Annotated in this window: 50 protein-coding genes, 3 pseudogenes and 1 riboswitch (1 of these 54 running past the window's edge); of the genes and pseudogenes, 50 read left to right on the forward strand and 3 right to left on the reverse strand. The window is 41.7% G+C overall.

Features of this window, described 5'->3' with window-relative positions; genetic code table 11:
- Positions 1-473: 473 nt before the first annotated feature.
- The 23 genes and pseudogenes from DW981_RS00845 to DW981_RS00950 all read left to right on the forward strand — a co-directional run bounded on the left by DW981_RS00845 (position 474) and on the right by DW981_RS00950 (position 24,539).
- A pseudogene (locus DW981_RS00845) lies at positions 474-1,789 on the forward strand (hypothetical protein).
- A complete protein-coding gene (locus DW981_RS00850) occupies positions 1,738-3,651 on the forward strand; it encodes a leucine-rich repeat protein (RefSeq protein WP_118506435.1) in 1,914 nt (637 codons plus the stop codon). The pseudogene DW981_RS00845 and the gene DW981_RS00850 overlap by 52 nt, the downstream one beginning before the upstream one ends.
- A gap of 133 nt (positions 3,652-3,784) precedes the next feature.
- On the forward strand, positions 3,785-4,237 hold the full coding sequence (locus DW981_RS15315; protein ID WP_207663976.1) for a DUF2752 domain-containing protein: 453 nt from the start codon (positions 3,785-3,787) through the stop codon (positions 4,235-4,237).
- A 113-nt stretch (positions 4,238-4,350) separates the two neighbouring features.
- The gene (locus tag DW981_RS00860; RefSeq protein WP_022024895.1) at positions 4,351-4,851 is read left to right on the forward strand and encodes a hypothetical protein; all 501 of its coding nucleotides are present in this window, start codon (positions 4,351-4,353) and stop codon (positions 4,849-4,851) included.
- A 466-nt stretch (positions 4,852-5,317) separates the two neighbouring features.
- Positions 5,318-6,547: a carbohydrate ABC transporter substrate-binding protein gene (locus DW981_RS00870; protein WP_347474474.1), complete on the forward strand. Its 1,230-nt coding sequence runs from the start codon at positions 5,318-5,320 to the stop codon at positions 6,545-6,547.
- Positions 6,544-6,696, forward strand: coding sequence for a hypothetical protein (locus DW981_RS16005; RefSeq protein WP_347474475.1), 153 nt, complete (start codon positions 6,544-6,546; stop codon positions 6,694-6,696). The genes DW981_RS00870 and DW981_RS16005 overlap by 4 nt, the downstream gene beginning before the upstream one ends.
- A 96-nt stretch (positions 6,697-6,792) precedes the next feature.
- Positions 6,793-7,707: a sugar ABC transporter permease gene (locus DW981_RS00875; RefSeq protein ID WP_118506437.1), complete on the forward strand. Its 915-nt coding sequence runs from the start codon at positions 6,793-6,795 to the stop codon at positions 7,705-7,707.
- Between the two features lie 3 nt (positions 7,708-7,710).
- Positions 7,711-8,565, forward strand: a complete 855-nt coding sequence (locus DW981_RS00880) for a carbohydrate ABC transporter permease (protein ID WP_118506438.1) — start codon at positions 7,711-7,713, stop codon at positions 8,563-8,565.
- A 299-nt stretch (positions 8,566-8,864) separates the two neighbouring features.
- On the forward strand, positions 8,865-11,039 hold the full coding sequence (locus DW981_RS00885) for a PTS transporter subunit IIABC (protein WP_118506439.1): 2,175 nt from the start codon (positions 8,865-8,867) through the stop codon (positions 11,037-11,039).
- A gap of 238 nt (positions 11,040-11,277) precedes the next feature.
- Positions 11,278-11,697: a 6-carboxytetrahydropterin synthase gene (locus DW981_RS00890; protein WP_022024890.1), complete on the forward strand. Its 420-nt coding sequence runs from the start codon at positions 11,278-11,280 to the stop codon at positions 11,695-11,697.
- Positions 11,690-11,854, forward strand: a complete 165-nt coding sequence (locus DW981_RS14930; protein ID WP_182434061.1) for a hypothetical protein — start codon at positions 11,690-11,692, stop codon at positions 11,852-11,854. Before DW981_RS00890 ends, DW981_RS14930 begins: the two co-directional genes overlap by 8 nt.
- Positions 11,855-11,890: 36 nt before the next feature.
- A complete protein-coding gene (gene queE / locus DW981_RS00895; RefSeq protein ID WP_118506440.1) occupies positions 11,891-12,559 on the forward strand; it encodes a putative 7-carboxy-7-deazaguanine synthase QueE in 669 nt (222 codons plus the stop codon).
- A 17-nt stretch (positions 12,560-12,576) separates the two neighbouring features.
- Positions 12,577-13,155 carry a GTP cyclohydrolase I FolE gene (gene folE, locus DW981_RS00900; protein ID WP_022024888.1) on the forward strand — a complete coding sequence of 193 codons (579 nt, stop codon included), beginning with the start codon at positions 12,577-12,579 and terminating at the stop codon, positions 13,153-13,155.
- 75 nt (positions 13,156-13,230) lie between these two features.
- On the forward strand, positions 13,231-13,914 hold the full coding sequence (gene queC, locus DW981_RS00905; RefSeq protein WP_118506441.1) for a 7-cyano-7-deazaguanine synthase QueC: 684 nt from the start codon (positions 13,231-13,233) through the stop codon (positions 13,912-13,914).
- 79 nt (positions 13,915-13,993) lie between these two features.
- Positions 13,994-14,479 carry a preQ(1) synthase gene (queF, locus tag DW981_RS00910; RefSeq protein ID WP_118506442.1) on the forward strand — a complete coding sequence of 162 codons (486 nt, stop codon included), beginning with the start codon at positions 13,994-13,996 and terminating at the stop codon, positions 14,477-14,479.
- Positions 14,480-14,565: 86 nt separating this feature from the next.
- Positions 14,566-16,200 carry a L,D-transpeptidase family protein gene (locus DW981_RS00915; protein ID WP_118506443.1) on the forward strand — a complete coding sequence of 545 codons (1,635 nt, stop codon included), beginning with the start codon at positions 14,566-14,568 and terminating at the stop codon, positions 16,198-16,200.
- A gap of 203 nt (positions 16,201-16,403) precedes the next feature.
- Positions 16,404-17,618 (forward strand): FAD-dependent thymidylate synthase, encoded by a 1,215-nt coding sequence (locus DW981_RS00920; RefSeq protein WP_182434062.1) that lies wholly within the window; start codon positions 16,404-16,406, stop codon positions 17,616-17,618.
- Positions 17,619-17,640: 22 nt separating this feature from the next.
- Positions 17,641-18,357, forward strand: a complete 717-nt coding sequence (locus tag DW981_RS00925) for a 2-C-methyl-D-erythritol 4-phosphate cytidylyltransferase (protein WP_118506445.1) — start codon at positions 17,641-17,643, stop codon at positions 18,355-18,357.
- Positions 18,357-19,382 carry a ribitol-5-phosphate dehydrogenase gene (locus tag DW981_RS00930; RefSeq protein WP_118506446.1) on the forward strand — a complete coding sequence of 342 codons (1,026 nt, stop codon included), beginning with the start codon at positions 18,357-18,359 and terminating at the stop codon, positions 19,380-19,382. Before DW981_RS00925 ends, DW981_RS00930 begins: the two co-directional genes overlap by 1 nt.
- Before the next feature lie 169 nt (positions 19,383-19,551).
- Complete coding sequence (gene thrC, locus DW981_RS00935) at positions 19,552-21,039, forward strand: threonine synthase (RefSeq protein WP_118506447.1); 1,488 nt, start codon at positions 19,552-19,554, stop codon at positions 21,037-21,039.
- 319 nt (positions 21,040-21,358) lie between these two features.
- The gene (locus tag DW981_RS00940) at positions 21,359-22,864 is read left to right on the forward strand and encodes a class I SAM-dependent DNA methyltransferase (protein WP_118506448.1); all 1,506 of its coding nucleotides are present in this window, start codon (positions 21,359-21,361) and stop codon (positions 22,862-22,864) included.
- Entirely contained in the window at positions 22,851-23,897 is a 1,047-nt protein-coding gene (locus DW981_RS00945) for a PIN domain-containing protein (RefSeq protein ID WP_118506449.1), read from the forward strand. The genes DW981_RS00940 and DW981_RS00945 overlap by 14 nt, the downstream gene beginning before the upstream one ends.
- A 3-nt stretch (positions 23,898-23,900) precedes the next feature.
- Positions 23,901-24,539 (forward strand): restriction endonuclease subunit S, encoded by a 639-nt coding sequence (locus DW981_RS00950; RefSeq protein ID WP_243034626.1) that lies wholly within the window; start codon positions 23,901-23,903, stop codon positions 24,537-24,539.
- Positions 24,540-24,636: 97 nt separating this feature from the next.
- Here DW981_RS00950 and DW981_RS00955 read toward each other — a convergent pair whose 3' ends face one another.
- Positions 24,637-25,182 (reverse strand): restriction endonuclease subunit S, encoded by a 546-nt coding sequence (locus DW981_RS00955; RefSeq protein ID WP_118506450.1) that lies wholly within the window; start codon positions 25,180-25,182, stop codon positions 24,637-24,639.
- 91 nt (positions 25,183-25,273) lie between these two features.
- Here DW981_RS00955 and DW981_RS00960 point away from each other — a divergent pair, with 91 nt between their 5' ends.
- From DW981_RS00960 to DW981_RS01020, 14 genes and pseudogenes are all read left to right on the forward strand, one after another.
- A complete protein-coding gene (locus DW981_RS00960) occupies positions 25,274-25,555 on the forward strand; it encodes a hypothetical protein (protein ID WP_118506451.1) in 282 nt (93 codons plus the stop codon).
- Positions 25,542-25,772: a hypothetical protein gene (locus DW981_RS00965; protein ID WP_118506452.1), complete on the forward strand. Its 231-nt coding sequence runs from the start codon at positions 25,542-25,544 to the stop codon at positions 25,770-25,772. Before DW981_RS00960 ends, DW981_RS00965 begins: the two co-directional genes overlap by 14 nt.
- Positions 25,765-26,046, forward strand: a complete 282-nt coding sequence (locus tag DW981_RS00970) for a DUF4160 domain-containing protein (RefSeq protein WP_022024063.1) — start codon at positions 25,765-25,767, stop codon at positions 26,044-26,046. The genes DW981_RS00965 and DW981_RS00970 overlap by 8 nt, the downstream gene beginning before the upstream one ends.
- A 101-nt stretch (positions 26,047-26,147) precedes the next feature.
- Entirely contained in the window at positions 26,148-27,128 is a 981-nt protein-coding gene (xerA, locus tag DW981_RS00975) for a site-specific tyrosine recombinase/integron integrase (RefSeq protein WP_118506453.1), read from the forward strand.
- A gap of 12 nt (positions 27,129-27,140) precedes the next feature.
- Entirely contained in the window at positions 27,141-27,791 is a 651-nt protein-coding gene (locus DW981_RS00980; RefSeq protein WP_182434063.1) for a restriction endonuclease subunit S, read from the forward strand.
- Positions 27,755-28,366 carry a restriction endonuclease subunit S gene (locus DW981_RS00985; RefSeq protein WP_118506455.1) on the forward strand — a complete coding sequence of 204 codons (612 nt, stop codon included), beginning with the start codon at positions 27,755-27,757 and terminating at the stop codon, positions 28,364-28,366. The genes DW981_RS00980 and DW981_RS00985 overlap by 37 nt, the downstream gene beginning before the upstream one ends.
- A gap of 55 nt (positions 28,367-28,421) precedes the next feature.
- Positions 28,422-31,580 carry a type I restriction endonuclease subunit R gene (locus DW981_RS00990; protein WP_118506456.1) on the forward strand — a complete coding sequence of 1,053 codons (3,159 nt, stop codon included), beginning with the start codon at positions 28,422-28,424 and terminating at the stop codon, positions 31,578-31,580.
- Between the two features lie 15 nt (positions 31,581-31,595).
- Positions 31,596-33,698: a DUF262 and DUF1524 domain-containing protein gene (locus DW981_RS00995; RefSeq protein ID WP_118506457.1), complete on the forward strand. Its 2,103-nt coding sequence runs from the start codon at positions 31,596-31,598 to the stop codon at positions 33,696-33,698.
- Between the two features lie 240 nt (positions 33,699-33,938).
- Complete coding sequence (gene rpsB / locus DW981_RS01000) at positions 33,939-34,661, forward strand: 30S ribosomal protein S2 (protein WP_022026253.1); 723 nt, start codon at positions 33,939-33,941, stop codon at positions 34,659-34,661.
- Positions 34,662-34,691: 30 nt separating this feature from the next.
- Entirely contained in the window at positions 34,692-35,621 is a 930-nt protein-coding gene (gene tsf / locus DW981_RS01005; protein ID WP_118506458.1) for a translation elongation factor Ts, read from the forward strand.
- A 251-nt stretch (positions 35,622-35,872) separates the two neighbouring features.
- Positions 35,873-35,948, forward strand: a riboswitch (cyclic di-GMP riboswitch).
- Positions 35,949-36,167: 219 nt separating this feature from the next.
- Positions 36,168-37,226: a GGDEF domain-containing protein gene (locus tag DW981_RS01010; RefSeq protein ID WP_118506459.1), complete on the forward strand. Its 1,059-nt coding sequence runs from the start codon at positions 36,168-36,170 to the stop codon at positions 37,224-37,226.
- Positions 37,227-37,469: 243 nt separating this feature from the next.
- A pseudogene (locus tag DW981_RS16010) lies at positions 37,470-37,676 on the forward strand (aspartate aminotransferase); the annotation flags it as partial.
- A gap of 168 nt (positions 37,677-37,844) precedes the next feature.
- On the forward strand, positions 37,845-39,059 hold the full coding sequence (locus tag DW981_RS01015; protein WP_182434067.1) for an aminotransferase class I/II-fold pyridoxal phosphate-dependent enzyme: 1,215 nt from the start codon (positions 37,845-37,847) through the stop codon (positions 39,057-39,059).
- A gap of 194 nt (positions 39,060-39,253) precedes the next feature.
- Positions 39,254-41,164, forward strand: a complete 1,911-nt coding sequence (locus DW981_RS01020; RefSeq protein WP_182434064.1) for a GGDEF domain-containing protein — start codon at positions 39,254-39,256, stop codon at positions 41,162-41,164.
- A 162-nt stretch (positions 41,165-41,326) separates the two neighbouring features.
- Here DW981_RS01020 and dtd read toward each other — a convergent pair whose 3' ends face one another.
- Positions 41,327-41,782, reverse strand: coding sequence for a D-aminoacyl-tRNA deacylase (gene dtd / locus DW981_RS01025; protein WP_022026258.1), 456 nt, complete (start codon positions 41,780-41,782; stop codon positions 41,327-41,329).
- A gap of 364 nt (positions 41,783-42,146) precedes the next feature.
- Here dtd and DW981_RS01030 point away from each other — a divergent pair, with 364 nt between their 5' ends.
- From DW981_RS01030 to DW981_RS01085, 13 genes and pseudogenes are all read left to right on the forward strand, one after another.
- Entirely contained in the window at positions 42,147-42,977 is an 831-nt protein-coding gene (locus DW981_RS01030) for a DUF5685 family protein (RefSeq protein ID WP_118506461.1), read from the forward strand.
- Positions 42,977-43,432, forward strand: coding sequence for a J domain-containing protein (locus DW981_RS01035; RefSeq protein ID WP_118506462.1), 456 nt, complete (start codon positions 42,977-42,979; stop codon positions 43,430-43,432). Before DW981_RS01030 ends, DW981_RS01035 begins: the two co-directional genes overlap by 1 nt.
- Positions 43,423-43,992: a hypothetical protein gene (locus DW981_RS01040; protein WP_118506463.1), complete on the forward strand. Its 570-nt coding sequence runs from the start codon at positions 43,423-43,425 to the stop codon at positions 43,990-43,992. The genes DW981_RS01035 and DW981_RS01040 overlap by 10 nt, the downstream gene beginning before the upstream one ends.
- Before the next feature lie 71 nt (positions 43,993-44,063).
- Positions 44,064-44,954: a polymer-forming cytoskeletal protein gene (locus tag DW981_RS01045; protein ID WP_118506464.1), complete on the forward strand. Its 891-nt coding sequence runs from the start codon at positions 44,064-44,066 to the stop codon at positions 44,952-44,954.
- 14 nt (positions 44,955-44,968) lie between these two features.
- Positions 44,969-45,673 (forward strand): UMP kinase, encoded by a 705-nt coding sequence (gene pyrH, locus DW981_RS01050; RefSeq protein WP_118506465.1) that lies wholly within the window; start codon positions 44,969-44,971, stop codon positions 45,671-45,673.
- A 25-nt stretch (positions 45,674-45,698) separates the two neighbouring features.
- Positions 45,699-46,253: a ribosome recycling factor gene (gene frr / locus DW981_RS01055; protein WP_022026264.1), complete on the forward strand. Its 555-nt coding sequence runs from the start codon at positions 45,699-45,701 to the stop codon at positions 46,251-46,253.
- 138 nt (positions 46,254-46,391) lie between these two features.
- Positions 46,392-47,108 (forward strand): isoprenyl transferase, encoded by a 717-nt coding sequence (locus DW981_RS01060; RefSeq protein ID WP_118506466.1) that lies wholly within the window; start codon positions 46,392-46,394, stop codon positions 47,106-47,108.
- A gap of 13 nt (positions 47,109-47,121) precedes the next feature.
- On the forward strand, positions 47,122-47,772 hold the full coding sequence (locus tag DW981_RS01065) for a phosphatidate cytidylyltransferase (protein ID WP_347474476.1): 651 nt from the start codon (positions 47,122-47,124) through the stop codon (positions 47,770-47,772).
- Positions 47,727-47,918 carry a phosphatidate cytidylyltransferase gene (locus DW981_RS16015; RefSeq protein ID WP_347474477.1) on the forward strand — a complete coding sequence of 64 codons (192 nt, stop codon included), beginning with the start codon at positions 47,727-47,729 and terminating at the stop codon, positions 47,916-47,918. The genes DW981_RS01065 and DW981_RS16015 overlap by 46 nt, the downstream gene beginning before the upstream one ends.
- A 103-nt stretch (positions 47,919-48,021) precedes the next feature.
- Positions 48,022-49,185: a 1-deoxy-D-xylulose-5-phosphate reductoisomerase gene (dxr, locus tag DW981_RS01070; protein ID WP_118506467.1), complete on the forward strand. Its 1,164-nt coding sequence runs from the start codon at positions 48,022-48,024 to the stop codon at positions 49,183-49,185.
- Between the two features lie 46 nt (positions 49,186-49,231).
- Positions 49,232-50,587 carry an RIP metalloprotease RseP gene (rseP, locus tag DW981_RS01075; protein ID WP_118506468.1) on the forward strand — a complete coding sequence of 452 codons (1,356 nt, stop codon included), beginning with the start codon at positions 49,232-49,234 and terminating at the stop codon, positions 50,585-50,587.
- A gap of 26 nt (positions 50,588-50,613) precedes the next feature.
- Positions 50,614-51,658, forward strand: a pseudogene (gene ispG, locus DW981_RS01080) (flavodoxin-dependent (E)-4-hydroxy-3-methylbut-2-enyl-diphosphate synthase).
- 4 nt (positions 51,659-51,662) lie between these two features.
- Entirely contained in the window at positions 51,663-56,216 is a 4,554-nt protein-coding gene (locus tag DW981_RS01085) for a PolC-type DNA polymerase III (protein WP_118506469.1), read from the forward strand.
- A 129-nt stretch (positions 56,217-56,345) separates the two neighbouring features.
- Here the strand turns inward: DW981_RS01085 and DW981_RS01090 are convergent, their stop codons facing one another.
- Positions 56,346-57,671 carry the 3' portion of an RNA degradosome polyphosphate kinase gene (locus DW981_RS01090; protein WP_118506470.1) on the reverse strand. 879 nt of this gene lie beyond the right edge of the window, so only the last 1,326 of its 2,205 coding nucleotides appear in the window; its start codon lies beyond the right edge, outside the window — the gene reads right to left on this strand; it ends in the stop codon at positions 56,346-56,348.

Genomic DNA, 57,671 nt, shown 5'->3' on the forward strand with positions numbered 1-57,671 from the left:
AGTTTTACCTGAAAATATGTGAAAACTAAAGAACCGCCGTATACCGAACGGTACGTACGGTGGTGTGGGAGGTCGGTAGATAAGATAATTATCTACCTCCTACCCGATTGATAGGAAAATGCATCAAAATGTTCATATCACTGGGATTTAACAATTATTTTAGATTGCCGGATCTTTGCGGTTTTACTTATAATACAACCAGCAACATAATTTTTGCGTAGGTAAAAAAGGAGGAGAATATGGTGAGAAAATTACTGAAACGTGCGGGAGTATGTTTACTCAGCCTTTCTATGGTCTTGACGGGGAATGTCGGGATCAGCGGGGCAAGTACATCTTCCCGGAAAGGGGCAGCAGTGGAAACAAAAACGGGAAGCATTGTGATTGATGGCAATGATATCAAGGCAGACAATGTGAATGGACTTACGTATAAGGGATTTGGTATGCTTAGTGCCAATTCTACAAGTGATCTGTTGATGGATTACAAATCACAGAATCCGGAGGCATATGCAAAATTAATGCAGTATTTATTCGGAGGCGAGTACCCGATTTTACACATGTGAAATTGGAAATGGGTAATGATCGCAACAACTCGACCGGATCAGAGAGTGCTACCAAGAGAACAAAGGGCGAGAAAGCCAATGTGCTTCGTAATCCTGGCTGGCAGCTGGCAGCAGATGCTAAGAAGATCAATCCGAATTTGAAGGTCAGTATTCTGACTTGGCGTACACCCTCTTGGGTGAAAACAGATGAAGATAAGTATATCTGGTATAAACAGAGTATTTTGGATGCTTATGAGAAATATGGCTATATGGTAGACTATATTAATCCAAATACGAACGAAGAATGGGGTGGTGCAGGCGATGTTGCTTACACTAAGAAATTTGCCAAGTGGATCGCGGCGGAAAGCACTAAGACGATCGCGGATGAGAAAGCACTTGCTTTATTCAAAAAGATTAAGCTTGTTGTATCCGACGAGGCAAATGTTGTCAGCAGCGATGTTGCCAACAAGTTAAAGGATGACAAGGAGTTTATGAACGCAGTGGATGTTGTCGGATACCATTATAAGACAGCGGATGATGAAAATAATGCGATGAAGTGGCTGGCAGAGGAAGTGGACAAGGAAGTATGGAACAGCGAGGAGCAGGCAACGTTCTCAAATTCAGCGTTCCGTCCATCTACGACAGATAAAGCGCCAACGGTAGAGGGTACTGGTATCGGTGGCTCCGGCAGTGCATTGGAAATGGGCAATACCGTGATCAAGAGCTTTGTCGAGTCACGTCGTGGTCATGTGATCTATCAGCCTGTGATCGGTTCTTATTATGAAGGCGCACAGTACTCCTTTAAGGAGTTAGTAAGTGCCAGAGATCCTTGGTCAGGATGGATGCATTATGATGCCGGATTGTTGATTTTGGCACATATCAGCAAGTTTGCAGTGACCGGCTGGGAAAATGAAACAAATACTGCCGGCATTTGGCGTAGTGTTGCATCGGCCAGCAAGGCATCTGCTGTACAAGGAACAACCAGCAATGCAGTTGACGGCCGTGGCGGTGGAGAAAACTATATGACTCTGGCAGCACCGACGAAAGATAATTTCTCAACGGTGATCGTTAATGACAGTGAGTATCCAATGACATATACACTGCAGACGAAGAATATGAAGTTGAAAGCAGACCGGAAGTTAGAACTTTGGGAGACGAGAGCAGCAGACGAGGGTGCATTTAATGAAAATTATATGAAATGTATTCAGGAATTATCTGCGGACAGCATGGTGTATATTCCTTTGCGGTAAAACCAAATTCTGCAGTTACGGTTACCTCTTTAGATGTTTCAGACAGCAAAGAACATACAGAAGCAATGCCGGTAGAGGGTGAGCGTACCGTACTTGACACAGATGCAACCGGAGACGTTCAGAACACAGAGGATGGCTATCTGTATGCGGATGATTTTGAGTATACCGGCAAGACCGTTCCTGTTCTTGATGGCAAAGGCGGCTTTACCGGAGAGAAGGAAGATTACATTGCATCACGTGGTGGAGAAAAAGGTGCGATGGCACGCTATACCCATACGTTGAATGGTGCTTTTGAGGTCTATAAGAGTGGCACCGGCAATCATGTGCTTCGCCAGCAGTTGGATAAGAAGTCAACAGGTGTCGGAAGTGCTTGGAATAACGGAGATCCTGTCACGTTAGTGGGAGACTACCGCTGGACGAATTATACGGCAGCTATTGATGTATTATTTGAGCGTGCAGCAGATAAGCAGTATGCGCAGATTGGTATCAGACAGACCGGAAGAACACACAATCTTTCGAACAATGCAGGATATTCTTTGAAAGTTAATGATGATGGAAGCTGGATACTGTATCGTGCGAAAATGGGTTCTACATCTTCTAAGGGTACAGAGCTTGCGTCCGGTTCGGTAGATGCAAGTCAGGTAACACCGGGAACTTGGTTCCAGCTCAAACTCCGTGGCGAGGGTAATGTGATCAAAGCATATATCAACGATACTTTAGTCGCAACATATGAGGACAGCAATCCGATCACTTCAGGACGTGTTGCGATCGGCTGCGGTAATTCCTACACAAGATTTGACAGTCTGGCAGTAACGAAGATCAAAGGATATGCGCCATATTACAGAGAATATATTGACAATATGGAAACCTATGATCTGACACCACAGAAAAATGCAAAATTGGTATATAACAACAAGTGGTCTCGTACTTGTGCAAATCAGGGAATGTTTGTATATCAGAGAAGTGTTTCCAATAGTACGGGCACAGGCGCATCCATTACGTATACCTTTAACGGAACCGGTTTGGAAGTGTTAGGATACAATAAATCCACAGGAGGAACCGTGAATGTGATGGTAGATGGACAGTCCTACAAGAAAGATGACGCATTGTGGAATGCAGATAATATGTGTACTGCATATCAGGTGAGTGGACTGGAAGATGGTGAACATACTGTAACGATCGAGGTTGCAAGCGGCAGTCTTGCCGTGGATGCAATTGCAGTGATCGGCTCCATTTACAATAGTGATGAGATTAATGTGACTCCAAAGAAAGGCACAGAAACCGGTCTGCCGGAAGAAGAACTTCCAAAAGATCTGACAGAGGATGTTGTACCGGATATCAGCACTCCGTCACCAAGTCCTGCAGCCCCGACAACGACACCAACAACGAAGCCGCAGCCAATCAAAACACCGTCTGTCCGCAAAGGATATTCTTTTAAGGTAAAGGGAGCATCTTATGTTGTGACAAATGCATCCAAGAAGACGGTCAGCTACCGCAAGGCAGCCAATAAAAAGATCAAATCTGCAGCAATACCGGCGACGGTAAAAGTAAAAGCGAATGGCGTCGTATATTCCTTCCGCGTTACGAATATTTCTGCAAAAGCATTTGCCGGATGCACCAAATTAAAGAAAGTAATCATTGGCAAGAATGTTGTTTCCATCGGAAAGGAGGCATTTTCCAAGGCTAAGGCACTCAAAAAGATAACGATCAAGACAACCACATTGAAAAAAGTGGGCAAAAATGCGATCAAGGGCATTTACAAAAAAGCGAAGATATCCTGTGGCAAGAAAAAGCTGAAAGCATACAAGAAGCTGTTTAATGCCAAGACCGGATATAAGAAATCGATGAAACCGACCAAATAATTTATGCAGTAAATTGACCAAAGAAAACGGGAGCTGTGTCGTCCATGTTTGACGAACAGCCCTGTTTTTTGGTATAATCATTCAAATAGACAGATTTGACGAAATACACGAAAGAGGGAAAGGAGCAGATCCTATGTTAGAATCAGTATGGGAACGGCTGCGGGCGTTTGGCTGTAAGCAGACGGAGCATATTTTGTACTGGATCAGCATATGGTGTGTTCTTGGTGTGGGGCTTGTATATATTGCAGCATTTTATATTGCGCATGTAACCGGTAACGACCAGTTATTGCAATGCAAAATGAAGCTGTATTTTGGAATCCCCTGCCCGGGCTGTGGTGGAACAAGAGCAATATGGTCTCTGTTACATGGAAGAGTACTGCAGGCAGTATATTACAATGCATTTGCGGTATATGGTGCAGTATGGTATCTATTGTTTTTTATCAGTCAGACTGTGCAGCGTGTGGCGGCTCGTTTTGACAGGCAGATCAACGGAATGAAATTTCGGGATGCAGCGTTGTATATCGCCATCGTGGTGCTGATCGTGCAGTATTTGTTAAAGCTGTTTGTTCCGGGCTATCGAATATAGCTTAGAAATGCAATGTAGAGACATGGGTGCTTTTGCTAAGGGGACTTCTATTAGCAGGGCGTTATGTCATACAATGTAGAGGTAGTACATATACAAAGTTGAGGAGGATTACAATGGATAACAATCAAAATGAAAATCAGGGTTTCCAAAATGGCAATGCAGGAAATGACTCACAGGGGTGGACGAACACTAACAATGGCAGTTATCAGAATGGCGACTATCAGAATGGCGGCTATCAGAATGGCGGCTATCAGAATGGCGGTTATCAAAATAACAGCTACCAGAACAATGGATATAATGGCCAGCCACAGTATAATTATCAGGGAAATAATTCGCCGGGAAGAGGATATTCCATTGCGTGTCTGATATTAGGTATTTGTGGTATCGTATTTTGCTTTTGCTATGGCATTGTTGGAGTTATCTGCAGTATTGTTGCATTAGTGCTTCATGGTAAGGCAGTAGAGTTAGATGGATTTGAGAGCAGCTACGCTAAGGCTGGTAAGATCTGTGCGATCATCGGAATTGTGATCGGTGTTATTTATCTTATCCTGACCATCCTTGCTGTTGTATTCAGCATGTCAGTTGGCGGATTATCAACAATACTTCGCGCATAAGGAATCTTTAAGTAAAGAAATTTTGAATTATGTAAGAGAGTACCAAAGACAATTGTTGGACGGTACTCTCTTTTTGTTTTGATTGGAGAGTAAGATGTGAACAGTTTTTGAATTATGAAATCTGAATAAAAAAGATTGTTCGAATTTTAATGATTTTATACAATAAATGGGTGCATAATACTAGCAAAATCGGTATTTTGCAGAGATTCGTCAAATGTCAGATATTAGCAGATTTTTGTGTGTTTTGTATGTTTTTCACAAAAATTCACAAAAAATTCAAAAAAATACTTGTAAATTTGTTCATGTTGTTATATAATCATCTTACGAAAACGATTTAGTAAAACGATTTCGTAAACGTAACTTGAAAATGTTCATAAAGTTATGAACAGCATATTGATATTTCTACTGCAGGTCATTGCAGTAAAAATATAGAAGCAAACAATTTCTTATTAGAGGAGGTTTTTTTATGAGAAAGAAACTTTTAAGCGTGCTGTTATGTACAGCAATGGCAGCAACCATGTTGACTGGTTGCGGCGGCAGTGACACTAAGAAGGATTCATCAAAAGAAGCTAAAAAAGTTACAGTTTCTGACGGTGGAAAAGTTCTTAACATCCGTGTATGGAACGAGGAGTTCAAGAGCCGTATGACAGATCACTATCCGGGATATAAGAAGGTTAGTGATACAGAAGGTAAGATTGGCGACGTTACAGTTAAGTGGACGATCACACCATCTGATGATAATGCATATCAGAATGCATTGGATGAAGCTCTTAAGAAGCAGGATTCTGCATCAGCTGATGACAAGATCGATCTTTTCCTTGTTGAGGCAGATTACGCATTGAAGTATGTAGATACAGACTACACACTGGATGTTGTAAATGATCTTGGCGTATCCAAAGATGCACTTGCTAACCAGTACAAGTACACACAGGATATCGTAACAAATTCTAAAGGAGCGTTAAAGGGTGCTTCCTGGCAGGCTTGCCCGGCAGGTATGATCTACAGACGCGACATTGCTAAGAAAGTATTCAAGACAGATGATCCTGAGAAGATTCAGGAGCTGTTCAAAGATTGGGATTCTTTCAAAGCAGCATCTAAGAAGTTAAAAGACGCTGGATACCTTACAACAGCATCTGTAAACGATACATATCGTGTATTCTCTAACAACGTAACATCTAAGTGGGTAGAGAATAAGAAGATCAACGTAGATGAGAACATCAAGGCATGGGTAGATATGTCTAAGGAAATGGTAGACAACGGCGAGACTACAACACATGAGTTGTGGGGATCTGACTGGAGCGAAGGCTTCATGAAGAGCGGTAACGTATTCGCTTACTTTGGACCAGCTTGGTTCATCGACTTCTCTATGGGTTACAAAGATGGTAAAGCACTTGATGGTTCTGTAGTTAAAGATGGTGGTTGGGCACTTACAACCGGTCCTCAGAACTTCTATTGGGGCGGTACTTGGATCTGTGGTGCTAACGGCACAGACAACAAGAGCCTTGTAAAAGACATCATCGAGAAGATGACAACAGACGAGAGCGTATTGAAAGACATTGTTAGCAAAGACAATGACTACGCTAACAACAGCAAGTTGATGGATTCCTTAAAGGATGACAAGAGCTCGGTGATAAGGCACTCGGTGGACAGAATCCAATTCCGATCTTCTCCGCAGGTGTTGGCAGCATCGACATGAGCAATATATCTTCATATGATCAGACATGTGCTGAGGAGTTCCAGGCAGCAATGAAGGATTACTTCGATGGCAATACAAAGGATTATGATACTGCATTGCAGACATTCATCGATAAAGTTAAGACAAAACATCCTGAGATCGAGGGATAATTGTTACAAACATTGTTAAGTAAACTGGTTTAGGAATGTGCCTGCTTACATTTGTAGGCAGGCACTTTTTTTGAAAATAAGGGGAGGGTAACACTTATGAGTAAACCCAAAAAAGGAAGAGTGGAAAAGCATAATAAGTGGGGCTACATTTTTTTAATCCCGTTCATTCTTACATATGTTATTTTCCAGTTAATCCCACTTATCAGCACGATTTATAATAGTTTTTTCGAAAATTATAGCATGGGCTTAATACAGGTGGGACCAAATTATATCGGCTTAGAAAACTATGCTTCGCTTTTTGAAAGCGGCAAGTTATTGATTTATTTGAAAAACACAATGATAATGTGGGTGTTGGGATTTGTACCGCAGATCTTATTATCACTTCTGCTTGGTGCATGGTTCTCAGACACACGATTAAAATTGAAAGCATCCGGTTTTTTCAAAACCGTTATTTATTTACCAAACTTGATCATGGCGTCAGCGTTTGCAATGTTATTCTTCGCATTGTTCTCTGACAACGGCCCGGTAAATGCAATTTTATTACACGCCGGTCTGATCAAAGAGAAGTATTCTTTCCTTTCTCATGCAGGAAGTGCAAGAGGATTGGTTGGATTTATGAACTTCTTGATGTGGTTTGGTAATACCACGATTCTGTTAATGGCAGGTATGATGGGTATAGACCCGGCATTGTTTGAGGCTGCCGAAGTTGATGGAGCGACATCGACACAGGTATTTTTCCGAATCACGATGCCGTTGTTGCGTCCAATCTTAGTATACGTTTTGATCACATCTTTGATCGGTGGTTTACAGATGTTCGATGTACCACAGATCTTGACAAACGGTACCGGTGGACCAACAGATACAACGATGACATTGATCATGTATTTGAACAAACAGCTATACAGTAAGAACTACGGTATGGGTGGTGCGTTATCCGTTCTGCTCTTCATCGTAACGGGTATATTGAGTTTGATCGTGTTCAAAGCATTTGCACAGAAAAAGGAGGCATAATTCATGGATGAAAGAAAAAGTTCAGGAATAGGAATACATGCCAGAAGGGTTCTTGCATATATTGTTTTGATATTCATTTCGATATTGTGCCTGTTTTGGTTTTATGTATTGTTTGTTAACGCAACAAGATCACATGCACAGATTCAGTTAGGATTCTCTGCTTTGCCGAGTGGAGAGTTTATGAACAACTGGGTACATTTGATGCACAGTTCACAGCCGGTTTGGAATGGTTTGTTTAACAGTGTTATTATCGCTGCTTTTAGTGCGATTTTGACAACATACTTTTCTTGTATGACGGCATATGCAATTCATGTATACAATTTCAAGTTGAAGAATGTTATGTTCACCTTCATCTTGATGATCATGATGATTCCTACACAGGTAACTGCACTTGGTTTTTACCGTTTAATGATGGATTGGAACCTGATGGATTCCTTTATCCCATTGATTGTTCCAGCCATAGCAGCACCGGTAGTATTCTTCTATATGAAACAGTACATGGATTCTTCCCTTCCATTGGAGATCGTAGAAGCATCTCGAATCGATGGTGCGGGCGAGTTTAAGACATTCAATATGATGATTCTTCCGATTATGAAACCTGCGATTGCGGTTCAGGCAATCTTCGCATTTGTTCAGAGCTGGAACAACTACTTCATTCCATCATTGCTCTTGACAGAAAATAAAAAGAAGACATTGCCTATCTTGATCGCACAGTTACGTAGTGCGGACTTCCTGAAGAAGGATATGGGTCAGGTGTATATGATGATTGCCTTCTCAATTTTCCCGGTAATCGTTGTATATCTGCTCCTTTCTAAACATATCGTACAGGGTGTGGCACTTGGTAGTGTGAAAGGGTAGAAAGTTTGTAAATACAATTCTTAAAGTGAAGGTTGAACAATACATATCCAAAATATGGATTATAGTATTGACGAATTGAAAAAATCATGGTATATATTATATAAATAGTGTGTTACTTGATTTGAATGAAATTGAGGCACTAACTATACATAAATCACAGGTAATTTATGTTAGTTGATGCCTTTTTCTTTTGCATATTATATAGTTAGCCGCGGATACTATCGGTGAGTGTGTACTTGCTGTTATGCGAGAGAGATATGCCAAACTGCATAAATACAGGAAGAAAGGATGGATGAAAGATGAAAGACAAAATTTTTGAAGTGCTGCAGCGAATTGGAAGAAGTTTTATGCTCCCAATCGCGATCTTACCGGTTGCCGGTCTGCTTCTTGGACTGGGTAGTTCGTTTACGAACGAGACAACGATTGCAACGTATCATTTAGGTGGTATATTGGGGAATGGAACGATATTGCATGCGCTGCTTGTGATCATGAACAAGGTCGGAAGTGCCGTGTTTGATAACCTGCCATTGTTATTTGCTGTAGGTGTCGCAATCGGAATGGCCAAAAAAGAAAAAGAAGTGGCAGCGTTATCTGCGGTGATCGCATTTTTCGTTATGAATATCTCGATCAATGCTATGCTGAATATTAATGGCAAGATCTTGGAAGATGGGTCCATTGCGAAAAATGTGTTAGAGGGAACCATAGCCTCTGTCTGTGGAATTAATACATTGCAGATGGGTGTATTTGGTGGTATTATCGTTGGTCTTGGTGTAGCTGCATTACACAATCGCTTTCATAAGATCATATTGCCGAATGCGTTATCATTCTTTGCGGGATCAAGATTTGTTCCGATCATTTCCACTATAACGTATATGTTTGTCGGTATTATTTTGTATTATATATGGCCGGTTGTGCAAAATGGAATTTATGCACTTGGTGGATTGGTGACAGGAAGCGGTTATATGGGAACACTGATCTTTGGTGTTGTCAAAAGAGCATTGATACCATTTGGATTGCATCATGTGTTTTATATGCCATTTTGGCAGACTGCTGTTGGCGGAACCGCTGATGTGGCAGGACACATGGTTCAGGGTGGACAAAATATTTTCTTCGCTCAGCTTGCAGATTCTGCACACATTTCACACTTCAGTGCAGATGCAACAAGATATTTCTCGGGTGAATTCATTTTCATGATCTTTGGTCTGCCAGGCGCAGCTCTTGCAATGTATCGCACTGCGAAGCCGGAGAAAAAGAAGCAGGTAGGAGGCTTGCTATTTTCAGCGGCCCTCACATCTATGTTGACAGGTATTACTGAGCCGATTGAATTTTCATTTTTGTTTGTTGCACCGATTTTGTTTGCAGTGCAAGTTGTATTGGCCGGTGCTGCATATATGATCGCTCATATATTAAATATCGCTGTGGGTCTTACTTTCTCGGGCGGATTTTTGGATCTGTTCCTGTTTGGTATTTTACAGGGAAATGATAAGACAAGCTGGCTTCGTATCATTCCGGTAGGAATCATTTATTTTATTCTTTATTATGTGATTTTTTCTTTCTTGATCAAAAAATTGAATTTAAAAACGCCTGGTCGAGAGGATGATACACAGGAAGTGAAATTATATACGAAGGCAGATGTTAATGCTAAACGTTCCGCAAAGGGGGATGATGGAAATATATCATCGGAGGATACACTTAGTGAAATGATCACGAGAGGTCTTGGCGGTAAGAACAACATTGATAGTGTTGACTGCTGTGCGACCCGCCTTCGTTGTACTGTTGCAAGTGCAGATTTGGTTGATGATGTTCTGCTTAAATCGACAGGAGCCAGTGGAGTGATCCATAAAGGAAATGGAGTCCAGATCATATATGGACCAAATGTTACCGTGATCAAGTCTAATTTGGAAGAGTATCTTGAAACAGCACCGGATATTATATATACTAATGATAATGAGAGTTGTTCAGAGTCAGATGATGCCACGCAGAGTCAGGAAATTAAAGGAAGTGTAGTAAAAACCGTTATTGTGTCCAGTCCGATCACAGGTGTTGCAGCAGATCTGTCTACGGCACCGGATGAAGCTTTTGCGGATCGGATGATGGGTGATGGTGCGGTTGTAACCCCAACGGATGCGATCGTTAAGGCACCGGAAGATGGAGAGGTTGCGTTTGTGTTTGATACCAAGCATGCGATTGGATTTACGACAGATTCCGGTTTGAGCTTATTGATACACGTTGGTATAGACACAGTAAAATTGGATGGTAAAGGATTTGAAGTGTTTGTCGAGAATGGTCAGCAGGTCAAGAAGGGTGATCCGCTGATGAAACTGGATATTGCTTATCTGAAAGAGCACGCACCGTCAATCGTATCTCCGGTACTGTGTACGGAACTAGAGGATAACCAAAAGGTACGTTTATTAAGGGAGGGAGAAATAAAATCAGGAGAGGAGTTATTCGCTGTTGATTTTTATGAGGAATAATTATGTATAGAGTGACAAAGGTGTTAAATCATAACGCTGTACTTGACGATAAATGAAAAATAGGATAATATAATTTATTGCCGTGGATAAATGTTATTTATGCATGGGTTCATACAGACAGTTCATTTGTACCATCCTGTCTATAAATAAAACTCGGACTGCATGAAACAGAGATTGTTTTTGGGCAGACCGTAGGTCTGCCTTTTTATTTTGCTTTATAGGAAATTGGAGGGAATGCATGTATCAATTGACGACAGAACATAGTTTTGACTCGGCACATTTTCTTGCCGGATACGATGGAAAATGCGGTAATTTGCATGGACATCGTTGGAGAGTACTGCTGACGGTGCAGTCAGAGACGCTAAGAGAAGACCAGCAGCAAAAAGGCATGTGTGTTGATTTTGCGGAGTTAAAAAAAGATTTGCGGACGGAATTGGATGCGTTGGATCATGTGCTGATCATTGAACAGGGCTCTTTGCGTGAGAGTACGATGAAAGCATTGCAGGAAGAAAAATTTCAGGTGGTTGAGATGCCGTTTCGACCAACCGCCGAAAATTTTGCCAGATATTTTTATGAATTGTTTACATTGAAAGGTTATCCGGTGGCGAAAGTAGAAGTATATGAGACACCGAATAACAGTGCAGTTTACTTTGTTTAAAACGATGCGAGAGGTGACAGTGCAGCCTGCTTTGTCTGAAGCGATGCGAGAGGTGACAGTGCCGCTTGCTTTGTCTGAAGCGATGCGAGAGGTGACAGTGCAGCTCGCTTGGTCTAAAACTATGCGAGAGATGGCATCGTGGAGAAGTTATGCATGACAGGCTGCAGGCCGGGAAAGGAATGTAAGAGTTAGTATGGCAGATTTTGAAGTGGTAGAAATCTTTGAAAGCATTAATGGGGAAGGACGATTTGCCGGAGAGTTATCTAATTTTGTGCGGCTAAAGGGATGTAACTTGCGCTGTACGTATTGTGATACAGCTTGGGCCTATGAAGCAGATGCGCCACGTACGGTGATGACGGAAGAGGAAATCTGTGAGCGTCTGCTGCAATCAGGGATCAGTCGGGTGACACTTACCGGTGGTGAACCGATGATTGCAAAAAATATTGATGTATTGTTAGAAAGGCTGTCTCGAGAAGAGAGTTTAGAGGTGGAGATCGAGACAAATGGCAGTGTTTCATTAACAGCGTTTCGTCAAATGAAGCGGCCACCGTCATTTACGATAGACTACAAATTGGCGGGAAGCGGCATGGAAACAAAGATGTGTATGGATAATTTTGCAGAGGTTGTAAAGCAGGATACGGTGAAGTTTGTTGTGTCCGGACGGAGTGATCTGGAAAGGGCCTATGAGGTGACGAGAGAGTATCATCTGGATCAGCGCTGCATGGTAATATTAAGTCCGGTATTTGGCAGGATCGAACCGGCTGAAATGGTTGATTTTCTTCGTGAAAAACGATGGAATGGAGTACGGCTTCAATTGCAGTTGCACAAGTTTATCTGGGATCCGGATAAACGTGGAGTTTAAGAAAGGAAGATGGCATTATGGCAATAGATACAGAAGCGATTAAGGTGCATGTTCGAGGTATATTGGAAGCATTGGGAGATGATCCGGATCGTGAAGGATTAAAAGAAACACCGGATCGTGTGGCTCGCATGTATGAAGAAGTGTTTGAGGGAATGAACTATACAAATCATGAGATTGCGCAAATGTTTAATAAAACATTTACCGATCGTATGGAATTTGGATCGGCTTCCAGAGATATGGTGATCGTTCGGGATATTGATATTTTTAGTTATTGTGAACACCATCTTGCTCTAATGTATGATATGAAAGTGACCGTTGCGTATATTCCAAAGGAAAAGGTGATCGGACTTAGCAAGATCGCACGTATTGCGGATATGGTGGCAAAACGCCTTCAGCTGCAGGAACGCATTGGTACGGATATTGCAGATATTATGCAGGAGATCTTGGAAAGTGAAGATGTGGCGGTTGTGATCGAGGGTACACATAGCTGCATGACAGCCAGGGGAATCAAAAAGAATGCAGCGACGACGAAGACCTTTACACTTCGTGGACAGTTTCAGGAAGATCAGAGCTTACAGATGAGACTTTTGTCATAGAGAAAGCAGTAGAAAATCAATAAAAGGCCTATAATAAAAACTTTAGGCTTGACATGATAGGAAGGAAAGAGTGTTATGAGCAAAGCAATGGTTTTATTTAGCGGCGGCGTAGACAGTACAACCTGTCTGGGGCTTGCAATCGAAAAATATGGTAAAGAAAACGTGATCGCATTGTCGATCTCTTATGGACAGAAACACAAAAAAGAAGTGGAAGCAGCACGCAGCATTGCTGCATATTATGGAATAGAACTTTTGTCTTTAGATCTGCAAAAGATCTTTACGTACAGTGATTGTTCTTTATTAGAACAGTCTGATGCAGAAGTTCCCAAAGAAAGCTATGCGGAGCAATTAAAGGAAACTTCCGGCAAGCCGGTATCTACTTATGTCCCTTTCCGTAATGGTTTGTTTTTGGCGAGTGCAGCGAGCATTGCTCTGTCGAAAAACTGTGAAGTGATCTATTATGGAGCGCATGCAGATGATGCGGCAGGTAACGCTTATCCGGATTGCAGCAGTGCCTTTAACGATGCAATGGGACAGGCAATTTATTTGGGAAGTGGCAATCAGGTACGTATCGAGGCTCCGTTTGTCAATTGGACTAAGGCTAAAGTGGTCGGAGAGGGACTTCGTTTGAAGGTGCCTTATGAACTTACGTGGAGTTGTTATGAGGGTGGTGACAAGCCTTGTGGTGTGTGTGGCACGTGTCGTGACCGCGCAGAAGCCTTTCGCGCCAATGGCGTTTTGGATCCGGCACTGCACTAAAGGAGAGGCAGGAGAGCTTAGATCACGGTATTGATCGGTAAGGTGGCATAAGGATGCTGCAACAGAGGGAGGAAATGCAATGAGAGAACAGGAAAAGAGTATTACATTATTAGGAAACCAGGGGACGAAATATCCACAGGATTATGCACCGGAAGTTTTAGAAACATTTGTGAATAAGCATCCGGATAATGATTATTTTGTCAAATTTAATTGTCCGGAATTTACCAGTTTATGTCCGATCACAGGGCAGCCGGATTTTGCAACGATCACGATATCGTACGTACCAGGAGAACGAATGGTAGAGAGCAAATCCTTAAAATTATATTTGTTTAGTTTTCGCAATCATGGTGACTTCCATGAAGACTGCGTCAATGTTATCATGAAAGATCTCATTAAATTAATGGATCCGAAGTATATTGAAGTATGGGGCAAGTTTACACCACGTGGAGGAATTTCTATCGATCCATATTGCAATTATGGACGCCCTGATACCAAATGGGAACAAATGGCAGAAAAAAGAACGTTGTGGCACGATATGTACCCGGAAAAAATTGACAATCGATAATTCTATCCTTTACAGAAAAGGTTTTGCGGTATATACTTATACAGCAAATATATTATGACAGAAGAAAGAAGAGAGTAGAAGAAAGTATGAAAGTAAAAGATTATTTCAAAGAGCATAAGTGGATTATTCCGGTGGCAATAGCAGCAGGCGTACTTATTATAACAGCGATCGTGATCGCAGTATATTCGAGTGGACACTTTGCCAGAGGAACAAAGGTCAATGGGATTGACGTTTCCGGTATGAGTGTGAAACAGCTTCAGAAGCGGATCGGAGAATATTCCATTAATGTCAAAGAACGCAAGATTGATGAGAAATCCAGAGATGAAAGTTTTTTTGAGGAAACGATCAAAGGAAGTGACATCGGATTGGCAGTCGGCGATGCGCAGCCATTATATGATATATTGAAAGGCCAGGGATTCATAAAGTTTTTTGCCGGAGACAAGAAAGATTACGAGATCAGTCATACACTGTCATATGATAAGGATCTTCTTGCGAAGGAAGTGTCGGCCTTAAAGGGGGCATCTGCCACAGACGGTACGGAAGCGGTGAGCGCTTCGATTGCCGAGTATACAGAGGGAAAAGGTTATGAGATCGTTTCGGAGCAGCAGGGAGATATTTTGGATGAGCAGGCAACCTGTGAGGCGATTGAAAAGGCAGTTGCATCATTGAAGGAATCTGTTGATCTAAGCAAGGAAAAAGCATATAAAAAGCCGGAGTTCACCAGCGAAAGTGATGTCTTAAAAGATGCTGTAGAAACATTAAATCGTTATGTTAGTACAGAGATTACATATAAATTTGGTGATGATACTGTTGTATTAGATGGTACGCGTATCAATAAGTGGATCAAGATCAAAAAGGACAACACAGTAAAGCTTCGTCGCAATAAGGTGGAGAAGTTTGTACAGGAACTTCATCGTAAATATGATACCGTATTTACCAATCGTAAGTTTAAGACCGCGTACGGTGATACAGTGACTGTATACGGTGGAGATTATGGCTGGTGGATGAATACAGTCAAGGAAACAGATAAACTGGTTAAATTGATCCAAAAAGGTGCTGTCAAAGAGCGTACACCGGAATATCGTCAAACAGCGGTCAGCTACGGTGACAAAGACTACGGTGATACCTATGCAGAAGTGGATCTGAGTGGTCAGCACGTGTTTGTGGTCAAAAATGGAAAAGTTGTATTTGATACTGCGTGTGTAACGGGAAATGAATCGCAGGGACATGCAACACCGGCAGGTACATATGGAATTACTTACAAGCAGCGCAATGCTACATTGCGTGGAGAAAATTATGAGACACCGGTAAGTTACTGGATGCCGTTTAATGGAGGCATTGGTTTTCATGATGCGTATTGGAGAAGTCGTTTTGGTGGCACTTTATACCGTACCGGCGGTTCTCATGGATGCGTAAATCTTCCGCCATCATCAGCCAAGAAGATTTACAGCTTGGTCGAGCAGGGAACTCCGGTTATCTGTTATCATCGATCCGGAAGTTCCTCGAAGACAACGACAGATTCATCTACTAAACCGTCAGTAACGAAAAAGCCGACAGTAACGAAGAAGCCAAAGGTAACAAAGAAGCCAAAGCTGGCGAAGAAACCAAAAGCAACGAAGAAACCAAAGCTGGCGAAGAAACCAAAGGCAAAAAAGAAGCCAAAGCTGGCGAAACAACCGGAGACAACCAAAAAGCCGGAAACGTCGGAGGATGAAGAATAAAATAACGAAAGGGTCAATGATAGTGATCCTATATGATTGCGGTACAGTGATGTCTGTTGCGGTAAGAAAGCGAGGCATTATTGCACCGCAATTTGCTTTGTGTTATCATTATATATACTTGACTATATATGTACTCGACGATATATACAAAACTATATACACAATTTTGTGCATATAAAAGACGATCGGAAAGGATAAAAAATATGGTTACAATAAATACAATTGGTGTTTCGAAGGAGATTGACGGTGAGTCCGGTGTGCAGTTGACGGATGAGCTGACATTTCTGAGTGGAAAGTATGCAGGTACCTGCTATGCGGCAGACGGCTACGAGACAATACGTACGCAAGAACCGCAAAAGGCACTCAGACGTGCAGAAAATACGGCACAAAACGGTCATCATTCTGTGTTTCAGCATAGTATGGTAACAATGGAAATACAGTGCCCGAAGATTATTGCAATGCTGCTTAACTCTATCGGAGTATCAAATACATCCGAAAAGAGTGCCAGATATACAAAGATGAAGCCGCAAAGTGAAAAAGAGGCCATACTTTATGAAAAGTGGCATGATATTTTGAAACAACAGATCGAAGCTTTGTATCCGGAGAAGTTTAGCGAGCGCGAGGCGGATAAACTTGCTTATGAGAATGCCAGATACATGTTGTCGGTCTTTTGCCCGACTTCGATGGTGTATTCGCTGCCGTTTCGCAATATCTTTTATGTGATGGACTGGGCGGAGCAGATGCGTGATCAGTTAAATGGACAGGCAGATGCATTCTCGAAGAGACTGGCAGAAGAACTCTCCGGGTTGGTAAAGTCCCTTGATGTCGTGATCGGTGGTAAGCGGATTTTTCATGATAATAAAAATGAATACTTTCGTTTCATGCCCGTGCAGGCGACCGGACAGCTGGACGATGATAATGTCGAGTACTTTGGAGATGTGTATACGGCAAAATTTTTGGCTTCTTTTGCACAGGTTGCACAGGAGCAGAGACATCGTACGCTCCGTGTAAAGATCAACTTTGCGGGAGATAAGCCTGGGGAATATGGTTATTATGTACCGGAATTACTGCAGGAACAGTCACTTCAAGAGGAATGGCTGCAGGATATTGCCGGAGTCGCAGAGCAGTTCCCGCAGGGAATGTTAGTTTCCGTAACAGAGCAGGGACTGTTTGAGGATTTTGCCTTGAAATGTAAAGAGCGCATGTGTGGGAGAGCACAGCTGGAGATCATGCGGTTGACGGAAGAGCTGGTGGCACGTTTCGCGAAAAATAAGCAGAACCTGTCTTCTGCCAATCGGAGACGTTTGGAGGATCTGTTAGAAGATGATAAGCCTTGTGCTCGTTGTGGATACCGTGATTTTCAGTGTGTGGAAGGTTGTAAATGGGGGAAAGCAGGGGCACTGCTCAGACATATTTAGTAGAAAGGAATGAAGAGTTAAGATGGTATTTGGAGTGATATTAGCCGGAGGAATAGGCAGCCGCATGGGAAATGCAGAGAAGCCAAAACAGTATATCAAAATTGGAGATAAACCAATCATTATTCATACGATCGAGAAGTTTTATGTGCATGATGCCTTTGAGAAATTGATCGTTTTGTGTCCGAAGCAGTGGGTAGAACATACGAGAAATCTTGTTCGCCAGTATATGGGGGATACTGACCGGGTCGTTGTATTGGAAGGCGGAGAGACACGCAACGAAACAATCATGAATTCTATTCGTTATATCGAGGAAGGCTATGGTTTGAATGACGACACACTGCTTGTCACACATGATTCTGTGCGCCCGTTTTTAACACATCGCATCATCGAAGAAAATATTGAATATGGACAGAAGTATGATGCAGTGGATACCGTGATACCGGCAACGGATACGATCGTGGCCAGCGAAAATGGAGAGATTATCAGTGATGTACCGGACAGATCTAAGATGTATCAGGGACAGACGCCGCAGACGTTTCGTGCCAAGAAATTAAAAGATCTGTATTATTCGCTAAGTGATGAGGAGAAGGGAATCCTTACGGATGCTTCTAAGATATTTGTCATGAAGGGAGAAAAGGTGCATTTGGTACAGGGTGAGGTGTTCAATATTAAGATTACCTACCCATATGATCTGCGTGTGGCAGAATCATTGATCAGAAATGGGGAGATGGATAAGTAATGTTAAATGCGGTATACCGTCTCGTAGCACCGAGACGATTTGAAGTAGAGTTTGGTGAAGTGCCATTATTTGGACAGGAAGTGATCGTGCGTCCGACACATTTATCCATTTGTCATGCCGATCAGAGATATTATCAGGGAAGCAGACCGGCAGAAGTTCTCAAACAAAAGCTTCCGATGGCATTGATCCATGAGGGGATCGGCAAAGTAGTTCACGATCCGACCGGGCAGTTTTCCTACGGACAGACGGTGATCATGATCCCGAATACACCGACGGAACACGATGATATCATTGCCGAAAATTATTTGCGGTCCAGTAAATTCCGCGCAAGTGGGTTTGACGGATTTATGCAGGAGTATGTCAGCTTACAGCCGGACAGACTAGTTGTGCTTCCGGAGGGGATCGACCCGGTCGTGGCAGCGTTTACGGAGTTAGTATCCGTCAGCGTTCATGCACTGCAGCGATTTGATCGGATCGCACATGCACGTCGTAATATGATCGGTATCTGGGGGGATGGCAATTTAGGCTATATCACAGCGATTTTTTGTAAAGCTATGTTTCCGGATACGAAGCTTGCTGTTTTTGGAGTGGATAATGAAAAATTGGCTAACTTTGCCTTTGCAGATGCAACGTATCGCGTAACAGATATTCCGGAGGGGCTGCTTGTAGATCATGCGTTTGAGTGTGTTGGTGGTGCGGCATCGCAGAGTGCGATCGATCAGATCATAGATCATATTCAACCGGAGGGCACGATCGGTCTGCTTGGCGTATCGGAGTATCCTGTACCTATCAATACCCGGATGGTTTTAGAAAAAGGACTTCGACTGTATGGAAGCAGCAGAAGTGGCCGCAGTGATTTTGTAAAGACGGTGGAATTGTATCAAAGTCATCCGGAGATCGTAAATTATCTGGATGCTATCGTGGGTGCAAGAATAGAAGTGCGCAGCATGGCAGATATGGTTCGTGCTTTTGAGATGGATATTCATAAGAGCATGGGCAAAACGATCATGCATTGGATGCAGTGATCTATTGCAACAGGACAGATGTTGCCGCCCTGTCAAACAGGGGTTGAAAAATACATCAAAAACAAGTATGATAGTTTTGTTTTGGTGTAATATTTTGCAATATGTGGAATATAATGGTCAAGACATTGATCAACAGAAACAAACAGGATGAAAAGGAATGGAGGACGACATGAACGTAACATATCAGAGCACGAGAAGTGCGGCAACTAAGGTAACAGCATCTCAGGCAATCTTGAAGGGACTTGCAGATGACGGCGGATTATTTGTGCCGGATCAGATCCCACAGCTTGATGTATCTTTGGACCAGATTGCAAAGATGAGTTATCAGGAGACTGCCTATGAGGTTATGAAGTTGTTTTTGACGGATTTTACAGAGGACGAGCTTAAGTCCTGTATTAACCGTGCCTATGATGATAAATTTGATACTAAGGAGATCGCACCATTGGTAGAAAAAGCAGGTGCATACTATTTAGAGTTGTTCCATGGAGCAACAATTGCTTTTAAGGATATGGCGTTGTCAATTCTGCCACATTTGTTGACGACTTCTGCTAAGAAGAATCATATTACCAATGAGATCGTTATTTTAACGGCAACTTCCGGAGATACCGGTAAGGCAGCACTGGCAGGTTTTGCAGACGTAGAGGGAACAAGCATCATTGTATTTTATCCAAAGAACGGTGTCAGCAAGATCCAGGAACGCCAGATGGTGACACAGAAGGGTGCTAATACGAAAGTGGTTGGCATTACCGGTAACTTTGATGATGCGCAAAGCGGTGTTAAGGCAATGTTTAATAACAAAGAACTTGCGGCAGCAATGGATGCTAAGGGATATCAGTTTTCCTCTGCTAATTCCATAAATATCGGTCGTTTGGTGCCACAGGTAGTATATTACGTATATGCATATACAAGATTGCTTGGTGCGGGAACCGTAGCTGAGGGTGAGTCGGTGAATTTTGTGGTTCCAACCGGTAACTTCGGTAATATTTTAGCTGCATTTTATGCAAAGAACATGGGAATCCCGGTAGGAAAGTTAATCTGTGCATCCAACGAGAACAAAGTATTGTACGACTTCTTTGATACCGGTGTTTACGATAGAAACCGTGAGTTTGTATTGACAAATTCGCCATCTATGGATATATTGATCTCCAGCAACTTAGAGCGTTTGATCTATCGCATTGCCGGAGAAGACGCTGCAAAGACGAAAGAAATGATGGATGCGCTTTCTGCTGATGGTAAGTATACGTTGACGGAAGAAATGAAGGCACAGCTTGCTGATTTTGTTGGCGGATGGGCTTCTGAGGAGAAGACAGCAGCAGAGATCAAGCGTGTGTATGATGCGACAGGATATGTTATGGATACACATACCGCGGTTGCATCCGCTGTATATAAAGAATACAAGGACCGCACCGGAGATGAGACCAAGACAGTGATCGCATCGACAGCAAGTCCATATAAGTTTGCAACAAGTGTTATGACAGCAATTGATGCGAAGTATGAGGGCATGGATGATTTTGCGCTGATCGACGAGCTCAGCAAAGTGTCTGGAGTGTCGATACCGCAGGCTGTAGAAGAGATTCGTTCTGCACCGGTTCTGCATGATACTGTATGCGAGACTGCAGATATGCAAAAAACCGTAGAAACGATACTTGGACTGTAAATGGACAGATCAGACAGAATATCCGATGCGGTAAATAGCATAAACAAGATATCAAATATCGTAATCTGTTAGATGCTTAGCACAAAAATACAAAAAGATTGAATGAAAAAGTAAATTCCACTTGTAAACCCAATGTGGAATTTACTTTTTTAGTTAACGTGAAATGAAAGATTGTAAAAATATCTTCCCCTAAAAGAGTGGTTATATGGTATTATATGCAAGTATGGTGTTTGTACATTATGGAGTTATGCAGAAAATTTAAGGATGAGATGGAATCATTGGTTTTGGCGAAAATGACATGACAGGGAGGAAAGCAAAGATGGCAGATAGAAATACGGCTACGATTGGATTTGAAAAACAAATATGGGATGCGGCTTGTGTGCTTCGTGGCAATATGGATGCATCAGAATATAAGAATGTTGTCCTGGGGTTGATTTTTTTGAAATATATCTCAGATAGATTTGACGATAAATATCAGGAACTTGTTGAAGAAGGCGACGGATTCGAGGAAGATATTGATGAATATACTTCGGAAGGTATTTTCTTTGTGCCGGCAAACGCACGCTGGAGCGAGATTGCGACGAAAGCACATACACCGGAAATTGGTGCTGTTATCGACGATGCTATGCGTGCAATTGAAAAAGAAAATAAACGATTGAAAGATATTCTCCCTAAGAATTTCGCACGCCCGGAATTGGACAAACGAAGATTGGGAGATGTGGTAGATTTATTTACCAATATCCAAATGATTGAACACGGCAGTGAAAAGGATATCTTGGGTCGTACCTATGAGTATTGTCTTTCTATGTTTGCTGAACAAGAAGGCAAACGTGGCGGCGAATTCTTTACGCCATCTTGCGTAGTACGTACCTTGGTGGAAGTATTGAAACCTTTCAAGGGAAGAGTATATGATCCTTGCTGTGGCTCAGGCGGTATGTTTGTTCAGTCTGCAAAATTTGTTGAGAACCATAGTGGTAACATCAGTAACATTTCTATCTACGGTCAGGACTCGAACCCTACTACATGGAAGATGGCACAGATGAACCTTGCTATTCGTGGAATTGAACCAGATCTCGGAGCTTATGCCGCAGATACATTTCTAGATGATCGCCATCCAACATTGCGAGCGGATTATATCATGGCGAATCCTCCGTTTAATCTTTCTGATTGGGGATTGGATAAACTAAAAGAAGATCAGCGCTGGAAATATGGAATACCTCCAGCAGGAAACGCCAACTTTGCATGGCTTCAGCATATGATTTTTCATCTTGCACCAGCTGGTCGTATTGGCATGGTATTGGCGAACGGTTCACTTTCATCTCAATCAGGTGGAGAGGGCGAAATTCGTAAGAATATTATCAATGCCGATTTAGTTGAGTGCATTGTTGCAATGCCTACTCAGCTATTCTATACAACGCAGATTCCTGTTTCGCTTTGGTTTATCAATAAGCAGAAGAAACAACCGGAAAAGACTTTATTTATTGATGCTCGAAAAATGGGAACGATGGTGAGCCGTAAGCTTCGGGAGCTGACAGATGATGATATCAAGAAGATTTCAGATACCTATGAAGCTTTTGCTAATGGAACACTTGAAGATGTTAAAGGCTTTTGTGCTGTTACCGACACTTCTGAAATCGAGAAACAAGATTATATCCTTACACCTGGCCGTTATGTGGGTATTGAAGAGCAGGAAGAGGACGATGAGCCATTTGATGAAAAGATGGACCGGTTGACATCGGAATTGTCGGAGATGTTTGTAAAGTCACATGAGCTGGAGGGAGAGATTAGGAAGAAATTGGGGGCGATTGGGTATGAGCTCAAGTAATGAAATAATGTATTGTTTGATTTTTGATACGAATGCTCTGTTTCAAGCATATGAAAAGAAAGCGGATTTCACAACTTTTAGCTTTAATTCAACATTTGAAAATGTAATTGACATGATTAACCAACTTGATATATATAATCAGGTAACCGTAGCAATTCCATCTGTTGTTTGGAGTGAAATGGAGAAGCAGATTATAGAAAAGCATAATGAGTTGCTTTCAACTTATAAAAGTACGATATCAAAGAAACGATTTCCTGAATATTCTATTCAAGAAAATCCGGACATAGACTATCCGGAATACATAAAAAATAAGATTGCGGAATACAAGAAAGAGATTTCAGTAGGACTGAATGAAGTTATTGAGATTCCAATTGCGTCTAGTAATAGGTTTGAAAGTATAATAAATCGTGCATTCGGTAAATTACCTCCTTTTGAGGGAAAAGACAAAAAGTCTGATAAAGGATTTAAGGATGCGTTGTTATGGGAAAGTATTTTGGAATTTTCATTAACGCATTGTAACTTAAAAATCATATATTATTCCAAAGACAATGTTTTTGGAGAATCTCTTCTAAAGGAGTTTGCAGAAAATGTATCAGATTCATCACTGTCCATATGCAAAAATGAAAGTGAAGTTAAGGTGCAGTTAGAAGCGTGGGCAAAGGAAATTGACAAATATTCGTATCAACCAATTGAAGAGTTTGATGAAAACCAGGAAATTCTTGATTGGTTAAAATCTGGAGATTTTCTTGCGCAGATAATAGATCGAAATTTTGATCTTGTAGAAAAAGGACGGTTGATTACTTCAACTACAGCTCATTTGATAAGCATTGATAATATTGAATCCTTGAGTTCGAATGAGAATGCAATTGAGTATTATATTGAAGTAGCATTGCAGTTTATATACGAATTGAAGGATGGGGGAAAAACAAAGGACACAATTAATGTAGGCATAGATGTTAAGATGCTGGATGATGCCTATTCGGTTGAAGATGCTTATAGAACAGATGAAGATGAAACAGAAAGTGAGAGTTGACTTATGAATACAGGACAAGAAAGAATAAACGAATTTGTAATTCGTGAGAAACAGGGTCGATTGGGCATGAAATCTGAATGGACAAAAAAGAAACTCTCTGATATTGCAGATTTCAATCCGAGAGAAATAATAAAAAAAGGTGCTATAGCTAAGAAAATCCCTATGGATGTGCTTCGCCCATTTTATCGAGATATTCCGTATTCTGTTGAAGCGTGTTTTTCTGGTGGCATGAAGTTCCGCAATGGAGATACGATTATGGCACGAATTACGCCGTGCTTAGAAAATGGAAAAACAGCGCAGGTCTCAATCTTAAATGATGGAGAGGTTGGGTTTGGCTCGACGGAATATATAGTGTTTAGAGCAAAAGAGGGAATTGCTGATAAGGACTACTTGTATTATCTTGTTTGCAGTCCAGAGGTAAGGGAACTAGCAATAAAATCAATGGTCGGCTCATCTGGACGACAGCGTGTGCAGACTGATGTTGTAAAGAATCTCGAAATCGATGTACCTCCATTAGTCGAGCAAGAAAAAATCGGCTCATTATTGAAATTGTTTGATGATAAAATTGCACTTAATGATAAGATAAACAAGAATTTACCGCCTCATCCGTGCAACGCACGGATAGCTGCGATAGCAGCGTAGACAGACATCTTGACAAACGGATGCATACGGTTGTCAAGATGTCTGGCAGAGGCGGTAACGAGGAAACTGCGAAGCAGTTTTCGAGTCTATCAGTGGCTTAAAGGTCGATAACGGAGACATCAAGTTCGCCGGACATAAGTTTTGGCAGAAGTGTATCACGAGTATTAGCAAGAATCTTGGATTCTTTTGTGTTTTCCTGCATTGCACTATACATTGGCGAAACTATATTCTCGAACTTTTCTAATGTTTTTTCGTCAGGAATATATAGTTGCATTGCGTTAAGAATATTGGTTGTCATGCTCGGTACAGCAGAGCCAGCATTCATTGAAGCCAGATCTTTGCTTTTTACAAAGTGGTATACAAATTTTGCAATATTAGAATATAGCATCTCGGTATAGAACATGGTGTCTACCGACCAGAACGCTTCATTGACATACATGACATTGTTGAGCGTTCCTTTACGGGGAATTAGAACAGATTCGCCAGTATAGAGAGGCTTTTCTACATATCGCATTATTCCGCCCGATCCATATACTGGATAGTTTCCGTCAGCTAGTTTTTTATGATCTTTGCCATATTTAACTGAGATCAGGTCAGACAGCTGCCCTGTGCTCCAACTTTCTTGTCGGTGCTCAATAAACATACTGCTGTAAATTGCCTGAGCTTGCTGCTCTAAATTCTTGTTTACGGCAGAGCGCAGATTATATATAATATCAATTAAGAAGGAGGGTATTATGGATACCGAAAAAGCTTATTTGAGTAATGATAAAGATATGATTCAATTCCGTTATGGAGATAAGATAATTCGTTTTCGTGGACCATATTCATTAGAGCGATTTATTTCCATAAAAGAATGGGATAATGGGTATATCGTTGTAATGGCAAAGTATCAGCATAATGCGGAACCTGAGGAGGAATATATTGATATGATTCCTGTTTTGAGGGATTTATATATTGACGCCTCGTTTTTTTTAAAACCCATTAAGGAAGTGAGGTTGGCTTATGGACAAGATTAAACAGATTGCGGATCAAGCGGATATGATTATTAACGGATATGCATTTACGCGCGAAGAAAATCGAATCCGTATCTTGAATCTAAATAATCCAGAGAAAGCTTTGGTGATTTCGGAGGATGGAACGGTATTGGAAACGACAATGGATGATATTGAGATTTGCATTGTTACAGATTACTGGAAAAGTGATCGAGAATTTATGGAGGATGGGGATGCCTAAATATTATCAGGATAAGATTTGTGGGTACTACCTGTATTTTACTTCTTTTTGCGTGATTGAGTGTATGCATGTACATGCAAGCGACAGAAAACTTACAGAAGAAGGATCTGCTAAGTTTTTTGTAAAGGCTGACGGTGATACTGTGTTACAGAATAGAGGAATGCTTAATGATAGAGATATTCGAAAAATACAAGCATACATTAAACGGCACTATAAGGAGATGTATAAAAAATGGGCTCAATATAGTGAGAATGACTTCTATCATGGAAACTAGTTGGCTTGTTATGTAACAAATTCCTACCAACGGCGGGAATAATAAACCGATAGAACTGCCGTTGAGTTGTTCTCTGGTATAATAACAAAGGAGAATGACATATGAAACAACAGATTATTATTGATGTAATGCAACAGATGCTGCCGCACCTCGACAATGCCCAGATGCAGAAACTGCAAAAGGTTTTGGAATATACATTACATGGATGTGAAATAACAGTGCTTGAGGAGAATGATAATGATAATTCGCAGTTGGTAGAATCTTTTATCTCGGCAAAAAGAATTGAGGGATGTTCGGAGAAAACATTGAAATATTATCGCACTACAATAGAGACAATGTTAATTTCCGTTGATAAGAGTATTCGATATATACAAACTGAAGATTTGCGTTCTTATCTGATAAATTATCAGAATGAAAAGCAATCAAGTCGTGTGACGATAGATAACATACGTAGAATTTTGTCAAGTTTTTTCTCATGGATGGAGGACGAGGACTATATTTTGAAAAGCCCTGTCCGCCGTATCCATAAGGTGAAAACAGCAGCTAATATCAAGGAAACCTATACAGACGAGGACTTGGAAAAAATGCGCGACAACTGCACAGAACTTCGGGATTTGGCTATGATTGATATGCTGGCATCTACTGGAATGCGTATCGGTGAGATGGTTCTGTTGAACAAAACAGACATCAATTTCAACGAGCGCGAGTGTGTGGTTTTCGGTAAAGGCGATAAGGAACGTATTGTATATTTTGATGCCAGAACAAAGATTCATCTGCAAAACTATATTGACAGCAGAACGGATGATAATCCGGCATTGTTCGTTACTCTGCGTTCTCCGCATGAGAGAATCAAGATAGGCGGTATCGAATCTCGCCTGCGTGAAATGGGTAAGCAGTTGGACATTCCCAAAGTCCATCCGCATAAGTTCCGCCGGACGCTTGCAACGATGGCGATTGATAAAGGTATGCCAATTGAGCAGTTACAGCAGCTCTTGGGGCATAAACGAATAGATACAACCTTGCAGTATGCAATGGTCAAACAGAGCAATGTAAAGTTGGCTCACAAGAAATATATCGGTTAGGAAGGTGGCATCATGGAAACTTGGAAAAAAATCAGGTTGGGTAGTGCTTGCAGGACTAATACAGACTCATATTCACCCAAGGAAAAATGGGATTTTGTAAATTATTTGGATACAGGCAATATCACTAATAATACAATTGACTCCATTCAGTTCATAGATTTGACAAAAGAGAAACTCCCAAGCAGGGCAAGGAGGAAGGTTAGAACGGATAGCATTGTCTATTCCACAGTGCGACCGAATCAGCACCATTTTGGAATAATAAAATCTCAACCAGAGAATTTTTTGGTGTCGACGGGGTTCACGGTAATTGATGTTGATACTAATGTACTCAATGCGGATTTTCTGTATTATTTGCTTACTAAAAACACGCTTGTAGAAGCACTTCACGCTATTGCGGAGCAAAGTACATCCGCATATCCGTCCATCAAGCCTTCAGATATTGAGAATCTGGAAATTGAAATTCCAGACATTTTGACGCAAAAAAAGATTGCCAACATTCTCAATATTTTGGATGGCAAAGTGACGCAAAACAATGAAATAAACAAGAATTTAGAGCAGCAAGCTCAGACAATATTCAAGTCGTGGTTTGTTGATTTTGAACCTTTTGGTGGCGTTCAGCTTCCGAAATGCAGTTCATTCCACTTCAAGAACTCTGTAAAGTAGTTACCAAGGGAACGACTCCAACAACGCTTGGCAAATCATTTACAAACTCAGGTATAAATTTCATAAAAGCAGAGTCAATACATGATAATCATTCTATTGACAGCAGTAAATTCGCTTTTATTGATGAAGAAACAAATGCACTGTTGAAGCGTTCGATTATCAAAGCAAATGACATTGTGTTTACTATTGCTGGCACTTTGGGTAGATTTGCAATGATAGATAATAGTATGCTTCCGGCTAACACCAATCAAGCAGTTGCTATTATCAGGCCTGACGAAACCAAGGTTACTCCTGCATATCTTTATAGTTTCTTCATTGGTAATTGGCATAATGAATACTATTCTAAAAGAATTCAGCAAGCTGTTCAAGCTAATTTAAGCCTTACTACCATTAAGTCATTACCTATTGCAGTCTTAAATGATACAACAATGAGCAATTATGACAAATTAGTAAGTCCGTTATTTGCTCTAATGAAAAACAACGAAGAAGAAAATCGTAGGCTTTCAAAATTAAGAGATACTCTTTTGCCAAAGTTAATGTCCGGTGAGCTTGATGTTTCGGACATTGACTTTTAAGCCGCTAAATTCTTGTTTACCATAAAAATATAACGCAAAATACAGGAGGTTGAACATGTCAAATTTATTTACAGAGGATACATATGAACAGGCAATTATTGAATTGTTTGAAAATATGGGCTATGACCACCTCTACGCTCCGGATTTTGATAGAGATTATACCAGTCCGCTTCTGGATTCTATTCTGAGAGATAGTTTGGTTCGTATCAACCGTGGTCTGTCTGTAGAAGCCGTTGATGAGGCATTGGCCAAATTGAAGAATTTCGATACCGGAAGCTTGTTGCAGAAGAATATGATATTTATGGATTATCTGCAAAATGGCATCACGGTTAAGTTCTTTGTGAAGGGCGAGGAGCAATCATCTATTGTACGTTTGATTGATTACGCAAATGCAAAGAATAATTCTTTTTATGTGGTAAATCAGTTTACATTCCTTGAAAACGGAAATAACCGTCGTCCGGATATTATTCTATTTATTAATGGATTGCCTCTTGTTTTGATGGAGCTGAAGAGTCCGGCGAAGGATGAAGTGGGAGCGGAGAATGCATACCATCAGATTCGTAATTATATGCAGGATATTCCATCTATCTTTTATTACAATGCAATCTGTGTAATTAGTGATTTGTCTACGAATAAGGCTGGAACGATTACTTCCGGATTGGATCGCTTTATGGAATGGAAAACAAAAGATGGTAATTACGAAGATACTGCGTATGCGTCCTTTGAAACTTTTTATGAGGGTATGTTCCCAAAGGAACGTTTACTTGATATTTTGAAGAACTTTATTCTTTTCTCAGGCGTTAGCAATAGCCGTTTCAAAGTATTAGCAGGATACCATCAATATTTTGCAGTTCGCAAAGCAATCGAGAAAGCAAAGGTAGCAACTAAGACCGATGGTAAGGGTGGTGTGTTTTGGCATACACAGGGCTCTGGTAAGTCGTTATCTATGGTTTTTTATGCACATTTATTGCAAGATGCATTAGATAGCCCGACCATTGTAGTTATGACAGACCGTATTGATTTGGATGATCAGCTTTATGCACAGTTCTCACAATGCGCAGATTTTTTGCGTCAGACACCGGTACAGGCAGAGAGCAAGGAACATTTGAAGTCACTTCTTGATGGCAGAAGTGCGAATGGCATCATATTTACTACGATGTTTAAGTTTGAGCGTGGAGAGAAAGCCTTATCGGAACGTAGAAATATTGTTGTTATGGCAGACGAAGCACATCGTGGGCAGTATGGTTTTGATGAGAAAATCGTTATGTCAGAGAATGAAAATGGTGAAAAGGAGGCACATACGGTAATCGGTAATGCCCGTGTTATTCATGATGCATTGCCGAATGCTACATTTATTGGTTTTACTGGTACACCGATTTCAGCTAAGGACAGAAATACTCGTGAAGTGTTTGGTGACTATATCGATGTTTATGATATGACGCAGGCCGTGGAAGATGGCGCTACTCGTCCAGTTTATTATGAAAGCCGTGTTGTTCATCTAAAGTTGGATGAGAATACGCTGGCGTTAATTGATTCCACTTATGATGTCTTGGAACAACAATCCGATGCGCAAACGATCGAGAAGAGCAAAAAGATGCTTGGCCAGATGGAAAGTGTATTGGGAGCGGATTCTACGATTGAATCTCTTTGTGATGATATTGTTGAACATTACGAAAAATACAGAGCAAATCTTCTGACAGGTAAAGCTATGATTGTGGCGTATTCTCGCCCGATTGCAATGAAAATTTACCGCCGTATTTTAAGAATCAGACCTACATGGACAGAGAAAGTGGGTGTGGTTATGACTGGCGGCAACAATGACCCGGAAGATTGGAAAGAGATTATCGGAACCAAAGCGCACAAGGAAGAGCTTGCGAGGAAATTTAAAGATAATAATGATCCAATGAAAATAGCTATTGTTGTAGATATGTGGCTTACCGGATTTGATGTGCCTTCTTTGGCTACTATGTATGTTTACAAGCCAATGCGTGGATATAATTTGATGCAGGCAATAGCTCGTGTTAACCGTGTATTCAAGGATAAAGAAGGTGGATTGATCGTTGACTATGTTGGAATTGCGTCAGCTCTAAAGGCGGCGATGAAAGAATATACGAAGCGCGATCAGTCTAAATACGGTGACATGAACATTGCAAAGATGGCCTATCCGAAGTTTCAGGAAAAGCTACAAGTCTGCAAAGATTTGTTGCATGGCTTTGATTTTAGCGGGTTTGTAGGTGGTTCTCCGCTTACGATGGCTAAGCTCATTACAGGAGGTGTAAACTTTATTCTTGATGCAAGTGTACCAGAAAGAAAAGATTTGTTCTTGAAGGAAGCTATGCTTTTGAAACAGTCGCATTCACTTTGTTCCAGTATGACAACAGAGCAGGAACGGCATGAAGCGGCTTATATGGAAGCTTTGCGATCTACGATTATTAAGATTACTTATGGTGGTACCGGTGGAAAGAGCCTGTCGCTCACCGAGATTAACGATCAAATCAATGAACTTTTGAAAGCGGCAGTACAGAGTGAAGGCGTCATCAGCTTATTTGACAGCAGCAAGAGTGGTGGTGAAAATTTTAGCTTGTTTGATCCGGCAGTCTTGGATGAAATCTCTAGAATGAAAGAAAAGAATATAGCTGTTGAGATTTTGAAAAAACTTATGGCTGAGCAGGTGGCTCTTTACAAGAGAACAAATGTGGTGCAGTCACAAAAATTCTCAGAAAAGATAGCGCAACTGATGAACTCTTATTATAACGGATTAATCACCAATGAAGAAGTTATTAAAGAACTGTTGAAAACTGCGGAGGAAATTGCAAATCTCTATAAGAATGGTCAGAAGCTGGGTCTTTCACAAGAAGAACTTGCATTCTATGATGCCCTTACAAAACCAGAGCATATCAAAGATTTTTACAAGAATGATGAATTGATTGCTCTGACAAGAGAACTTACAGAAATGCTTCGTAAGAATCGTACCATCGATTGGCAGAAAAAAGAAACAGCTAGAGCGCAGATGCGTAAGATGGTTAAACGACTCCTTAAGAAATATAAATATCCTCCGGAAGATTATGCTTTTGCAATAAGTACAGTAATTAGTCAGTGTGAGCTTTGGACAGATAATGCGGAACCACGAAAAGAGGAAAAGCTCTATAAATATGTGTCTGAAATAGAACTAAGCAAGGTGGCAGAAAATACAGTTTCTTACGGAGAAAAGTAGTAATGGAGGTGCGACATGGATGCACGTAAAGGCAATATCTATGAGATATTAAATGGAAATAAACAGTTTTTGATTCCAGTTTATCAGAGATTTTACAGCTGGGATATTGATCAGTGTAAACGACTTTGGAACGATATTGTAGAGATGCAGAGAAAAGGTAAAGCGGGTCATTTTGTTGGATCTATTGTTAATATTGCTGAGCAAGCGATGCCAACAGGTGTTCAGAAGTATATGATTATTGATGGGCAGCAGCGAATGACAACGTTAACTCTTCTTCTCCTAGCTTTGCGCGATTATGCAATAAAGAATCCTAATGACACAACAATTAATGCTCGTCGTATAGATAATATGCTTCTAAAAAATGAGTATGAAAATGGTGATGAACGGTATAAGTTACTGCTAACCGAAACAGATAGGGATATTCTTATAAGCCTTGTTGAGAAAAAGCCAATTGCAGAAGGTACTCGATCAAGGTTGATTGAAAATTATAACTTTTTCGATAAGAAGCTAGCCGATAAAGAAATTCAGCCAGCAGAGGTATACGAATCAATTGGAAAATTACAGATTGTTAATATCACGTTAGACCGTACCGTAGATGATGCACAGGCAATTTTTGAAAGCTTGAACTCTACGGGTAAAGAACTTTTAGAATCTGATTTGATTCGTAACTATGTTTTGATGGGACTTGCGCCATCTGAACAAACCTATGTATATGAGCATCTTTGGCGGCCTATGGAACAACTGTTTATTTACGAAACGCAAGGATCTGTAATGGATGCTTTCTTCCGCCATTACTTGACCATGAAGTTTTCTCGTATTCCAAAGCAGGGACGTGTATATGAAGAGTTCAAGTTGTATCACTTGAACTGCGAATTTGGAAGTATTAGAGAACTTTGTCAAGATTTGCTGGAGTATGCAAAATATTATACTAATATTGTATTTAAGCGGAATTCTGACACGGATTTAAGGAGGTTATATGAAGATATTATTGATTTGAGAATGGAAGTATCTTATCCGTTCTTACTGAAGATTCATCATGACTGTACCGAAGGACTAATAACCTCAGATGAGTTGAAGGAAATTCTGGAACTTTGTATTAGCTATGTTCTGAGACGTGCAGTTTGCGAAATTCCGACTAATTCGATGAATAAAACATTTGCAACGTTGAAGAATTATATTAAACCAGACGATTACCTGAATTCTGTTAAGGCATTCTTTGTAATGCAGGATACTTATAAAGAATTTCCAGATAACGATAAGTTTGAAGGCGCATTCGTAAACCGTGATATTTATAATATGCGTGCGAGAAATTATATTCTCAGTCGATTGGAAAACTTTGAAAACAAGGCTCCAATTACTATAGAAAATTACACCATTGAACATATTATGCCGCAAAACAAAAACCTTTCTTTGGAGTGGCAAACTAATCTTGGCCCTGAGTGGCAGGAGGTCCAGAAAAAATATTTACATACAATTGGCAATCTTACTTTGACTGCATATAATTCCGAGATGAGTGACAGGCCTTTTTTGGATAAGATGGATATGCTAGGTGGATTTAAAGAAAGCGCACTTAGGATTAATAAATATGTGGTTTTGCAGAATGAATGGAATGAGACACACATCCAAGAGAGAGCAAATGAATTAGCAAAGAAAGCAGAAGTTATTTGGCCATATCCTGCTTTAACAGCTACAGAACTAGCACCATATCAAGCAGAAGAAAAAACAGTGCAGAAGTATTCCTTAGAATCATATGCTGTTAATGCCTTTACAAGGATGCTGTTTGAATCTTTGGATAAACGTATTATGAAATTATCTCCAAGGGTGAAGAAGGAATATAAAAAGTTGTATGTTGCTTATAAGCTAGATACCAATTTTGTTGATATTGTATTCCAGAAACAAAGATTGCGCATTTCGATTAATATGAAGTTTTCAGAGCTTAATGATCCTAACGGTATCTGCAAGGATATTTCAGGTTTAGGACGCTGGGGAAATGGTGACGTAGAATTGTTTATGGAGCATCAGGATGAATTAGATCAAATCATGGAAATTGTGAAGCAATCCTATGATGCACAGGCAGAAGGGGGAATAGATTGTGGTTTAGCGATTAACATTCTATAGGACTCAGCCACTTTTGTATAGTGATAGGTGTCACATCAATTGTAACCCTACAACGAAAAATAAAAAAATCAAAGAATCCCCTTGCATAGGGGATTCTTTTGTGTTATTCTATGCTAGTGTGTTTTTGCACGCAATAGAATCAATTAATCACATGTGCGGATTGCGCGAAGGTGCCTGACAGCTCAAGGTCTCGCGTTTGGAAGTACATGGAAGCAAAAAAACCAAATGGAGGTAAACAAAATGAGCGTTATTTCAATGAAACAGTTACTGGAAGCAGGTGTTCACTTCGGACATCAGACAAGAAGATGGAACCCTAAAATGGCAGAGTACATCTACACAGAGCGTAATGGTATCTACATCATCGACTTACAGAAGTCTGTAGGCATGGTTGATACAGCATACAATGCAGTAAAAGATATCGTTGCTAACGGTGGTAACATCCTTTTCGTTGGAACAAAGAAGCAGGCTCAGGACTCTATCAAGGCAGAGGCAGAGCGTTGTGGTATGTTCTATGTAAACGAGAGATGGTTAGGTGGTATGCTTACTAACTTCAAGACGATCCAGACTCGTATCAAGAGATTGAAAGCAATCGAGACAATGGCAGAGGATGGTACTTTTGATGTTCTTCCTAAGAAGGAAGTTATTGGCTTGAAGAAAGAGTGGGATAAGCTTGAGAAGAACCTTGGCGGAATCAAAGATATGAAGAAGATTCCGGACGCTATCTTCATTGTAGATCCTAAGAAGGAGAGAATCTGCGTTCAGGAGGCACATACATTAGGTATTCCTTTGATCGGTATCGCTGATACAAACTGTGATCCGGAAGAACTTGATTATGTAATTCCGGGTAACGATGATGCTATCAGAGCCGTTAAGTTGATCGTATCTACAATGGCTGATGCAGTTATCGAGGCTAATCAGGGTGTTTCTATGGATGACACAGAAGCAGCAGAGGATGCAGAGTAATCTTTAACAGGAAAATGGAGGACGAGTGAAATGGCAATTACAGCTTCACAGGTAAAAGAATTAAGAGAAATGACCGGTGCCGGCATGATGGATTGTAAGAAGGCACTGACAAATACGGATGGAGATATGGATGCAGCAGTAGAATGGCTCCGTGAGAACGGTTTGGCAAAGGCTGCTAAGAAATCCGGACGTATTGCAGCAGAGGGTATGGTTGCAGTTGACGTATCTGAGGATGGCAAGAGCGCATCTATCGTAGAGGTAAACTCTGAGACAGATTTCGTTGCAAAGAATGAGGTTTTCCAGCAGTATGTTAAGGAAGTTGCAGCACAGGCTAAGGTTACATCTGCAGAAAATGTCGAAGCTTTCTTGGCTGAGCCATGGGCAGCAGAGGCAGGACAGACTGTAGAAGAGAAATTAAAAGCTATGATCGCTAAGATCGGCGAGAACATGAACATTCGTCGTTTTGAGAAAGTTACGACAGATGGTTTAGTTGTTTCTTATATCCACGCTGGTGGTAAGATCGGTGTATTAGTTGTGGCCGACACAGACAGCGACAGCGATGCTGTAAAAGAGTGCTTGAAGAATGTAGCAATGCAGATTGCAGCTTTGAATCCAAAGTATGTATCATCTGATGATGTTGATGCAGATTACAAAGAGCATGAGAAACAGGTACTTCTTGCACAGGCTAAGAATGATCCTAAGAATGCAGGTAAGCCGGATGAGATCATTGAGAAGATGATCATTGGCCGTCTTAACAAAGAGCTTAAAGAAGTATGTTTGTTAGAGCAGCCATATGTTAAGGCTGAGAACAAAGAGAATGTTAAGCAGTATATTGAGGCTGTTGCAACAGCTGAGGGATGCAAGCTTAATGTTACAAAGTTCGTTCGTTTTGAGACTGGTGAAGGTCTTGAGAAGAAGGAAGAGGATTTCGCAGCAGAGGTTGCAGCACAGCTTGGCTAATCATTAGTCAGACCGGAAATGATCTTATTGAACAAGAGATCAATATGGTAAATGATACCCCATGAATGCATAAACGATATGCGTTCATGGGTTTTTTTAAATTTAAGAAATTTTTCATTTTCTGTATTGTAAAAAACGCTTTGCAAAGATGCGACGGTCTTGTAGCCTGCGTCACAGGTTCTTATAGAGCGCGAAAGGTAAGAGTAAGTTCTTGACACGATATCATATCGTGGTAAAATAACAATATATTAACAATAATAGGGCAAAGCAGGTGAAAGTCTGTGACGCAAAGCTATAGGGCCTTTGAAATGGCAGCCAGTTGCACAAAGATGGAATTGGTTAAAAAGGGTGCAATGGTAGTGTGAATTGCATCTTTTTTCTTTATAACGATTAAAGTATCAAAAGATAACTCAAACTTCGCACAGAAAAATGTTTAGTGTTCTATGACATAATAAGCAATATGTGACGATATGATAATATTGGATGTGTATAGTTTGAACTTGTCAGGAGATAATGGCGTAATGTACAAAAGGGGGGAGTGAGCTTATGGAAAATATTTTAGTTCAAAAATTAAAAGAATACAGAATGTTGTATGTATTCTGTATGTTAGTACATATTGTTCTTGCTGTGGAGTTTAACCGCTTGCAGTTGTACGTGTTATTTGGATTTAATATTTGCAGTGTTATTATGTATTTTATGGGTACGATCTGCATGAGAAGAGAGAGGCATGTTAAATTTTGGCTGATCGCAGCATTTATCGAGATTATAGCACATGCGGTGCTGTGTAATCTTTATTTGGGATATGGATATGGTTTTTGGCTGTATGTTGTTGCGCTGATTCCGGTAATCTATTATGTGGGATTTTCAAGTGACAGTTGGCAGAGGGGAGTAGGAAGCTATAATGCACTAACGATCATAGCAACGGTGATCATCGTTATATCGTGCTTTGTATCCAGAGAAAGTAATTTGGTATCGAATATTTTTCATGGATTGTCAATACGCGTTTTTGCTATTAATTTGTCGATGTGTATGGCGATGTTAATTTACGAGACGATGTTGTTTGTGTATGCGATCAAAGAGCTGTTTCAAGATCTCCAAAATAAGAATGACGATCTGCAATTTTTAGCTAGTTACGATGCATTGACCAAACTTCGCAATCGTCGCAGCATGGGAAAAGTGATGGAGCAGTATGAACAAGATGGAACACCGTATTGCATGATACTAGGAGATATTGATGACTTTAAGCGTATTAATGACACTTATGGTCATACATGTGGGGACATTGTACTGCAAAAAATTGCAGAGATCATACAAACTTTGGTGGATCCGTATGGTGTGGCATGTCGATGGGGTGGAGAGGAGATTTTGATTTTGTTACACAGTACGCCTGAGGAGGGATTAAGACTTGCGGAACGTATACGTGAGACAATCGAACAGACAGCAGTTATGTATAAGGGAATACGAGTAAAGGTGAGTATGACTTTTGGCTTTGGCAGCGGTGCGGAAAGCAGGATGATCGAGAAACTTGTCACAGTAGTAGATGCCAGATTATATATTGGCAAAGAAAATGGAAAAAATCAAGTAGTGTCTAAAAGTTCAATTTGACGACAAAATTGAATTTTTCCTTGCGACAGATCTAAGAAAAAAGAAAGATACGCATTGTTTTTGAACGTCAGGTGTGCTATTATAGCAACATATTGAAGTTCAAAATAGCAGAAATGACACGAAATTGAACTTTCTTACATATAATGTTCTGCAAATTGAACTAGATTGATAAATAAAAGATTGGTTAGCAGTGCAGCAGTTGCGACTGCGGAATTGCACCTGGAGAAAGGAATGAGAATGTTTATGGAACGGACGTTTGCAGAACGGCTGCAAGACGCTATGAGACAGCGCGGGTTCAAGCAGGTAGATCTTGTACGCGAAGCGGATAAATATGGCGTCAAGCTTGGGAAGAGCCATATGAGTCAATATGTGAGCGGAAAGACAGTGCCGCGAGCGGAAATTCTTCGTTTTCTGGCAAACTGTCTGCAGGTAGACGCAGACTGGCTTTTGACGGGAGAAGGAGACAGCCGGATGGTAGAAGGAAATACCATCCATAATGTGGGCGAGAAAAACACCGCTCATAAAGCAGAAGACGGAGAGAATGCAGAAGGAAAAATTGAGGGGAAGGTATCCCGGAAAGGATCAACCCAAAATAGAGTGAAATCAGGAGGAAGTATCATGAGAGAGTTTATGAAGTCATCCAAATTAGATAATGTATTATATGATGTAAGAGGACCGGTTGTTGAGGAAGCAAATCGCATGGAGGATGCCGGAACACAGGTTCTTAAATTAAACATAGGAAATCCTGCACCGTTTGGTTTTCGTGCACCGGATGAGGTGATCTATGATATGCGCAGACAACTTGCAGACTGTGAGGGATATTCGCCGGCAAAAGGAATGTTTTCGGCTCGAAAAGCGATCATGCAGTATGCGCAGTTGAAACATATACCAAATGTTGCTATAGAAGATATTTATACGGGAAATGGTGTTAGTGAACTGATCAATCTCAGCATGTCTGCTTTGCTCGACAGTGGGGATGAAGTGTTGGTGCCATCACCGGATTATCCATTGTGGACAGCGTGTGTGACGCTGGCAGGAGGTACTGCCGTGCATTACTTATGCGATGAGCAGTCAGAATGGTATCCGGATATTGAAGATATCCGCAAAAAGATCAATGACCGCACAAAAGCAATTGTCATTATCAATCCGAACAATCCGACCGGAGCACTCTATCCGAAAGAAGTGCTGCAGCAGATTGTAGATGTAGCGAGAGAACATCAGATCATGATCTTTTCGGATGAGATTTATGACCGTTTGGTGATGGATGACGAAGAGCATGTTTCAATCGCATCACTGGCACCTGATCTGTTCTGCGTGACGTTCAGCGGCTTATCAAAATCGCACATGATTGCCGGTTTCCGTGTAGGCTGGATGGTTTTAAGCGGCAACAAGGCGATGGCAAAAGATTACATTTTGGGCTTAAATATGCTTTCTAATATGCGCTTGTGTTCGAATGTTCCGGCACAGTCCATTGTTCAGACGGCACTTGGCGGCCATCAAAGTGTGCAAAATTACATTGTGCCGGGTGGGCGTATTTATGAGCAGCGAGAGTATATTTATAAGGCGCTCAATGACATCCCGGGAATTACTGCTGTCAAACCAAAGGCTGCTTTTTATATTTTTCCTAAAGTAGATACGAAGAAGTTTAATATTGTGGATGATGAAAAATTTGCATTGGATCTGCTTCGGGATAAGAAGATTTTGATCATTCATGGCGGTGGATTTAACTGGAGTGAGCCGGATCACTTTCGTGTGGTATATCTTCCTCGGATTGAAGTGTTGGAAGAATCCATTCATAAGATGGAAGAATTCTTTAGTTATTACCATCAATAATTATGTGCCTGCAGGGTGATCGTAGCAAATTTTTAAACCTTAAAATTTGTAGTAGTTTTTTCAAAAAAAGTGTTGTATAATTAGTCAGATAATATGTGCTTTGATATAGGGAAGCTATGTACGAAATCATATTCGTATATTCTTTTCTATATTGAGTGATGGGTGGCAGATGCACTATTAGAAATGAGGAAAATATGAAAAAAAAGACGGTTGCCGTTTGTATGGCAAATATTGATGAACAATATAATGATATCTTTTTACACCAGTTTCGTAAATTTGCGGCAGAAAATGACATTAATCTGCTTTATTTTTATTCGTTTAGTGCGTTTTATTTTATGGATTCGCATGATATCGGAGAGCGGAAAATATATCGCTTGATCAACTATGATATCTTAGATGCACTGGTTATTTTTTCAGTGACTTTTTTGGATGAGGATATCTTAACAAGGATTGTGAATGGTGCAAATCAAAAGGGTATCCCGGTTATATCAATTGATCGTGAATTAGAGGGATGTATCAGTGTTTGCATTGATGATCTTGAAGCAATTTATAAGATTACATCGCATATGATCGAAGAGCATCATGCGAAGAATATTAATTTTATTGCAGGAGGCAAAGGACAAGGTTGCTCAGAAGCTCGCATTGAAGCGTATAAGAGAGCTTTGCGCGATCATAATTTGGAAGTGGACGAGCGGCGTATTGACTATGGCGATTTTTGGGATGGGCCAACATTAGAGGCTATGCAGCGGTTTATTGATAGTGGTATTCCTATGCCGGAAGCGGTGGTGTGCGCCAATGATGTTATGGCATTGGCAGTGGAAGAGTTTTTGGAGCAGCGTGGTTTTCGGGTGCCGGAGGATATTATGATCACCGGTTATGATGGCATCACGGAGGCTGTCAATCATCAGCCGCATATAGCAACGGCAGGGCGTGATATCACAGAAGTGACACGACAGGTGTTTGACATTTTGAAACAACTTTTTGCCGGCAAGACATTTCCGGACAATTATATTCATAAGATTGATGCAAATCTACAGTTGTACGGAAGTTGTGGATGCAAGGGAGACACGGTCAAGAATCAGAATGCTTTGGTTCATTCGTTGTGCTTATGGCAGGCGGAGATGAAGTATTTTATGATGGATCAGATCCGTATGTCAGCGTTGCTTACAAAGGCAGCGAACTTTGCCGAAGTGTTTGATGGTATTATGCAGTCAACGTCTAAGTTAAACAACAAGTATATCATGATATGTATTGTGGATAATTTCATGGATGAGGAAGAATTTTCCGATATTGTGGAGAATAGTATGGCACAGCATACCGGATATTCCTCGCGAATGAATCGTGTACTATACCGCAAACATGGTGTATGGCAGGGAATGATCGATTATAATACAAATGATCTTTTGCCGGATCTGGATGAGATTTTGGATGACTGTGGAAGCCTTTGCTTCTTTCCGCTGCACATTCATGCGCAGACGGTAGGTTATGCTGTTATTTCGATTGATGAAGATACAGCTGACATTATTCGTTATTATGAGTTTTTCCTGAATGTGTGCAATGCATTAGATATGTCCAAGACACAGCGGAGACAGCAGACGATCATTCAGAACTTAGAGAATAAATATGTCCATGATCCGTTGACAGGTTTGTTTAACAGACGTGGATTTTATATGAATATTAAATCAGACTTTGAGAAGTGTGTAGAGGAGCAGCAAAAGTTCAAATTGCTTTCGGTTGACATAAACGGTCTGAAGGTGATCAATGATACGTATGGTCACGCAGATGGTGATATTGCAATATCGACGGTTGCGAAGGCTCTGCAGGCATCTGGCGGAATGAATGACTGCTGTGCAAGATTTGGCGGTGACGAGTTTATTGTTGCCGGTCCGGAGCATGATAATGACACCGGAGAGTTGTTGATCGAGAAGGTGCATCGATATCTGGACGAGTTTAATGCATCTTCCGGTAAGCCATATCAAGTAGATGCAAGTATCGGATTGGTTTCTTTGATACCGGATCGATCAATTTCGCTAGAGGAGATTATTAAAGAAGCAGACGAGAGGATGTATCGCGAGAAAGTAAAATATCATAAACAACGTCAGTAATTGTGTCATTTATTGTTTATGTGTAAGGAAGCTGCAGAGTTTTTGAAATAAAGTGAATGATATAAGGGGTCGTATTCCAGGGAATACGACCCCTTTTTGAAAAGCCGAAATATTACCGCTATGAAACCCACATTTATTGTTTGCGGAAGATCCATAAAATGATTAACACCCGAGTAGTTCCTTTGAATCTAATACAATGGTGAAAGGACCGTTGCCAACCAGCGATACATGCATATGTGCACCAAAAGATCCATGTTGTACGACATCACAGTAATCGTTTGCTTTGGTAAGCATGTATTCATAGAGAGCTTTTGCGTGCTCCGGTTTACCGGCTTCCATGAAGGAAGGGCGATGGCCCTTTTTACAGTTGGCATATAAGGTGAATTGGGAGACGAGAAGCAGTTCGCCGCCAACATCGGAGAGTGATAGATTGGTTTTCCCGCTTTCATCGTCAAAAATACGCATTTTGAGTGCCTTATCTAGCATTTTGTCTGCTATGTCTGTGGTATCTGTGTCGCTGACTCCCACAAGGATCAGAAGCCCTTTGCTGATCCTGCCAATGATAGCCTCATCGACGGTTACTTTTGCTTCATCAACACGTTGTATCACTAATTTCATATTTTTTCTGCCTTTCTTTTTTTTCTCAAACTTCGCACTTCAAAAATGATGATTACCTTGCTTCCGGGACTTCGAGTTTCCGAAAGGCATGTAAATCAATCATCAGAGATAACAAAATTTAGAAATCACCAAAAACGAAAATGCGGCAAGGCAATTACTATAGTTCGCTGCTTGCAGAAATCACTATGTTGTGGCTGCAAAATACTTAGTATTCTTTGACATAATAAGCAATATGCGACCTTACAGAAGCTTTGGATGTGCGAAATTTGAGTTTTTAATATAAATTTAATTTTTCGTTTAACATCATACCATATTTTTATGTTATGATAAACAACGTTAGAAAAAAAGAGAGGATGGAAGTAGCATGTTTGGTTATGTAAGAATCCGTAAACCGGAGCTGTTAGTAAAAGACTATGAGTGTTACAAGGGCTTTTACTGCGGCCTGTGTCATTCATTGCGGGATACCTATGGGCTGCGGGGGCAGGTTACGCTGACGTATGACATGACATTTTTGGTGTTGTTGCTTTCATCAGTGTATGATCTGGCGGTAAAGGAGGAACACAAGCGATGCATTATCCATCCGGCAGGCAAACGACGTGTGATCCGTACGGAAGCAGCAGACTATGCAGCAGATATTAATATGCTTCTGAGCTATTATCATTTTGTGGACGATAAGCAGGATGAACATTCGCTGGCGGCATCATTGGGAGTTCAGATGTATCGTGGGCAGAGCAGACGATTGGAGCAACACTATCCAAGACAGGCAAGAGCAATTGCCGAGGGAATGCAAAGGCTTCATTTGTTAGAGCAGGAAGACTGCAGGAATGTTTCTGCTCTGGCAGATTGTTTTGGCCGCATGCTTGCAGAAGTATTTGCGTGGAAAGAAGACGGATTGGCAGATTTTTTTCGGGAAACCGGATATTATTTGGGCAAATTTATCTATATTATGGATGCTTTTGAGGATTTGCCGGAAGACACCCATAAGGAGAGATTCAACCCTTATCTGGGGACTGACCGTCGGGAACTATTACCGCAGGTCGAGGAGCAGCTGTTGACAGAGATCGCGGCTGCCGGAGCAGCATTTGAGAAGCTACCGTGCCTGGAGTATAGAGATATTATGCGTAATATTTTATATGCAGGAGTATGGAATCGCTTTGATAGGATAAAACAGGAACTACAGAAGGAGGAACAATAATGGATCCATATAAGGTGCTGGGGATTTCCAGCGATGCAACAGATGAAGAGGTAAAAAAGGCATATCGTGAACTGAGTCGTAAATATCATCCTGATGCAAATGCCAATAATCCGTTGAAGGATCTGGCAGAGGAAAAGTTTAAGGAAGTGCAGGCGGCATATTCGCAGATCATGGATATGCGCGCGAAAGGCTACGCAACAAATGACAGTCAGACGTCTGGCGGCTATAGTGCCGGCTATCAGGGACAAGGCTATCAGGGTCAGGGGTATCAAGGCCAGAACAGTGGACAGGGTTATAATCCATATCAGCGTGGTCAATATCAAAGTTATGGTGGCCAATATGGAAGAGATCCATATGCGGGCAATGAATGTGGAACAGGCAATCTGTGCTGCGATCTTTGGTGTGCGGATACACTTTGTGAATGCATGGGAGGAGATTTGTGTACATGTTTCTAAAGTCTGGCAGGGTTAGTTATGGTGGTATGATCACAGCGGCCATGGTGGTGTTGTTGTATTTGTCTTGCGTGTTTGAGAATTGTTCATTATTTTGCCTGGCGGCAGCGGCTTTCTTAGGAGGCGTGACAACTTGGCAGAGAGGGTGGAAGGATGGATTGCTGGTTTCTGCGGCAGCAGGTGTATTAGGTGTAGTGTTGTTGCCAAATAAATGGTATGTGTTGACATATGCGGCATTCGTACTGTATGTTTTCGCGTGGGAGTGCTTGGAACACTTTTTTTCAAAGAAACAAAGGATGCTTGCGTGGATACTAAAAGGAATATTGTATCATGTGCTTTTGATCAGTGCAGTTTGTAGCTATGTTTATGTATTTGGTTTCCAACAGCTTGTACAAGGATTCTTGCTGACGGTTTTGCAGCATTCTAAGATCTTGTTTGGTTTGGCAGCGGTACTTTTGGCAGAGGTGGTTTGGATCGTATTTGACAGGGCATATGCAGTATTTCGTATCAAATGGAGTCAGTGGATGCATAGAGCAGAGGCTGGCGGGTCAAGCAGACTATAGACGAACCGGTAAATTCATGATATAATTAAAAAGTATGACTATGGTTATCAGACGGAGTTTGGTGACCGGATATGAGGTATTACAGCATAAAGGGCGTAGCAATGCGCAAAATGGAGGAAAATATGGGAATCTTTAAGGATGACGAGGAAAAGACGACAGAGAATGTTTCGTTACCGGAGGATTTGAATTTGGATGATATCGGTGATGATCTAGGTTCATTATTTGATGAGGACAAGACGGACGATGCAGATGATAATGTGGATAAGGATCTGTTAAGCCAGATTTTTTCGGATGGTGGGGATGTTTCAGAGAGTGATGATAAGACCTCTAATGGAGAAATGGATGAAGATTTGAGCAAACTCCTAGGTGAGATAGAAGATATTGAGGATGTGGCAAAAGAGTCTGCGGCGAAGGAAGCTGAGAAAAAGACGGCATCAAATCATAAGAAAAACAATAAGAAAGCGGATAAGGTAAAGGAAAATAGGACAGCACATATGGATGCACCCGGAGAAGTGTCTGATGACACAGTGACGGTGATCAGTCAGGGAACCACCGTTAATGGCGGTATTAATTCGGCTGGGGCTGTTGATGTAATGGGTACGATCAATGGTGACATTACTTCCCGTGGTAAAGTAGCGATCAATGGTACAGTGACAGGTAATGTTTCCGGTGCAGAGATCTATATTAATACGAAGCGACTGGAAGGATCTTTGGACAGCGAAGGAACCGTGCAGATCAGTGAAGGAACAGTGATCATTGGAAATGTTACCGGAACATCTGCGTATATTGCCGGAGCTGTGAAGGGAACGATCGACGTGCAAGGTGCGGTTGTCTTAGAGGAAGGCGCTGTTGTTAAGGGAGATGTTATTGCAGAGTCTTTGCAGATCAATCAGGGCGCTGTTTTGGACGGATCCTGTTCGTTGGATTATACTGATGTGGATATTGATAAGTTTTTTGCATAGAAATGAGGATAATTATGGCTAAGTATAAGAGAGTATTATTAAAATTAAGTGGTGAAGCTTTGGCCGGTCCGAATAAGACAGGTTTTGATGAGGCTACCTGCTTAGAAGTGGCAAGACAGGTAAAGAGTCTGGTCGAGGATGGTGTACAAGTTGCTATCGTGACCGGTGGCGGTAACTTTTGGAGAGGTCGTACCAGTGAAACGATCGACCGCACCAAGGCAGATCAGATCGGTATGTTAGCTACCGTTATGAACTGTGTATATGTTTCTGATATTTTCCGCTATGTTGGTTTGAAGACAAGTGTTATGACACCGTTTGTCTGCGGAGCGTTTACAGAACTGTTTTCAAAGGATAAAGCTGTGAAGGCGTTGGAAGCGGGAGAGGTTGTATTTTTTGCCGGTGGAACGGGACATCCTTACTTTTCAACAGACACAGCCACGGTGCTTCGTGCGATAGAGATCGAGGCAGATGTGATCTTATCCGGTAAATCCATTGATGGCGTATACGACTGTGATCCGGCCGTACATCCGGAAGCGAAAAAGTTTGATACGATTTCCATTAATGAGGTGGTCAATAAGCGTTTGGGTGTTATTGATCTGGCAGCAGCGGTTCTATGCATGGAGAATCATATGCCGATGATGATCTTTGGATTGAATGAAAAGAACAGTATTATTGACACAGCAATGGGAACAACGGCAGGTACGTTGGTAGAAGCATAGAGAATAAGAAAGGTATGGTGTAAACATGAGTGTATCATTAGGACAATTTGAAGAGAAAATGAATAAATCAATTGAAAGTCTTGCAAACGAGTATACGACGATCCGAGCAGGCCGCGCTAATCCGCATGTGTTGGATCGTATTTCGGTGGATTATTATGGACAGCCGACAAACTTACAGTCTGTTGCCAATATTTCCGTATCTGAGGCACGTACATTGGTGATCCAGCCTTGGGAGGCAAGTTTGATCAAGGAGATTGAGAAAGCAATCTTAGTTTCTGATCTGGGGCTTACGCCAAATAATGACGGTAAAGTGATCCGTTTGACTTTCCCGGAACTGACGGAGGAACGTCGTAAGGATTTGACAAAGGATGTCAAGAAAAAGGGCGAGGATGCCAAGGTAGCGATCCGTAATATCCGCAGAGATGCGAACGATTATATCAAAAAAGAGCAGAAAGCAAATGAAATTTCTGAGGATGAGCAGAAGGATGCGGAGGCAGAAGTGCAGAAACTGACAGATCAGTTTGTTAAGAAAATTGATGAAATGGTTGAGTCAAAATCTAAAGAGATCATGACAGTATAGTATAACATAGTTTTGAGAGATTTTCTCAAAACATGGATCATAGGGATGGACGGAATGGGTCTATCCCTACTTTTCAATAAAGGAATATGGCGTCTGCTCCCGGGATGGGTGCAGTTGCGCATAGAAATGAGGATATAGATGAGTGATGAGAAGAGAGCCGTACCCAGACATGTAGCGATCATTTTGGATGGCAACGGAAGATGGGCTAAAAAGCGTTTCCTTCCAAGGAACGCAGGTCATGCAGCTGGCAGCAAAAACGTAGAAAAGATTTGTGCGGCAGCATGGGATATGGGCATTGAATACGTGACGATGTATGCATTTTCAACGGAGAATTGGTCCAGACCCAAAGAGGAAGTCGATGCTTTGATGAAGTTGTTATATAGTTACTTAAAGGATTGCTTAAAAACCAGTGAGAAGAACAACATGCAGGTACGCGTGATAGGAGATATTACGAGACTGGCACCGGATCTGCAGGATCAGATCCGTGAGTTGGAAGAGTTTTCGGCAAAAAATACCGGGTTGCATTTTCAGGTTGCCTTAAACTATGGCAGCAGAGATGAAATTCGGCGTGCGGTGACCAAGATGGGGAAAGATGTTAAAGACGGCATTTTGAATCCGATAGATATTACCGAGGAGACGATTTCCGAATATTTGGATACAAAGGGAATACCGGATCCGGATCTTATGATACGAACCAGCGGTGAACAGAGGCTTTCTAATTATCTGTTGTGGCAGATGGCTTATACCGAGTTTTATTTTACAGATTGTTTGTGGCCTGATTTTAATAAAAAAGAACTGGAAAAGGCAGTAGAATATTATCAACAAAGAGACCGGCGTTTCGGTGGTGTCAAATAGAAAGGGAGCAGATATGTTTAAGACTAGACTACTGAGTGGAATTGTATTGATGATCATTACGATCGCATTGATGATCTTTGGCGGTTTGCCATTGTTTTGGGTAATAACATTGATCACTGTGATCGGCCTGTTTGAGCTTTATCGTGCCGTTAAAATGGAAAAGACAGTACCGGCGTTGATCGGATATGCCGCGAGTATTGGCCTGGATCTGTTGTTGGCGGCACAAAAAACGGACTATGTTATTATGTTGTTGATCGGGGCGCTGATGCTTATGATGGCTTGTTATGTGATCGCTTACCCAAAATATTGCAGTGAACAGATCATTATGGTATTTTTTGGATTGATCTATGTGACAATGATGTTGTCGTATGTATTTCAGGTACGTATGCTTGAGGGAGGTCAACTGATGGTATGGCTGATCTTTATCGGAGCATGGGGCTCAGACACCTGTGCATACTGTGTCGGTAAATTGACCGGAAAGCATAAAATGCCATCTAAATTGAGTCCAAATAAGACCATTGAAGGATGTGTGGGGGGGATTATTGGTGCAGCTTTGATCGGCTTTTTGTTTGCACTGGCTTTTACCGCACCCAGACCGCATTGTGGTGGCAGTTTGCAGTGGTTGGTGCAGTATCCTCTGTTATTTCACAAATTGGCGATCTGACAGCATCTGCGATCAAGAGAAATCACGACATTAAAGATTATGGGACATTGATCCCGGGTCATGGCGGTATTTTAGACCGTTTCGACAGTATTATTTTTACAGCGCCTATCGTATATTATTTAGTGACGATGTTTCATTCGCTGTAGGATTATAATAGGGTATTAAGTGTATTTTTGACTATGCATTATTTGTGATGCGGATAGTTTTACGAATGCAGGAGAAACTTTGAAATGGAGGGGTTATTTAACCATGAAACAGATAGCAGTACTTGGTTCTACAGGATCGATCGGAACACAGACATTAGAGGTTGTCAGAGCAAATGAAGATATGCAGATCGTAACGCTTGCAGCAGGGTCTAACATTGATCTGTTGGAAAAACAGATTGTAGAATTTACGCCGAAGTTAGTGTGCGTGTATTTGGAAGACAAGGCAAAAGAATTACAGGAGCGTTTGCATTTACGTAAAGATGCTGCGGCGGATACCGAGATCGTTACGGGAATGGATGGACTGATCGCTTGTGCAACCTATTCCGAAGCAACCATAGTTGTTGCAGCAGTAGTCGGCATGATCGGGATTCGTCCTGTGATCGAGGCGATCAAGTCAGGGAAAGACATTGCCTTTGCCAACAAAGAAACATTGGTGACGGCCGGTCACATCATTATGCCTTTGGTGGAGAAGCATGGCGTTAAGCTATTGCCGGTGGACAGTGAACATGCAGCTATTTTTCAGTGTCTGCAAGGCGAGGAACATGGTTCTTTACATAAAATTTTGCTTACGGCATCCGGTGGACCGTTCCGTGGTAAAAAGAAAGAGGAATTAGAACATATCCGCGTGGAAGATGCGCTCCGTCATCCGAACTGGAGCATGGGACGCAAGATCACGATCGATTCTGCAACGATGGTCAATAAGGGTTTGGAAGTGATCGAAGCCCGTCATCTGTTTGATGTGGATTTTGATCGTATACAAGTCGTTTTGCAGCCACAGAGTGTGATACACTCTATGGTGGAATTTGAAGATGGAGCCGTAATGGCGCAGCTTGGAACGCCGGATATGAAACTGCCGATCCAGTATGCCTTGACATATCCACATCGCCGTTATCTACAGGGCGAGCGGTTAGATTTTTGGAAATTGCAGGAGATCACGTTTGAGCAGCCGGATATGGACACTTTTGAAGGATTAGCTCTAGCATATGAGGCAGGACGCACAGGAGGCAGTCTTCCAACGGTATTAAATGCTGCGAATGAAATGGCGGTAGCATTGTTTTTACAGCATAAGATCGGTTATTTGGATATAGCACGTTTGATCGCTTGGAGTATGGAGCATCATCATGTGATCAAAGATCCGTCATTGGAGGAAATTTTGGCGGTAGAGAAAGACGTATATCGTTTGCTGAAAGAGAAGATCAAAGCATAAAGAAAGGATAGATGTCATCGGAAACGATGGCAGATTGGAGAAAACTATGAACATAATTGCAGCATTGTTGATATTCACAGTCATTGTGGTGATTCATGAATTGGGGCACTTTCTACTTGCAAAAAAACACGGTGTCGGAGTACCTGAATTTTCCGTGGGAATGGGTCCGAGAATTATTACGTTTGCAAAGACAAAGAAAGGGCCGGTTTGTCGATTTTTCTGTTCGCAAAAGAAGTTTGATGCCTACGAAGACTGGCAGGATGTAACTAAATATTCTTGGAAACTTTTACCAATCGGTGGATCTTGTGCTATGGTAGGAGAAGACGAGGACAATGATGCGGAAGATTCTTTTAATACAAAGGGTGTGTGGGCACGCTTCTCTATCGTATTTGCAGGTCCCTTCTTTAACTTTATTCTGGCATTTGTATTTTCGGTTATTATTCTGGCCAATAACGGAATAGATATTCCGCGTGTTCTTGCAGCGTATGACAATCAGCCGGCAAGTGAGGCTGGAATCAAAAAAGGTGATGTGATCCGCCGGATCAATGGCAAAAAAATTACGATCGGCCGTGAAATTGACACGTACTTGATGTTACATCCTTTGAGCGGAGAAGAGGTGAAGGTAGAGATCGAGCGTGACGGCAAAGAAAAGACAATCATGGTGGATCCGAATTATACCGCATACTTGTTTGGCTTTTCCTACAAACAGCAGAACACAGCAGATACGAAAATCTCAGATGTGAGCAAAGATTCGCCGTTTCAAAAGGCAGGCGTTAAGGCGGGGGATGAGATCTTGTCTGTAAATGGACGTACTGTGGATAATGGCGAAGAACTTGGCAAAGTCATGGAAGAAGAGAAAAAAGAAGGAGAAGCGATTTCATTTGTGATCCGCAGAGGCAGCGAAGAGAAAACGTATGAGATCGCACCAAAATCTTACAAGACCAAAACACTGGGAATATATGCTTCCGATTATCAGAAGGGTAATGCAGGACAGATTTTGCGGTATAGCTTGATCGAAGTAAAATATTGGATCGAGACAACGGTTGCCAGCTTAGGTCAGCTTGTGACCGGCAAAATGTCGATGAAGGAAGTATCCGGTCCGGTTGGTATTGTAGATACTGTTGGAACCATGATCAATGAGACGTCTAAGATCGGTTTGAAAGAAATGTGGCTGAGCATTTTGTACATGGCAGTATTGCTAAGTGCTAACTTAGGCGTTATGAACCTGCTGCCATTACCGGCACTGGATGGCGGACGTCTGGTCTTTATTTTGATAGAAGCTGTGCGTGGTAAGCCGGTAGACCGCGAAAAGGAAGGCTATATACATTTCGCAGGTTTCGTATTACTAATGCTATTTATGGTATTTGTATTATACAATGACGTGATTAAGATCATTCATTAATACGGGAGAAGGATAGGTGAGGATAGATGCGTGAACAGACAAAAGTGATTCAGATAGGTGATCGTAAGATCGGTGGTGGCAATCCGGTAGCAATTCAGTCGATGACGAATACCAAGACAGAGGATGTGGCAGCAACGGTTGCACAGATTCATGCGCTGGAGGAGGCCGGCTGTGATATTATCCGTTGTGCAGTACCAACAATGCAGGCGGCAGAAAGTTTGAAAGAGATTCATAAGCAGATCCATATTCCGCTGGTCGCAGACATTCATTTTGACTATCGTCTGGCATTGGCGGCAATTGAAAACGGGGCAGATAAGATTCGTATCAATCCTGGCAACATTGGTGATGAGGAGCGTGTACGTGCTGTTGTGAATGCTGCTAAGGAGCGTGGGATCCCGATCCGTGTCGGCGTCAATAGTGGCTCTCTTGAAAAAGATATTATTGCAGAATACGGTCATGTGACGGCGGAGGGGTTGGTAAAGAGTGCATTACAGAAAGTTGCAATGATCGAAAATATGGGCTATGACAATTTGGTCATCAGTATTAAATCCTCGGATGTATTAATGAGTATCAAAGCACATGAGTTAATGGATAAACAGAGTCGTTATCCGCTGCACGTTGGAATTACGGAGTCTGGAACGGTTCACTCCGGGAACATTAAATCAGCGATCGGTATTGGAACGATTCTGTATGAGGGTATTGGAGATACGATACGTGTGTCTCTCACTGGTGATCCGGTCGAAGAGGTACGCTCGGCAAAACTTATTTTGCGGACACTTGGGTTGCGTAAAGGGGGCGTAACGGTTGTTTCTTGCCCAACTTGTGGACGAACTCAGATTGATTTGATCGGTCTTGCAACGAAAGTGGAAAATATGGTCAAGGATCTTGACAAAGATATAAAAGTAGCTGTAATGGGCTGCGTTGTAAATGGTCCCGGAGAGGCGAGAGAGGCTGATATCGGAATTGCCGGGGGCAAAGGTGAGGGTCTTTGATCAAAAAGGCGAAGTGATCCGTAAAGTTCCGGAAGATCAATTACTCTTAGCATTGCAGCAGGAACTTGATAGGATGTGATCGAATGGAAAAGTTACTACAGGAAACGTTTGCTGATCTTCGTTTGACGGCAAGGCAGCAGTCTGTTTTTGAGGAAGTATATGTAGAACGTCTGTGTCTGTTGCGGGAGCAAAAAAGAGTGGAGGTTCATATTGTCAGTGAACATATTATTCCATACCGTGAGATTGCACTGTTAGAGTACGCATTGAATCAGTTGTTTGATAAAGCAGGATTTACCGTACAGGTAACAGATCGGTTTCGACTGTCAGAACAGTATACGCCTGAGAATTTTTGGCAGGAATACCAGGACAGCATTTTGATGATCTTGAAAGAAAGCAATGTTCTGGAATTTAACATGTTTTATAGTGGAGAGTGTCATCTCGAAGGGGAGACACTCTATTTGTGCTGTGACGATGATATATTGTTTCGTGCCAGAGAGACAGAGGTGATCAAGAAAGTTCAAGATCTTTTTTCAAGAAAAGCCGGATTTTCGATCACATTAAAGATCAGTTACCGTGAACCGCAGATTCAAGAAGAGGAAGAGATCAGCTATCGCGATGTGATACAACATAAGAATCAGGTGCAGTCGGTGGAGGCATTCGGTACGGAGAAAGCGCAAGGGTCCGAGCGTGGTTCCGGAACAAAAAACATGGGTGCACAAGGAAAAACCGCAGGAAGATCACAGGATCCGGGGACAGTCTCCGGACAGAAAGCACCTACAGAGACTGTCGTCAAGACCGCTGCGGAACCGGTTGTGGAGAAAAAGAACGATTCCACGGAGAAGAAAGCCGGAGGAGAGAAAAAGACGTTTCGAGGCAATCCTTACAGCCGAAAAGGTGGAAGAGGTTCGTTTCATGGCAATGTGGACGAAGAATGTTTCTATGGACGTAACTGTGATGGCAATATGATCAAGATTGCAGATATCCAGGAGGATCCTGGTGAGGTTGTGATCGAGGGAATGATATTGTCTTCGGAAGAGAGGGAGCTTAAAAGTGGTAAGATCCTGTTAATGTTTAATATTACAGATTTTACCGATACGATTCAGGCGAAGATCTTTTTGGAGCCGGAAGTATTAGAATCCATTGGCGGAGAACTCAAAAACGGTAAATTTATAAAACTGAAAGGAATCCCGATTTTTGATACCTTTAGCCGCGAGATCACGATCAGTTCAGTACGTGGCATCAAACCGGGCAAAGATACCAGAGAAAAACGGATGGATATCTATGAGGGCCCAAAACGAGTGGAATTACATGCACATACACAAATGAGTGAGATGGACTCAGTAGTTCCGGTACGTGAATTTGTGAAACGCGCAAAAGAGTGGGGACACCCTGCAGTGGCGATCACAGACCACGGTGTTGTACAGTCATTTCCGGATGCAGATCATGAAGTGGATCGTGACGATGCATTTAAGGTGTTGTATGGCGTCGAAGCATATTTGGTCGATGATCTGATCGAAGCGGTTCAAAATGATGAAGGACAAGCGTTTGATGATACGTATGTTGTGTTTGACTTGGAGACGACAGGAATTGGTCCTAAAAGCAACGAAATCATAGAAATTGGTGCTGTAAAGGTCGAAAATCGAACGATCACCGATCGTTTTAGTACCTTTATCAATCCGCACCGACCGATTCCATATCATATCACGAAATTGACATCCATTGATGATTCTATGGTTTGCGATGCGGATGGGATCGAAACTGTTCTTCCACGATTTTTGGAGTTCTGTGAAGGGGCAGTCATGGTGGCACATAACGCCGGATTTGATATGGGATTTATTAGTCAGAAATCATCAGATCTCGGGCTTGACTGCAAATTTACGATTGTGGATACGGTGTCTGTTGCGCGAGCACTTTTACCGGAACTTAAAAATTACAAATTACATACTGTGGCAAAGCAGCTTAATGTTTCTCTGGAACATCATCATAGAGCGGTGGACGATGCAGAGGCAACGGCAGAAATCTTTTTGCATATGATCAAGCGGTTGGAAGACAAGGAGATCAAGAATCTGACACAGTTAAACGAGGCTTGTATTCCGAATGAGGAGTCGATTCGTAAGATGCCATCGTATCATGCTGTTATCTTAGCCAAAAATGAAACCGGCCGCGTGAATCTGTATCGTTTGGTGTCAGAGTCTCATTTGAAATACTTTAACAGACGACCGAAATTGCCAAAGAGTCTGTTTATGAAGTGGCGTGAGGGCCTTTTGATCGGTTCAGCGTGTGAGGCGGGTGAGTTGTTCCGTGCACTTGTTGAAGAAAAGCCGGAGGAAGAGATTGACCGTTTAGTCCGCTTTTATGATTATTTGGAGATCCAGCCGATCGGGAACAATGAATTCATGGTTCGTGACGAAGATAAATATCCGCAGATACAGGATGATAACGATCTGAAGGAGCTTAACCGTCGGATTGTTTCTCTTGGAGAGGCTTATAATAAGCTGGTTGTGGCAACCTGCGATGTGCATTTTCTGAATCCGGAAGATGAGGTGTATCGCCGTATTATTATGTCCGGTAAGGGGTTTGCGGATGCGGATCAGCAGGCACCGCTATATTATCGAACAACAGAGGAAATGCTTGCGGAATTTCAATATCTTGGATCCAAAAAGGCAGAGGAAATTGTCATTACGAACACCAATCTGATCGCTGATATGGTGGATAAGATTTATCCGTGCAGTCCGCGAAAATGTCCGCCGTATATTGAAAATTCTGATCAGGATCTGCGTAATATCTGCTATAACAGAGCACATGAGATCTATGGTCCTGATCTTCCTCCGGTCGTTGAAGAGCGTTTAGAGAGAGAGTTAAAATCGATCATTGGTAACGGATATGCCGTGATGTATATTATTGCACAGAAGTTGGTGTGGAAGTCTAACGAAGATGGATACCTGGTTGGTTCCCGAGGCTCAGTTGGATCATCCTTTGCGGCAACGATGTCCGGAATTACGGAGATCAATCCGTTGCCGGCACATTATTATTGTTCAACCTGCCATCATTATGACTTTGATGATCCGGTGATCAAGGAAAATGCGGGAACTTCTGCGTGCGATCTTCCGGATAAGATCTGTCCGAATTGTGGGACAGTAATGAACAAAGAAGGTCATGATATTCCGTTTGAAACATTCTTGGGATTTAAGGGAGACAAAGAGCCTGATATCGACCTGAACTTTTCCAATGAGTATCAGAGTAATGCACACGATTATACGGAGGTTATTTTTGGTGCAGGTCAGACTTTTCGTGCCGGAACGGTTGGTACAATGGCGGAAAAGACCGCATATGGCTACGTTAAGAAATATTGTGAAGAACATGAGATCACAAAGCGCAGTGCGGAAATGGAACGTATTGCGAAAGGCTGTGTAGGTGTAAGACGTACCACAGGACAGCATCCAGGCGGTATCGTTGTGTTGCCGATCGGAGAAGAGATCTACACCTTTACGCCGGTACAACATCCGGCCAATGATATGACAACCAAGATCATAACGACACATTTCGATTATCATAAGATTGATGCAAACTTGTTGAAACTGGATATTTTAGGACATTTGGATCCTACAATGATCCGTATGTTAGAGGATCTTACGGGTAAAGATGCCTCGGAGATCCCGATGAATGATCCGGATGTGCTTTCTCTTTTTGCCTCGACAGAGGCGTTAGGTATTACGCCGGAAGATATTGGCGGATGTACGCTTGGATGTCTGGGTGTACCGGAGTTTGGAACTAACTTTGTTATGGGCATGCTGTTAGATGCTAAGCCAAAAAACTTTTCGGATCTTGTCCGTATTTCGGGACTGTCACATGGTACCGATGTATGGCTTGGCAATGCACAGTATTATATTAAAAACGGTGACTGTACGTTGTCTACGGCGATCTGTACCCGTGATGATATTATGATCTATTTGATCAGTATGGGCGTGGAAAATGAACGTTCCTTTAAGATCATGGAGAGTGTACGTAAGGGAAAAGGTTTGACACCGGACATGGAAGAAGATATGCGTGCCTGCAATGTGCCGGACTGGTACATCGAATCCTGCAAAAAGATCAAATATATGTTCCCAAAAGCGCATGCGGCAGCTTATGTTATGATGGGATTGCGTGTTGCATGGTTTAAGGTGCACGAGCCGTTGGCGTATTATGCGTCATATTTTAGTATTCGTGCGACAGCCTTTGATTATGAGATCATGTGTCAGGGCAGAGAGCGGTTAGAGTATTACATTAATGATTACAACAGACGCAAAAATGAGTTGTCTGACAAAGAAAAGAATACGTTAGATGATATGCATCTTGTACAGGAAATGTATGCGCGAGGATTTGGTTTTTGCAAGATTGATATTTATCGATCCAAAGCAACCAGATTTCAGATCGTGGATGGGAAATTAATGCCTGCTTTTTCATCGATCGACGGACTGGGAGATAAAGCAGCAGAGTTGATCGAGGATGAGGCGAGCAAAGGGGAATTTTTGTCACAGGAAGACTTTAAGACCCGGTGCAAGGTCAGCGCAAATACAGTAGAGACGATGGATAGGCTTGGATTATTCGGGGATCTGCCACATTCAAATCAGATCTCGCTGATGGACTTTCTGTGATAAGAATTAACAGCAAAAAAGTAAAATGCGCGTTATCATGTATCATATCGCATAATATTCATGATCGTTTTCGTGAAAAAGGGGCGGTGCATTAAGCACCGCCTTTTGTTTACGTTATTAGATTTTATTTTACTCTTCCGGAACAGAATGGAGAGGTTCAAACGTATGCGTATTTTTATTTTGCTTTTTACGTTCTTTTTGCGCACGCTTTGCTTCTTCACAGAAGTATTTCTGTGAGTTGAGTTTAGCGTGACCGCCCTTTGCAGCACGTCGATAGGTTCCGTTTTTCTGTAAAATTCTTGCTTTTTCGTTATCCGCCAGTTGAATGTCCAAAATATGGATCACTTCAGCTTTTAATGCGTCATCTTCTACCGGAAATAAAATCTCCACACGTTTATCTAGGTTACGAGGCATCCAGTCTGCACTTCCCATATAGACTTCCTCGAAACCGTTGTTGTAGAAATGGAAGATTCGGCTGTGCTCCAAAAAGTCACCGACGATCGAACGTACCGTAATGTTCTCGCTGATACCCGGCATTCCGGTTTTGAGGCAGCAGATGCCGCGTACAACTAGTTCAATCTTAACACCGGCGGCAGCAGCTTCATACAAGGAGCTGATAATACCGGCATCGCATAGAGAATTCATTTTGGCGCGAATAAATGCTTTTTTACCCTTTTTGGCAAATTCTTTTTCTCGGTTGATCAATTGAGTAAAGCGGTCACGCAGGCGGATCGGTGCAATTGCTAATTTGTTCCAAAATGCCGGTTCCGAATAACCGGACAGCATATTAAAGACGGCGGTGGCATCTTCACCGATCGCTTTACGGCATGTAAGAAGACCCATATCGGTATATAATTTTGCTGTGCTATCGTTGTAGTTACCGGTACCGAGGTGGACATAACGTCGAATGCCATCTTCTTCTTTACGTACAACTAACGTGATCTTGCTGTGCGTCTTTAGACCAACAAGACCGTAAATGACATGACAGCCGGCCTGCTCCAGTTTACGTGCCCAGATAATATTGTTTTCTTCATCAAACCGTGCTTTTAACTCGACAAGTACGGTTACCTGTTTGCCGTTTTCGGCAGCGGCAGCAAGAGATGCGATGATCGGAGAGTGGCTGCTGACGCGGTACAAGGTCTGTTTGATCGCAAGAACGTTTGGATCTTTCGAAGCTTGTTTGACAAAATCAACAACCGGATCAAAAGTCTCATATGGATGATGTAGAAGGACATCATGGTCACGGATCTGATCAAACAGATGATCTTCACCATTTAGCCATTTAGCAGGCTGTGGTGTGTATTTTGGAGTGCGTAGCTTATCATATCCTTCCAATCCGGATAATTTCATAAGAAATGTTAAATCCAAAGGACCGTTGATCTTAAAAATATCTTCCTCTTTGATCTTTAACTCCTGACGTAGTTTTTTGAGCAGACGTTTGTCCATGCCTGCTTC

The sequence above is a fragment of the Clostridium sp. AM49-4BH genome, assembly GCF_003478335.1.
Lineage (GTDB): Bacteria > Bacillota > Clostridia > Lachnospirales > Lachnospiraceae > Butyribacter.

Bases quoted from the DNA above. Each gene is read 5' to 3' on its own strand.
- DW981_RS00850 (WP_118506435.1), top strand. From the start codon at position 1,738: ATGTATTCAGGAATTATCTGCGGACAGCATGGTGTATATTCCTTTGCG.
- DW981_RS15315 (WP_207663976.1), top strand. From the start codon at position 3,785: ATGTTAGAATCAGTATGGGAACGGCTGCGGGCGTTTGGCTGTAAGCAG.
- DW981_RS00860 (WP_022024895.1), top strand. From the start codon at position 4,351: ATGGATAACAATCAAAATGAAAATCAGGGTTTCCAAAATGGCAATGCA.
- DW981_RS00870 (WP_347474474.1), top strand. From the start codon at position 5,318: ATGAGAAAGAAACTTTTAAGCGTGCTGTTATGTACAGCAATGGCAGCA.
- DW981_RS16005 (WP_347474475.1), top strand. From the start codon at position 6,544: ATGAGCAATATATCTTCATATGATCAGACATGTGCTGAGGAGTTCCAG.
- DW981_RS00875 (WP_118506437.1), top strand. From the start codon at position 6,793: ATGAGTAAACCCAAAAAAGGAAGAGTGGAAAAGCATAATAAGTGGGGC.
- DW981_RS00880 (WP_118506438.1), top strand. From the start codon at position 7,711: ATGGATGAAAGAAAAAGTTCAGGAATAGGAATACATGCCAGAAGGGTT.
- DW981_RS00885 (WP_118506439.1), top strand. From the start codon at position 8,865: ATGAAAGACAAAATTTTTGAAGTGCTGCAGCGAATTGGAAGAAGTTTT.
- DW981_RS00890 (WP_022024890.1), top strand. From the start codon at position 11,278: ATGTATCAATTGACGACAGAACATAGTTTTGACTCGGCACATTTTCTT.
- queE (WP_118506440.1), top strand. From the start codon at position 11,891: ATGGCAGATTTTGAAGTGGTAGAAATCTTTGAAAGCATTAATGGGGAA.
- folE (WP_022024888.1), top strand. From the start codon at position 12,577: ATGGCAATAGATACAGAAGCGATTAAGGTGCATGTTCGAGGTATATTG.
- queC (WP_118506441.1), top strand. From the start codon at position 13,231: ATGAGCAAAGCAATGGTTTTATTTAGCGGCGGCGTAGACAGTACAACC.
- queF (WP_118506442.1), top strand. From the start codon at position 13,994: ATGAGAGAACAGGAAAAGAGTATTACATTATTAGGAAACCAGGGGACG.
- DW981_RS00915 (WP_118506443.1), top strand. From the start codon at position 14,566: ATGAAAGTAAAAGATTATTTCAAAGAGCATAAGTGGATTATTCCGGTG.
- DW981_RS00920 (WP_182434062.1), top strand. From the start codon at position 16,404: ATGGTTACAATAAATACAATTGGTGTTTCGAAGGAGATTGACGGTGAG.
- DW981_RS00925 (WP_118506445.1), top strand. From the start codon at position 17,641: ATGGTATTTGGAGTGATATTAGCCGGAGGAATAGGCAGCCGCATGGGA.
- DW981_RS00930 (WP_118506446.1), top strand. From the start codon at position 18,357: ATGTTAAATGCGGTATACCGTCTCGTAGCACCGAGACGATTTGAAGTA.
- thrC (WP_118506447.1), top strand. From the start codon at position 19,552: ATGAACGTAACATATCAGAGCACGAGAAGTGCGGCAACTAAGGTAACA.
- DW981_RS00940 (WP_118506448.1), top strand. From the start codon at position 21,359: ATGGCAGATAGAAATACGGCTACGATTGGATTTGAAAAACAAATATGG.
- DW981_RS00945 (WP_118506449.1), top strand. From the start codon at position 22,851: ATGAGCTCAAGTAATGAAATAATGTATTGTTTGATTTTTGATACGAAT.
- DW981_RS00950 (WP_243034626.1), top strand. From the start codon at position 23,901: ATGAATACAGGACAAGAAAGAATAAACGAATTTGTAATTCGTGAGAAA.
- DW981_RS00955 (WP_118506450.1), bottom strand. From the start codon at position 25,182: ATGTTTATTGAGCACCGACAAGAAAGTTGGAGCACAGGGCAGCTGTCT.
- DW981_RS00960 (WP_118506451.1), top strand. From the start codon at position 25,274: ATGGATACCGAAAAAGCTTATTTGAGTAATGATAAAGATATGATTCAA.
- DW981_RS00965 (WP_118506452.1), top strand. From the start codon at position 25,542: ATGGACAAGATTAAACAGATTGCGGATCAAGCGGATATGATTATTAAC.
- DW981_RS00970 (WP_022024063.1), top strand. From the start codon at position 25,765: ATGCCTAAATATTATCAGGATAAGATTTGTGGGTACTACCTGTATTTT.
- xerA (WP_118506453.1), top strand. From the start codon at position 26,148: ATGAAACAACAGATTATTATTGATGTAATGCAACAGATGCTGCCGCAC.
- DW981_RS00980 (WP_182434063.1), top strand. From the start codon at position 27,141: ATGGAAACTTGGAAAAAAATCAGGTTGGGTAGTGCTTGCAGGACTAAT.
- DW981_RS00985 (WP_118506455.1), top strand. From the start codon at position 27,755: ATGCAGTTCATTCCACTTCAAGAACTCTGTAAAGTAGTTACCAAGGGA.
- DW981_RS00990 (WP_118506456.1), top strand. From the start codon at position 28,422: ATGTCAAATTTATTTACAGAGGATACATATGAACAGGCAATTATTGAA.
- DW981_RS00995 (WP_118506457.1), top strand. From the start codon at position 31,596: ATGGATGCACGTAAAGGCAATATCTATGAGATATTAAATGGAAATAAA.
- rpsB (WP_022026253.1), top strand. From the start codon at position 33,939: ATGAGCGTTATTTCAATGAAACAGTTACTGGAAGCAGGTGTTCACTTC.
- tsf (WP_118506458.1), top strand. From the start codon at position 34,692: ATGGCAATTACAGCTTCACAGGTAAAAGAATTAAGAGAAATGACCGGT.
- DW981_RS01010 (WP_118506459.1), top strand. From the start codon at position 36,168: ATGGAAAATATTTTAGTTCAAAAATTAAAAGAATACAGAATGTTGTAT.
- DW981_RS01015 (WP_182434067.1), top strand. From the start codon at position 37,845: ATGAGAGAGTTTATGAAGTCATCCAAATTAGATAATGTATTATATGAT.
- DW981_RS01020 (WP_182434064.1), top strand. From the start codon at position 39,254: ATGAAAAAAAAGACGGTTGCCGTTTGTATGGCAAATATTGATGAACAA.
- dtd (WP_022026258.1), bottom strand. From the start codon at position 41,782: ATGAAATTAGTGATACAACGTGTTGATGAAGCAAAAGTAACCGTCGAT.
- DW981_RS01030 (WP_118506461.1), top strand. From the start codon at position 42,147: ATGTTTGGTTATGTAAGAATCCGTAAACCGGAGCTGTTAGTAAAAGAC.
- DW981_RS01035 (WP_118506462.1), top strand. From the start codon at position 42,977: ATGGATCCATATAAGGTGCTGGGGATTTCCAGCGATGCAACAGATGAA.
- DW981_RS01040 (WP_118506463.1), top strand. From the start codon at position 43,423: ATGTTTCTAAAGTCTGGCAGGGTTAGTTATGGTGGTATGATCACAGCG.
- DW981_RS01045 (WP_118506464.1), top strand. From the start codon at position 44,064: ATGAGGTATTACAGCATAAAGGGCGTAGCAATGCGCAAAATGGAGGAA.
- pyrH (WP_118506465.1), top strand. From the start codon at position 44,969: ATGGCTAAGTATAAGAGAGTATTATTAAAATTAAGTGGTGAAGCTTTG.
- frr (WP_022026264.1), top strand. From the start codon at position 45,699: ATGAGTGTATCATTAGGACAATTTGAAGAGAAAATGAATAAATCAATT.
- DW981_RS01060 (WP_118506466.1), top strand. From the start codon at position 46,392: ATGAGTGATGAGAAGAGAGCCGTACCCAGACATGTAGCGATCATTTTG.
- DW981_RS01065 (WP_347474476.1), top strand. From the start codon at position 47,122: ATGTTTAAGACTAGACTACTGAGTGGAATTGTATTGATGATCATTACG.
- dxr (WP_118506467.1), top strand. From the start codon at position 48,022: ATGAAACAGATAGCAGTACTTGGTTCTACAGGATCGATCGGAACACAG.
- rseP (WP_118506468.1), top strand. From the start codon at position 49,232: ATGAACATAATTGCAGCATTGTTGATATTCACAGTCATTGTGGTGATT.
- DW981_RS01085 (WP_118506469.1), top strand. From the start codon at position 51,663: ATGGAAAAGTTACTACAGGAAACGTTTGCTGATCTTCGTTTGACGGCA.